Source organism: Intrasporangium sp. (assembly GCF_040414665.1).
GTDB lineage: Bacteria > Actinomycetota > Actinomycetes > Actinomycetales > Dermatophilaceae > Intrasporangium.
In genome coordinates this window covers 57,672-112,796 of sequence record NZ_JBEDUL010000174.1, presented here as the reverse complement: position 1 = coordinate 112,796, position 55,125 = coordinate 57,672, and the positions used below count along the sequence as shown (strand labels likewise).

Genomic DNA, 55,125 nt, shown 5'->3' with positions numbered 1-55,125 from the left:
TGGCCCCGGCCTGGTAGGCGAGCACGGAGTTGGCGATGCCCATGGACAGGTTCTGGTGGCCATGGAAACCGACCTGCGCCGCGTCGGGACCGTGGCCGATCTCGTCGATGACGGCCTGGATCCGCTGCTGGGCGGTGTCGAGGACGAGGGCGCCGGCGGAGTCGACGACGTAGACGCACTGGGCGCCGGCGTCGACCATGATCCGGGCCTGCTTGGCCAGCTCCTCGGGGGCGGCCTTGTGCGAGAGCATGAGGAACCCGACCGTCTCCATGCCGAGCTCGCGGGCCGCGCCGAAGTGCTGGATCGAGACGTCCGCCTCGGTGCAGTGCGTCGCGATCCGGGCCACGGACGCCCCGGCCGAGTGGGCCTGCTTCAGGTGATGGACGGTCCCCAGCCCCGGGAGCATGAGGATGGCGATCTTCGCCTGGGTCGCCTCCTCGACGGCCGCCTTGATGAGCTGGAACTCGTCGACCTTGGAGAACCCGTAGTTGAAGCTCGACCCGCCGAGGCCGTCGCCGTGCGAGACCTCGATGACCTGGACGCCTGCCTTGTCCAGGGCGTGGACCACGCCGCGGACCTGCTCCTCGGTGAACTGGTGGCTCATCGCGTGCGAGCCGTCGCGCAGGGTCGAGTCGGTGATCCGCAGGTCGCGCTCACCTCCGGCCGTCGGGGTGTTGGCCAGGACGTCGGACTCGGTCACCGCCTCGGTGATCTTCGGGGCGTCCTCGGGACGGATGGTCATGTCGCCCATGGGTCAGACTCCTGCCTTCGCTGCTTTGGTGGCGGCGGCCTCGGGCAGCTCACCGAGGTCCGCCGAGGACTTCCACGTGGACGCGACGCCGAGCCGGTGGGCGACCATGATGTCGCCGACCCGCGCCGCGGCGGCCGTGATGATGTCGAGGTTGCCCGCATAGTCCGGCAGGTAGTCACCGCGGCCCTTGACCTCGATCGGGACGAACACCCGGGCCTGGCCCTTCCACGTCTCGCGGGGATGGTCGAACTGCACGTCGGCCCGCAGGTGGTAGCCCGGCACGTACTCCCGGACCGTCTCGACCATCCGGTGGATCGACTCCAGGACCCCGTCCTGCAACGCGCCGGGCTCGGCGGCCTCATCCGGGATGGCGCAGAAGACGGTGTTGCGCATCATCAGCGGCGGCTCGACCGGGTTGAGGATGATGATCGCCTTGCCGCGGTCCGCGCCGCCGACGACCTCGAGCGCCGAGGCGGTCGTCTCGGTGAACTCGTCGATGTTGGCGCGGGTGCCCGGCCCGGCCGACCTCGACGAGATCGAGGCCACGATCTCCGCGTAAGGGACTGGCACGACGCTCGAGATCGCCTTGACGATCGGGGTGGTGGCCTGCCCGCCGCAGGTGATCATGTTGACGTTGGTCGCGTCGAGGTTGAACTCGAGGTTGACCGGAGGGCAGATGTACGGCCCGATCGCCGCGGGCGTCAGGTCGACCGCCAGGATCCCGGCCTCGGCGTACTTCGGCGCGTTGAACTCGTGCGCCTTGGCCGAGGTGCACTCGAACACGATGTCGGGCAGCTCGTCCTGGGCCAGGAGCCAGTCGACTCCCTCGTGCGAGGCCTGCAGCCCGAGCGAGGCGGCGCGGCGCAGGCCGTCCGAGGCGGGGTCGACGCCGATCATCCAGCGCGGCTCGATGATCCCGCTGCGCCGCATCAGCTTGAACATCAGGTCGGTGCCGATGTTGCCCGGGCCGACGATGGCAGCGGTGCCCTTGCTCCGTGAACTCTGGTCAGCCATCTGGCTACTCCTTGATGGACGAGGGGGACGAGGGGGACGAGGTGGTCGAGAAGCGTGCAGTGACCGAGCCGAGACCGGCGAAGGTGGCGGTGAAGGTGTCGCCCGGCGCGACCGGGACCATCGCGCAGACCGCGCCCGGCAGCACCACATGGCCCGCCTCGAGGGTGACCCCGCGGGCACCGACCGTGTTGGCCAGCCACACCAGCGAGTTCAGCGGCGACCCGAGCACCGCGCCCCCCGCTCCGGTCCCGACGACCTGCCCGTTGCGGTGGAACGTCGCACCGGCCAGGCGCAGGTCCACGGCCGAGACGTCGGTCGGGGTGGACCCCAGCACCACGGCCCCCGAGGAGGCGTTGTCGGCGATCGTGTCGAACAGGCCGATCTTCCAGTCCCTGATCCGCGAGTCGACCAGCTCCAGCGCCGGCAGGACGAAGTCGACCGCCGCCAGCGCCTCGTGGACCGTCACACCCGGACCCCGCAACGGCCTCTTCAGCACGAAGGCCACCTCCGGCTCGACCCGCGGCTGCAGGAAGCGGTCCACCGGGATCGGCATGTGCTCGAGGTAGAAGAAGTCGTCCAGCAGGTGCCCGTAGTCCGGCTCCGACACGCCGAGCAGCCGCTGCATCGCCGCGGACGTCAGGCCCACCTTGTGGCCCTTGATGGTCCGCCCACCCGCCAACAGCTCGTCGATCTGCTTCAGCTGAATCGCATAGGCGTCCTCGAGCGTCAGGTCGATGTACGTCGAGGTCAACGGCTCGATCGGCTCTCGCGTCTCGTACGCCTTGAGCAGCGCCCTGGCTGCCTCTGACCGGGTGAGATCGTCCACCTGAGGTCCCTTCGAGATTCGTGTTCCAGGCTCCTGCCGGAACGGGGGTGCGGACCGCACCCGAGGCTCTGCCCTTCACGGTAGGTCGGCGGCAGGGGGCCCGTCGTGCTCCGTTCCGCTCCCGGGAACGAGCCCCGTGCCGTATGCCGCTGCGCCGGCTCCTCGTCGACTGTGCACTTCCCGCCGGAGGCGCGCGCCACAGGAACTGCACACTCGACAACCGGAAGGTCGAGTGTGCAGCTGGTGCCCTCAGTGCCCGATGTTCCTGGCGATCCGGTTGGATGCGGCAGTGAGCAGTGGCACGAGCTGTCCCACGGCGGGCTTGACCTGCTCGGTCGGCCCGAAGACCGAGAGGGACGCGATGGCCGTGCCGTTGTTCAGCACCGGCACTGCGACGGACGAGGCGCCGTCGAAGGACTCGCCGTGCGACTCGGCGAACCGTCGGGTGCGGACCATCTCGACGACAGCTTCCCACTCCGCCGGCGTGCGAACGGTGCTGCGCAGGCGGGGCGGGAACCCGGCGGCAAGGCGGGCGCGGTAGACCGTCTGGTTGAACGCCGCGAGCGCCTTCCCGGAGCTGGTGCAGTGGGAGGGCAGGCGGCGGCCGAAGTGGCCGAGGATGCGCACCCCGTCGACGTTCTCGATCCGCTCGACGAAGACGACGTCGGCGCCTTCCGGCACGGAGAAGTTGACCGTGAGGTTGGTGGCCTTGGCGACCTGGCGCACCGTGGGAAGGGCGGCGTGGCGCAGCGCGTTGCGGGCGAGCGCGAGCTGCCCGAGCTCGTAGAGGTGGATCCCGAGGCGGTAGCTGCCGGTCGTCTGGTCCTGCTCGACGAAGCCACGTGACACCAGCGTCTGGAGCAGCCGATGCGCGGTCGACTTGGCGACCCCGAGCCGACGGGCGATGTCCGAGACGCCGAGCTCGCCGTCCACGGCGAAGCACTCGAGCACGTCCAGGGCCGACCCGACCGACTTGAGCCCGGAACCCAGGGTGGGGTCCTGGACGGCAACGGGCTTCCGGGGCGTCGTGGCGCACCACGCGTGTTCAACGATCGTCATCGACCGGCCTCTCATCGACGGGATGCCATGACAGTGACCGAGCGATGGCGTTCAATCAATCCATGCGTTCCACTGAGCGGCATGAAACGGCGAAGGTGAGCGAACTCACGCCCCCCAGGGGGTCACCCGCCGGCCCTCCGGGCGTCCTCGGCCGGACCCTCGCCCTCATCGAGGCCTTCGACGCCCGGACGTCGAGCCTCTCGCTCGTCGAGCTGTCCCGCCGCAGCGGCCTGCCCAAGTCGACCGTCTTCCGGCTCGCGTCAGAGATGTGCCGGGAACGGCTGCTCGAGCGGCAGGAGGACGGGAGGTACGGCCTTGGCCTCCGACTCTTCGAGATCGGCGAGCGGGTGCCGATCTACCGCTCCCTCTCCGAGGTGGCTCGCCCGGTCATGGAGGACCTTCGGGAGGCAACTCGCCAGCGCATCCACCTCGCGATCCTGGAAGGGGTCGATGTCGTCTACGTCGAGATCGTCGGTGCGAACCTCCTGTCTGTCGGCTCCCGCACGGGAGGGCGCTTCCCTGCTCACGCAACGGGGGTGGGCAAGGCCCTGCTCGCCTACTCACCAGCCGCCGTCGTCCAGGCCCGGATCGACGCCGGCCTGCCACGCCTCACGCCGCGGACCATCACGACGCCGGGGGCGCTCCAGCGCGACCTGCGTCAGACCCGGACCCGTGGCTTCGCCCAGGACCGGGAGGAGTCCCACGTGGGTGTCTCGTGCGTCGCCGCTCCCGTCTTCGGCAGCGACACCAAGGTACGGGCCGCCCTGTCCATCACGGGCCGGACGACCTCGATCGACCCGGCCCGCCTCGGGCCGGCTGTGCTGACGGCGGCGCACACGCTCGGCCGGTCCCTCCGCGAGAGCCGGCTCTGACCAACTCGAGTGTGCAGTTGCCGCCCGGCGCGAAGTGCACACTCGACCGGGAGGGGGGCCGGGCCTCCGTCGAGTGTGCAGTTGCTGCCCGGCGCGAAGTGCACACTCGACCGGGAGGGGGCCGAGCACGGGGACCACGAGTCCGTCAGCGTTTGATGAGCGGGCTCTTCAACCCACCGGACGCCTTGTCCGACTCGTCGAAGAAGTCCTCGCGGTAGATGTCCCGAGGGAAGAGGCGCTTGGACATCAGCGTCTTCAGGGCCGCCTCGACCATGAGCGGCGGCCCACACAGGTACCCGGCTCCGCCGCTCAGGCTGGCGTGGTCGGCCGCGATGACGTCGGTCACCAGGCCGTAGCCGTAGGCCGCGGCGTCCTCGCCGACCTCCTCCGCTGTCTCGTCCGACAGGCACGGTCGGTAGGTGAACTGGTCGGGGTGCTCCGCCTCGAGCCGCCGGAAGTCGTCGACGTCGTAGAGCCACTCGCGCGACCGGCCGCCCTGGTAGAGCGTCAGGTGCCCCTCGTAGGCGTCGTTCTCGAGCGCGTGCCGGATCATCGACTTGATCGGTGCGAGCCCGGTCCCTCCCGCCACGAGGACGGCGTTGCGGTCGTCGCCCACCTTGAGCACGAAGCGGCCATAGGGCCCAGACAGCTTCACCCGGTCCGCGACGGCCATCGCCCCGAAGATCCAGCCATCGGACGCCAGCCCTCCGGGCGTCCGCCGGATGTGGAACTCGAGCCGCTGCTGCTCGGTGGGCGGGTTCGCGATCGAGTAGGTCCGGTCACAGTCCTTCCCCGGCACCTCGAACTTCATGTACTGCCCGGCGTTGAACGCCATCGGCCGGTCGAGCTCGATGACGAGGCGCCGGGTGTCCCGGGCGATGTCCTCGAGCGCCACGACGGTTCCGGTGTAGTCCTGGACGGGATGCACCTCGACGTCCTCGTCGACGTCGATGTCTGCCTCGATGACGACGTCGGAGCGCGGCCTGGCGCAGCAGGTGAGCAGCTTGCCCTCGTCGCGCTCGAAGTCCATGAGTGCGAACGAGCTCGCGTCACCGTGGTCGACATCGCCGTCGAGCACGTCGCTCTTGCACGTCGCGCACGTGCCGTGAGTGCACGAGTGGGGCAGCCAGACGCCGTTGCGCAGGCAGGCGTCAAGGATGGTCTGGTCCTCGCGACACTCGATCTCACGACCGAGTGGCTCGACGGTGATCGTGAATGTCTCCACGGCGGTTCCTTTGGTTCTCAAGCAAATTCGGAAGGTGCCGTATGCCGCTGAGCCGGCTCGGCGGCATACGGCACCGTTGTTGCCTGGCTAGGCGAGGACGGTCGCGAGGACGTCCTTGTGGACGACGCCGAGCTCCTCGAGGGTCGCATCGTCTCGCGGAGTCATTGGCTCGCCATGGAGCGACCAGGCGCGCGCGGCCGACGGGTCGAAGTCGGGGTCCTCCTCGGCGAAGGGGATGACGAGCTGGGACCAGAAGTCGCCCCACGTCATCGCCTTCGGTGCCCGGAAGCACGCCGCCGCGCAGAACCACGGGTTGTCCTTGAACCACACGTGGACGAGCTGGTCCTCTCCGTACAGCTCCTGACGGGACTTCGACGGGAAGTCATATGCGCCAATACTCTTCACAGCCATGTCGGTCTCCTCTCAGGCCTCGACGCCCAGGCGCTCGTGATCGGCGTCCTCGTGCCACTGCTTCCAGTTCTTGTCGTCGCGCGAGCCCTGGTGCTCGCCGCCGTCACCGTCCTGGATGCCGTACCACGCGAGGACGTCCGGGACGGTCGGGCCGCCGCAGTTGCCCTGGTAGATCTGGTGCACTGGCAGCCAGGCCTGGACGTACTTCTCCGGCTCGCGCTCGAAGATCCACTGGCAGCCGTCGGAGCAGAACTGGAACTTCTCCCCGTTGTACTCGGACTCGCGCTGGCAGATGGTCGTCGGGTCGCCCGGCTCGGTGAAGCCCATCGGGATCTGGCAGGTCTGGCACAGCTGCGGCAGGCCGCGGACGAAGTGCCGGCCACCGGCCTCGATGTTGCGCTTCTCCTTCTCCCAGAGTGGCCGGTAGTACCTGTCGAAGGTGTCCGGGTAGGTCTTGGACAGCCACTCCAGGTGCTCGTCGTCCGGGACGCTCGTCGTGAACGAGGCGGCGTGCGAGAACTGGTAGAGGATCCAGTAGACCTGGTGGGAGAGGATCTCCTTCTCGGCGATCGCGTCGTCGACGTGCTTCGGCGGGCGGATGCCGTAGAAGGCGAGGTCCTCGAAGAGGCCCTTCATCATCTGCTGCTCGAAGTACAGCTCGAAGGCCTCCTTCCAGCTCATCACCTTGCGCGGGAGCATGTAGTCGAGCATCTGGGCCACGAGACCGGTCACCCGGTAGCCCCGCCAGAACCACTTGTCGATCCAGGCCTGGACGATCGGGACGTTGTCCTCGTCCTGCTCGAGGAGGAACTTGATCGCCTCGAGGCCGAGGGTCATGTGGCGCGACTCGTCGGACTGCGCCGAGAAGCCGAACGTCATCGTCGGCAGGTCGCCGTTGAAGGACGCGCCCGACATGAAGGGGACGAACAGGAGGTTCGTCAGCAGGTACTCGAAGGAGAACCCGATGGCGATGAGGAACTCGAACGGGCCGGCGGCGAGCGCGTCGTCGAAGAACGACTTCGGCACCGAGAGATACCAGACGCGGTCGTGCATCTCGAGGTAGTTGTGGAAGCCGCTGTAGTACTTGTTGTAGTTCGAGAGGGTGTGGACCTCGGTCTGCAGGTGCCGGATCTCGTCGATCGACTGACAGAGCGCGGCGAACCGCGGACCGGGGCCGGCGAGGTGCCGGGCGAGGTAGGCGAAGTTGCGGTGCGCCTGGTACTCGAGTGGTGCGACGCCCTGGAGGAAGAGCTTCATCGCGTTGAGGTAGGACGCGTCCGTCAGGGACAGATGGCCCTGGCCCTGCGCGAAACCGTCAAGCACGGCGTAGAGGCGCTTGTCCTTCTCGGCCTGGTACTTCGCATAGGCGTCCACGGTGAGGCGGAAGGGGTCCTCCCACTTGCTCCAGTCGTGGATCTTGATCCCCTCGAACTCGAGGTAGGGGAACATCTCTTCGCGGGAGACGTAGGACGGCTCCCAGTCGAGGTCACGGGTGAGCGCCTCGTACCGCTGTTTCATCGACAGCTTGCGCGGCGCCTTGGGGGCGATGGTCATGGTCTTCTCCTTGATCGCTTCGTGGCGGCCGGGCGGCTCAGTGGTCCCAGGCGATGACGATCTCGTCGTCATCCCATTCCTTGATGTGTCCGAAGTAGGACACGATCGCCATCTGGAACTCGTGGGTCTCCCACTCGCGCCCGAGGCGGTCCTCGACTGTGATCCGGTTGACCACGAGGCGACCGGGTGCGGTGATCCGGACGAGACCGGGCATGTGGTTCACGGCGCAGTCGGGGTTGTCGGCCTCGATGGCCTCGACGACCGCGCGGTTGGTCTCCGACTCCTGGATGTCGACGCCGACGGGGCGGGTGGCGGCGGGGGTCGCGCCGGCGGCAGTGGTCGTGTCGGTCATGTCAGACCTCCTTGGGGGTGGAGTGGGCGGCGCGGACCTCGGCGGCGACCGCCTCGAGGGCGGCCTCGGCGCCGGCTCCGACCAGCGCGTCGGCGCGAGCGGCGAGCGGGCGGAGCGCGGTCACGGTCCGGTCGACCGCGTCCGCGACGGTGCGTTCGAGAATCTCGGCGTTGGCGGCCCCGAGCTCGGGGTCGGCCGTCCACGCCTTGTAGAGGGCGTCGAGCCAGCGGCGCTGGTCCTTGAACCACTCGGTGAGGTGCTGCGCGGCAAGGCTGTAGGCGGGGGCACCGCCCGTGAGCGCCGCATCGTCGAGGTGGACGAAGAGGATCCGGTAGAGCAGCTGGTCGGTGACGTCGAGCGCCACGAGCGAAAGGGCCCAGTCCTTCTCGACGATCGTCTGCTCGACGTGCTTGCGCAGGCCCTGGAGGGCAGCGTCCTCGAGCCACGAGGTCTTCGCGTCCTCGAGCAAGCCGGCGGTGCCGCCGTCGAGGGCGATGCCGAGCCGGCTGATCAGCTGCGCGTTGCCGATGCGGTCGAAGGCCGCGTAGGCCGCGCACTGGGTGATCGTCGTACCGAACCCGAAGCGGGCGGCCGCGGTCGAGATCAGCTGGGCGCCCGACTCGTAGTGGCGCAGCGGGATGACCAGCTGGGCGAGCAGGTCCCTCCAGCGGTCGGGGAGGCGCTCGAGGAGGCCGCGGCTCTCGAGGTAGGTCAGGGTCGCGCCGAACGCGTCCGACATCGCCGCCCGCGACGTGACGTAGGGGGCGTAGTAGAACTGGCGCGGGTCCGTGAACGAGTAGGGGTCGGACAGGCGCAGGACGCTGAAGTCCTCGTCGTAGAGATCGTGGCCGGGATCCCAGAGCGGCCGGTAGTGGAAGTTCTCCTTGGCCTGGATGTCGATCGACCCCTCCTCGTAGCGCGAGGCGGGGCGGTCCCCATACCTCGCGACGAGGTGGTCGAAGGTCTTGCGCTGCGGTTCGATGACCTGGGTGCGCAGTTCGTACTGCATGCTCGGCCCTCCTTCTCGGGAGCGTGTGCGGGCGCGTTGGGATGGGGAGCGCCCGGAATGGGCGTCCCAGACTGGGGCGGGTGGTCAGGCGGCGGGGTGCCGCGTGACTCCGGACTCGACGAGGAGCCGGACGAGCAGGTCGGGCAGGGCGTCCGGTCCGTCGAGCTCCTGGGGGACCTCGGACTCGAAGCCGTCGCCGACGAGGCGGGCGTAGGCCGTGCGGTCCTCGAACGTCGTCGAGACGCGGACCGCGCGGCCGCGGTAGGTGATGTTGAAGGCGAGCTCGTTGGGAAGGGTCTCGTCGAAGAGGGCGAGGTGGTCGTCTCCAACCCCGGCGACGATGGCCCCGGCCGAGGCGAGCACGGCGTTGGCCTCGCAGACGAGCTGCTCGGCGAGCGAGCGGATGGCGACCTGGCGGTCGGCACCGGTGCCGGTGGCGATGCGCTGGCTGATCCGGGTCATGGGCATCGGGGCGACGGGCTCGACGTCGGTGTCACGCGCTCCGACGAGCTCGGCGACCTGGAGCATGAACGGCGTCATTGCTCGTCCTATCTCGTGGTTCGTGCCTGGAAGGGGTTGCTGGGTCAGATGTGGGTGGGGGCGGCGGCGCCGGCCTCGGCGATCTCTCGGTCCTGCTCGGCCGTGCCGCCGGAGACGCCGACCGCACCGACGAGCGCGCCGTCCACGCGCACCGGGACCCCGCCGCCGAAGACGACGAGCCGGTCGCGGTGGACGATGCCCTCCCGGAGTGGGGCCTCGTTCTCGATGAGCCCGAAGAACTCGTGCGTGGCGATGCCGTTGAAGGCCGAGACGGTCCACGCCTTGTCCTGCGCGATCCCGGAGGAGAGCAGCGGCGCTCCGTCCATACGGGCGAAGGCGATGAGCGCACCCGACGGATCGGTGACGGCCACGTTCACGGGGACTCCGATCTCAGCCGCCCGCTCGAGGGCGGCGTCGACGGCTGCCCGCGCACCGGCATACGTGATGGTCTGCTGGGTGCGCACGTGTGTGGCGCGGGCGGCCGTCGTCGTCATGGCTCTCCTCCGGGATGGCAGGGTCGGGAAGGATCAGGTCGAGACGGTGGTGAAGCGCTCGTTGATCTCGCGGGCGTGGTAGAAGATGCCCTTGGCGATCTGGTCGGGCGTCCACTTGACCGTCGGCCGGTCCGGGTAGGCCAGGTAGCCGCCGGCGAACACCTCGTTGCGGTTGCCCGACGGGTCGAAGAAGTAGATCGTCTGCCCGCGGGTGATGCCGTGACGGGTGGGGCCGATGTCGATCGGCACGTCGTCCATCGCGAAGAGGTCACCGGCGTGGCCGACCTCTGCCCAGTCCTGCAGCTTGAAGGCGACGTGGTGCAGCTTGCTCTGCGGCCCCTCGAGGACGGCGATCTGGTGGATCTGGTTGTTGCTCGTCATCCACGTGGCGATGTAGTGGGCGTCGTCGTCGACGAGGTCGGTCTGGACTCGCTCGGTCGTGTAGAACCCGAAGACGTCCGTCAGCATGTTCTCCATGAGCCGCACGTCCTCGGCGAGGATGAGCGAGTGGTCGAGGCCGGGGACGCCGACGCCGACGAGGTGGCGCGGGAACGCCTCGGGGTTGTGCGTGCCCACCTCGGTGCCGATGAGCGTCTGCTCGTGGTAGACCTCGAAGACGTGGTCCGACGGGGTGGTGAAGCGGATGCCGTCGCTGACCTCGGGGTTCTCACCCTTGGACATGCGCTCGACGGTCAGGCCGAAGGCCTTGCCCTTCTGCTCGATCTCGTCGATGTCCTCGGGCTTCTCGACCTTGAAGCCGTACTTGACGACGCCGACGCCGCCCTCCTCGAGGACGAGCGAGTGGTGGTCCCACTCGTCCCAGCCCTTGAAGTAGAGCTTGCCGTCCTCTTCGAGGGTCTCGTAGAGACCGAGCGTGTTGGCGTAGTGCTGCTTGGCTTCGGCGAGGTCCGTGACCCGGACATGCGCGTAGCCCATCCTCAAGATTCCCACTGCTACTCCTTCGTGGTGGTGCCGGCGGCCAGGGCTTCGGCGCGGAGCCGGGCCTTTTCGTTGATCTGGCGCAGGAACGGGTTGACGAGACGCAGGCAGCTGTCGCGCATCTCGATGGTGAGGTCCGAGTCCGGGACGGCCCGGCAGCTCAGACAGGTGCCGTCCCCGCGCTCCTCGTCGGAGATCACGGAGTCGGCAACGGGTCGGTTGTAGTCGAACGCCCCGTCGTGGACGTCGACCTTGCAGATGGCGCAGCCGCCGCGGCGGCACCCGATCGTGTAGGCGTAGCCGGCCTTGTACAGCCCCTCGAGCACGGTCTCTCCCGGCGCGAGGTAGATCCTCTCGCCCGTCGGGTGGATCGTGAGTGTCGGCACCGGCGCTCCCTTGCGATCTGTCGAGGCGCCACCTCCACGTGTCGCCGATACGAGCGTCGCGCCTGGGCCGCCGGTTCGGGGGGCACGTTCCTCTCCCCGGAACGACACACAATCCGCCCGTATGCCGCTGGGCTGGCTTCTCCTCGACCGTGCAGTTCGCGCCGGGCTGGCTTCTCCTCGAGTGTGCAATTCGCGCAGGGCTGGCTTCTCCTCGAGTGTGCAATTCGCGCCGGACTTGGTGCCCGTCGGTTGCACGCTTCCGGGCGGTGGCCCCGGGATCCACATCCCGTGGCGGCACGCTCTTCTGTCCACAGGGAGCCTGCCCATCCTGCCCGCGCATCGGACGGAGCACCGATCGTGTGCCCATGAACTCGAGGCCGCTCCCGGAACCCTTGGCCCCATACTTCACCGTGACGGATGGGCGCGCGGCGGGATTGAGTGGCCGTCAGCTGAGACGTCCCTTCCTTAACTCGCCCACACGAGGCGTCTGGGCAGTCCAGCCTCCCCGGGACTTGGCCGCGTTGGCGACCGCAGTGTCCTTGGCGCTGCCAGCAACAACCGCGTTCTCACACCTCACGGCCGCCCGGCTGCACGGACTCCCCTTGTCGTATGCGATGGAGGAGGACATCCGACTGCACGTCATTGGGCCGATCGACCAGCCCCAAGTGCGTCGGCACGGGCTCGTGGGCCACCGGATCCTGCATCAGCGTGCCGTGACCGACGTGTCGGGGCTGCGCGCCGTCGACCTCGCAGACACGTGGGTCGACCTCGGAGAACTGGTGGGCCCAGGCAAGCCGGTCGGGCTCGATGACCTCATCGTGATCGGAGATGCCTGCGCGACCCGTCTCAAGTCCGTGCGCCCGCTGCGGCGCGCGCTGGCCAAGCGCGTCCGCCCTCGCGGCAAGAGGACCTTGCTCGAGGCGCTCGAGTCCATCAGAGTCGGCTCCTGGTCACCGCGTGAAACGGTGTGCCGGCTGATGTTTGTGCGGGCGGGGCTTGTCGAGCCACTTCTCAACGAACCCATCTACGCGAGCTGGAACCCCACCCTGCTTCTCGGTTACGGAGACCTCGTCTGGCGCATCGGTACACCTGACGGTCGAGTGATCAAGGTGATCGGGGAGTATCAAGGGGCTGAATTCCACTCCAGTGAGGCGCAACGTGGCCGTGATGAAGCGCGCAGCGTTCTCTTTGAGCAAGACGGTTGGGTAGTACTGGAGATCTGGAACGCCGACGTGTGCACGACCGAGGCGCGACAGTCCACGGTGCGCCGGTTTGCCCGGGAGCTCGAGGTAGACGAGGACGCTCTCACTCTCGGCCTGGCCGAGCCACGCTTCTTCTCGCGGCATGCCATCGAGCTGGCCCTCGAGCGCAACGTCCGCCGGGCGGCAAGACTCTAGATGACCGGGGGTGCACACTCGGCGAAGCCCGAGCCCCGAGGCTCCCGGCGCGGAGTGCACACTCGACAAGGCCCCCAGCCCCGAGGGCGCGGCGCGAGGTGCACACTCGACGAAGCCCGAGCCCCGAGGCTCCCGGCGCGGAGTGCACACTCGACGAAGCCCGAGCCCCGAGGCTCCCGGCGCGAAGTGCACACTCGAAGGCTGGGTCGGCGCCCGAAAAACCGGTGGGGCGGCGTCACCGCCCCCACCTAGGCTGGATGGGCTATGCGAGACTTCCCACCCGAGATCCGGGCCTACACCGATCGCGCCACCAAGGCCGACGAACCGGATACCCGCAGTCCACGAACCTTCCTGCGCTGGATGGTCCGTCAGCAGGGCGCGCTCTTCTGGGCCGGCCTGCTCGTCGCCGTCGTGTGGATGGTGCCGCAGACGCTCGGGCCGTGGATGGTCGGGCGGGCCATCGACACCGGCATCATCGCCGGTGACGCCAGTGCGACGCTCCGGTGGGTCCTGATCCTCGGGGCGGTCACGGCCATCGGGGCTATGAGCGGGGTCGTCTACCACACCATCATCGTGCGCGAGTGGCTCATCGCCCTCTACGGCACGACCGCGCTGGTGACACGCAAGGCACTCCAGCTCGGCCACGTGCTGACCCGCCGCACGCCGACGGGCGAGGTCCTGTCCGTCTCGGGCAGCGACGGCGACCAGTTCGGCGCACTCATGGAGGTCACGACACGCGCCATCTCGCAGTTCGTCGCCTATCTGGTCGTCGCGGGCATCGTCCTGTCGACATCGGTCCGGATGGGCCTGCTCGTCCTCCTCGCGGCGCCGCTGCTCGTCGTCCTCGGCACGCCGCTGCTCCGGCCCATGCAGCGCTGGCAGGGGATCGAGCGGTCCCGCAACTCGGAGCTGACCTCGATGGCGACCGACATCGTGGCCGGCCTGCGCATCCTCAGGGGGATCGGCGGCGAGGACACCTTCGGCGGCAACTACGCCGACCAGTCACAGCGCGTCCGGCACTCAGGGGTCCTGGCCGGCAAGTGGTACGGCGCCGTCGAGGCCGTGGGCGTGCTCATCTCGGGCGGGTTCGTCGTGGTCCTCATGTGGCTCGGCACCCGGGAGGTCGCCGAGGGGCGGCTCACGGTGGGCCAGTTCGTCAGCTTCCTCGGCTACGGCTTGTTCCTGCTGGCGCCGATGCGCACCTTCGTCGAGTTCGCCCTGAAGTGGATCCGGTCGGTGGTGTCGGCGCGCAAGGCCATCGCCGTGCTCAGCCAGCGTCCCCCGTGGGTCGAGCCCGAGCACCCGCAGGCGTTCCCCTCCGGGGCGCCAATCGTCGACGGGGCGTCCGGCGCGGTCTTCGAGCCGGGCCACCTCACCATGGTGGTCTCGGCGGTCCCCGACGACTCGGCCGCGCTGGCGGACCGCCTCGGCCGGTACCTGCCGTCCGATGAGGGCACGCTCGTCAGCGACGAGATCCCGGAGGAGCTCAAGGGACGAGCGGCCCGGCGAGAACGCTCCCGCCGCACGGTCCAGCGCGAGGAGCAGGCGAGACAGGACGAGGAGCGGGCCAGACAGGCTTGGGGCGTCACCGTCGGCGGCGTCGACCTCGGGGCCATCCGCCTCGACGAGGTCCGTCGCCATGTCCTCGTCAGCGACACCTCGCCGCAGGTGTTCGCGGGCACCCTGCGCGAAGCGGTCGACCCCCTCGGACGTCTCACGCGGTCCGAGGCCGAGCTCGCCCTGCACACCGCCGCAGCGGAGGACGTCTTCGACGCCATGCCGGGGGGCTGGCAGGGGGAGCTCGACGAGCGGGGTCGGGGCCTGTCGGGTGGCCAGCGGCAGCGACTCGTCCTCATGCGAGCCCTGGCGGCGGACCCCGACGTCCTCGTCCTGGTGGAGCCCACCTCCGCCGTCGACGCGCACACCGAGGCACGCATCGCCGAGCGGCTCGCACCCCACCGCGCCGGTCGCACGACGATCGTCATGACGGCGTCTCCGCTGCTCCTCCACCATGCCGACGACGTGATCCTCCTCGAGGACGGCAAGGCCACCACCCGGGGACGGCACGTCGACCTGTTGGCGAGCTCAGCGGCATACCGCTCCATCGTCGTGCGCGGGGAGGTCGCGGCGTCGCACCAGCCCAGCCCCGACGAGTCGAACGGGTCGCACCCCGATTCCTTCGTCACCCACTTCAGCGAGGAGGAGGCGCCATGAGCCACGTGGACACCGACGTGTCGCCGCTGCCGTCGGACCTCGCCGCCGAGTCGGCCCACACGTGGGACCGCCCCGCCGAAGTCCCCGTCGTCCCGGTCGAGCTGCGTCCTCCCACCACCGCCTCGCCGCAGGATCGCGTCCGGGCGCTCCGGCTGCGCCACCAGCTGCGTGAGCGGCGGGCACACGAGTTCGTCGCCGACCAGCTGAGCTCGCGCAAGGGCCTGCCCATCGCCGCGCCGGGGCGCGTCGTCAGGTTCATCGGCCGGCTGCTCGCCGAGCGCAAGCACGTCGTCGCCGCCGTCCTCGTCGCCAACGCCCTGGCGGCCGGCGCCGGCCTGCTCGTGCCGCGACTGCTCGGCTCGCTCGTCGACTCGACCGTCGCCGACGTCCAGGCCGGCCGCCAGGATGCGGCCCTCGCCGCCGCCAACACGATGGCGCTTGTCGTCGCGGGGATCGTCCTCCTGCAGGGGCTGCTGACCTTCGCGGCGCAGGCCACCTCGGCCGTCCTCGGCCAGGGCGTCCTCGCTGCGGCGCGCGAATACGTCGTGCGGGCGATCCTCAGGCTGCCGCTGTCGCGAGTCGAGTCGGCCGGCTCGGGCGACCTTGTCACCCGCGTCACTCGTGACGTCGGGACGATGAGTGAGTCGGTCCGGTGGGCGCTGCCTCAGGCGATCATCGCGGGCACGACCGTCGTGCTGACCCTCGTCGCCATGCTGAGCAACTCGCTCATCCTGTCGGTCCCTTCGCTCGTGCTCATGGGCCTGGCCCTCTTCCAGATCCGCCGCTATCTCGCCCGTGCACCCAAGGGCTACCTCACCGAGGGCGGCACCTACTCGCGGATCAACACGACGCTGACCGAAACCGTCGAGGGCGCCCGCACCGTCGAGGCGCTCGGGCTCGGTGCCCGGCGGCTCCGCCGTGGTGAGGACGACCTCGAGGTCTCCGGCCAGGCCGAGCGCTACACGATGACCCTGCGCAACCTGCTCTTCGCGGTCATGGACCTCGCGTTCAGCATGCCGAGAGTGCTCGTCCTGCTGCTCGGGGCGGTCGGCTACGCACAGGGCTGGGCCACCCTGGGCCAGATCACCACGGCGATCCTCTACACCGAGGCGCTCTGGGGACCGTTCGAGATCCTCGTCCACACGGTCGACCGGGTGCAGGTCGGGATCGCGTCGACGACCCGACTCCTCGGCATCGCCACCGTGCCGCCCGACCGCGAGGCAGGTGCCGCCAGGCCGGCCGCCCCAGACCTCGTCGGCAGGGACCTGCGCTACGCGTACCGTGCGGACCACGACGTCCTCCACGGCATCGACCTCGCCCTGCGACCGGGGGAGCGGCTCGCCGTCGTCGGACCGAGCGGCTCGGGCAAGTCGACTCTCGGCCGGCTCCTCGCGGGTATCCACGGCCCGCGCACCGGGACCGTCGAGGTCGGCGGGGTCGGCCTGACCTCGCTGCCCCTCGACGTCCTGCGGAGCGAGGTCGCCCTCGTCACGCAGGAGCACCACGTGTTCATCGGCTCGGTGCGCGACAACGTCGTCCTGGCCCGCGAGGACGCGTCCGACGAGGCGGTCATCGAGGCACTTCGCGCGGTCGACGCCTGGGACTGGGTCGAGCGCCTGCCCGAGGGGCTCTCGACCAAGCTCGGCTCCGGGCACACCCAGCTGACGCCGGGCCGGGCGCAACAGATCGCCCTGGCCCGCCTCATCCTCGCCGACCCGCACACCATCGTCCTCGACGAGGCCACCTCGCTCATCGACCCCCGGACGGCGCGGCACCTCGAGGGCTCGATGAACGCGCTGCTCACCGGCCGCACCGTGGTGGCCATCGCGCACCGCCTCCACACTGCTCACGACGCCGAGCGGATCGCGGTCGTCATCGACGGGCGCATCGTCGAGCTCGGCAGCCACGACGAGCTCGTCGCGCGGGACGGCGAGTACTCCGCCCTGTGGCGCGCCTGGACGTCCTGACCCCGCGCTGACCGGGCGTGCCAGCGGCCGCCGGCTCAGCGGCATACGACATCAGTTGACGTATGCCGCTGAGCTCGCCCCGCGCGCACGTGGCCCCACGCGCCTCCCGCCCCCCACGGCCCGCAACACGCCCGGGAATCTCGAACGCACCCCTGAAACTTCAGGTGTGCGTTCCGAGATACCGGGCGTGTTGCGGTTGTCCCCTGGGCTAGCCGACCGACACGATGTCGCGGCGCCGGAGGCCGAGGAAGCCGACGGCCGCGACGGCCAGAGCGGCGAGGCTCATCACGACCAGTGGCGTCACCGCGGCAGCTTCGGCGGGCACCTGCGGCGTGTGATGGATGGGGGAGAGCGACAAGGCCCACTCGGGCAGGTTGAGCAGGCCGCCGAGATAAAGGGCCAGGGCGGCCCAGATGACGAGCACCCAGGTGAGCGAGCCCAGCCGGGGAGCCAGCCCGTACAGGGCGATGGCGACAGCGGCCATGAGCAGAGTTGCCGGAACGTAGGCAAGGGCGGCCCGGACGAGGTCCCACACCCAGCCGCCGTCGCCCGTGCCCGCCGCGACGCCGAGCCCGGCGCCGAGCCCGATGACCACGAGCATGACCACCGCCTGCAGGGCCACGACGAGAGTCCAGCCGCCGAGCAGCCCCGTCCGCCCGCTGCCCGTGGCGAGCACAGCCTCGACCCGGCCGGCCGCCTCCTCCGAGCGAAGCCGCAGGACCCCTGCCACGGCGATCGCCATCGGGGCGATGACAAAGAGCGACAACATGTAGGCCGAGAAGCTCGTCGTCAGGTTGGCCAGGTCCAGTGGCAGCATCTCGTCGATCTGCGGGATGTCGTTCACGAGGTCCTCGAGCGAGTTGGCGAGCGCGCCGAAGGCAATCGCGAAGAGGAACATCCCGACGAGCCAGCCGAGGTACGTGTTCCAGAGGAGCCGATGGGCGAGCCCCACTGGCGAGAGCAGCCGCGGCGACGCCTCGGCGGGGCCGGGCGTGGGAGCACGCAGCCCGGCACCGAGGTCGCGTCGCTGGGCGAGGCGGACCGTGACGGCGAGCAGGACGACGATGGCCGCCGCGGACACCGCGAGCGGCCACCAGCGCAGGTCGACGTAGAGCCGCGTCTGTTGCGCCCAGGCCAGCGGCGAGAACCACGAGAGCCAGGAACCCTCGTTGCGGATGACGTCGCCGAGGCCGCGCGCGAGGAAAGCGACGGCCAGGACTCCGAGCGCCATGCTCGAGGCGGTTCGCGCATGCTCGGTGAGCTGGGCCGTCACGCCTCCAATCGCGCCGAAGACGAGTCCGGTCAGGGCGGTGGCCAGCCCGAAAGCGAGCGAGCTCGCAGCCTCCATCCCGGTGCCGACGAGCGCGAGCGTCGTCACCGCGCCGACGGCGACGTTGGCCAGGGCGACGGTGAACAGGGCCGCGGCAGCGGGGGCGAATCGTCCGACGGGCAGCGCACGGACGACCTCCAGGCGCCCGGACTCCTCCTCGGCCCGCGTGTGCCGGATGACGAGCAGGATGCTCATGATGGCGGCGCCGAGGATGACGTAGAGGGACAGTTCGTTCGCCACCATCGCCCCGAAGGTGTAGTTGTCCAGCCCGAACGCGGGCCCGGTCATCATGATGGCGGACGGGTTCGACATGAGCGACGCACGCGCCTGCAGGGCCTCGGGCGTCGTGTACGTCGCCTCGAGCGAGGCGACCGAACCGGCGACGAGGATCCCGAGCGAGAGGGTCCACACCGCGATCCGGATGCGCTCGAGCCGGAGGAAGAACCGCAACAGCTCAAGGGTGCCGGCCCAGGGCTCGGCCGTCGCCCGTGCACCGGGACGGTTCACGGCGCCCGAGCGCTGGGCCTGGGACGTGGCCTGCCCGGCGGTGGCCGTGGGGGTGTCCATCGGGGCGCTCATCGGGACGCAGCCTCCTCCGGGGCAGCGATCTCGTCGCCGTAGTGGCGCATGAAGAGCTCCTCGAGGGAGGGCGGGGCGATGGTGAGGTTCTCCACCCGCTTGTCGGCGAGCAGCCGCAGCACGTCATTGACGTGGACGTTGTCGACGTCGAAGCGAAGGAACCCGTCGTCCGCCGTGAGGTCGTGGACGCCGGGCGCCCGCGAGAGGGCCGTGGGGTCTGCGGAGGTCGTCGCCGTGACGGTCGAGCGGGTGAGGTGGCGCAGCTCGGCCAGTGTGCCCGTCTCGACGTCCCGACCGGCACGGATGATCGTCACGGTGTCACAGAGCTTCTCCACCTCCGCGAGGATGTGGCTCGACAGCAGGATGGTGCGCCCCTCGTCGCGCAGCGCCCGGACCTCTTGGGTGAAGACCGCCTCCATGAGCGGGTCGAGGCCCGACGTCGGCTCGTCGAGGAGGAACAGCTCCGCATCGGTGGCCAGCGCCGCGACGAGCGCGACCTTCTGGCGGTTCCCCTTCGAGTAGGTGCGGGCCTTCTTCGTCGGGTCGAGCTCGAAGCGCTCGAGCAGCTCCTCACGCCGACGGCGGTCGGCCGACTTGCGGTAGAGCCGGGTCAGCACGTCGATCACCTCACCGCCGGTGAGGTTCGGCCACAGGCTGGTGTCCCCGGCGACATAGGCGACGCGCCGGTGGATGGCGACCGCATCGACCCACGGGTCGAGCCCGAGGACCTGCGCGGAGCCGGAGTCGGCCCGCAGCATGCCGAGCAGGACGCGGATCGTCGTCGACTTCCCCGAACCGTTCGGTCCGAGGAAGCCGGCCACCTGTCCCTTCTCGACGCGGAGGGAGAATCCGGCCAAGGCCTTCGTCGTCCCGAACGACTTGACGAGATCGTGGGTCTCGATGGCGAGGTCAGGCATGTGAGCTCCTGTGGGGTTCGTGGAGGGTGGACAGGTAGGCGTCGAGGAGGCTCGAGTCGGTGAGCAGCGGCTCGGTGTAGATCTCGAGAAGCGGCAGGATGAGGCGGTTCGAGTAGGCCTGCAGCCACGCGGGCAGCTGCGACACGTCGAGGTGCTCGTCGCGGCCGGGCAGCTGCAGCAGGAGCGCCCCAAGGGCCGTCTCGGTCAGGACCCGCGCCCGTGCCTCGGGGTCGCGGCTCGGGCGGACCGAGCCCGCCTCCACGGCCTCGCCGAGATAGGTCTGCGCGTCCACGACAAGCTGGTCGAGGAGTCTCGTGGCGAGCTTGCCGCCGCTCTGCAGGCAGCGCAGCAGGTACGCGACGAGGTGGGCGTAGCCCTCCACGTGCGCGAGCTGGGTGAGCATGGCGGTGGCACCGCCCGGCCCGAGCACCGCGGACTTGTTGGCGCTGACCTCGGCGAGAACCCATTCGTCGCACGCCTCCCGCAACCCGGCCCGGGAGCCGAAGTGGTGCAGGATCAGCGCCGGGCTGGCCCCGACGTCCGCGGCGATCGCGCGCAGCGGAGCCTCCATCCCGTCCGCGGCGAAGCGCCGGATCGCCGCCTCACGGATCCGGGCGCGGGTGGTGAGGTCCTCGACCGCAGGGGGCCGTGCTGAACTCATGTATAAGATGCTAAACGGATGTTCAGTCATCCGTCAAAGTCTTGCGGTATGCCGCTGGGCTCGCACCCAGCGCGACGGCGCAGTCGGTGCCCGCCGGGTAAGACACCCGGCTCTTTCGACACGAACTGGACACTCGACCAAGTGAGGTAGGTGGGGGAGAGTGGCCCCATGAGCAACAGCCATCCCATCGTCATCGTCGGCGGCAGCCTGACAGCCGCACGCGCCATCGAAGCCATCCGCGAGAGCGACCACGAAACGCCGATCGTGCTCGTGGGCAAGGAGAACCGGTTGCCCTACGAGCGGCCGCCCCTGTCCAAGGGCGTCATGCTCGGCAATGACCCCGAGGACGTCGCCTTCACGCATCCTCGCGAGTGGTACGACGACAACAACGTGGAGCTGCGACTCGGCGTCGCAGCGGACCGCCTCGACCCGGACAAGCGAACCGTGACGTTGTCGGACGGCAGCGAGCTCGGCTACGGCTCAGTACTCATCGCCACCGGCTCCGGCCTGCGCAAGCTCGACGTGCCCGGCACCGACCTCGCCGACGTCTTCTACCTCCGTTCGATGACCGACTCCGAGAAGATTCGCGCCCGTCTCGTCGCCGGAAGTGACGTGGTGGTCATCGGCGCCGGCTGGATCGGCTTGGAGGTCGCAGCGGCCGCCCGGCACCACGGCGCCGAGGTGACCATCGTCGAGCCCAACCCCACTCCGCTCTTCGGGGTGGTCGGCGAGCAGGTCGGCACCTGGTTCGCAGACCTGCACCGCAGCCACGGGGTTACCCTGCGCCTCGGTGAGGGCGTCGAGCGTCTCGAGGGTGAGGACGGCAAGGTCACGGCGGTCGTGACGAGCAGCGGTGAGCGCCTGCCGGCCGACACCGTGGTCATCGGGGTCGGAATCCGGCCCAACACCCGTCTCGCCGAGGAGGCCGGTCTCGAGGTCGACAACGGGATCGTCGTCGACGAGGCGCTGCGCGCGTCTGCCGAGGGTGTCTACGCGGCTGGCGACGTCGCCAACTGGTACAACCCGACCCTCGGGACTCGCGTGCGCGTCGAACACTGGGCCAACGCTCAGGACGGCGGGTATGCGGCGGGTCAGTCGATCGCCGGCAAGGACGTGCACTACGGACCGGTCCCCTTCTTCTTCTCCGACCAGTACGACGTCGGCCTCGAGTACTCGGGCTACATCCCGCCTCGTACGGAGACCGAAGTGGTCCTTCGGGGTGACCCCAAGAGCAACGAGTTCATGGCGTTCTGGGTCGTTCCCGAGGCCGGCGGGGTCCGAGTCCTCGCGGGGATGCACGTCAACATGTGGGACACCATGGAGGCCGTCCAGACTCTCGTCCGGGACCGCACCTCCGTCGACCGCGACCGCCTCGCCGACCCCGGGATCGCACTGACCGAGGTGGACTCTGCCTGACCAGTATCGCGAGAGGTGCAGCACGTTGGCGGTGCAGAGCCGTTACCTTGACGAGGGCACGGGTAGTGGTCGCCGGAAGGAACGTCTCACTGCCGACTGCCGAAGGTGATCCGATGGAGGCCCGCGTCGCCACCCTGCACGAGATCAGATCCGCGCTCAACGCCGAACACCAGCACCTGTGGGGGCTGATCGGCTCCCTTCGCCACGCCTCCGTCGACGAGCGCGAGCTCCCGTTGCAGGGGCTGCTCCGCTACTTGGCCGTCCACGAGGCGGCCGAGGAGGTGGCCATCCACAATGCCTGGGTCACCGACTCGACGAGGGAGAGACTCGACGAGGAGCGCGAGGCCGCGGAGATCGTCGAGCGCCTGGCTCGCCTCGGCGATGCTCACTCGGTGACGTCGATGACCGCCGAGGCAGACCCGGTGGGCGCACCCCCGTCCGACGACGAGTTCCTCGTCGCCCTGGACCAGCTCGAGCGCAGCCTCCGGGATCACGCCGAGGCGGAGGAGAACGAAGAGCTGCCGATCCTCGCCGCCGAACTGCCCAAGGAGCAGGTCGGCGACATGCTGCGCGTCGTCCTCATGGTCCGCGAGATGGCAGGGGATGCCGCGTCGCCGATCGCGGACGGATCCTTCACCACGATGCGGCTCGCCGCCCAGCGAGAGTTCAAGCTGGCACTCAGCCAGCTCCGCTGACCCGGACCGCCGGCATGGTGAGGGGCCGTGCCAACCCCTCGTTCGGCACGGCCCCTCAACGCGGTGACCTGTGGGTCACTCCATCGGCATCTCCCAGTCGGGAGCGCACGTCGCCATGCCGTCGACGATGGCCATGGTCAGCATCCCGAAGTCGTCGTCCTCCAGGTAGCTGATCGGCTTGGGGGCCACGCCCTTCTTGTAGTAGCTGCCGCTGCCGATCGTGGCGCGCGTGTGAATCAGCGGCTCCTGCGTGACGCCCTTTGCCGCCATCCACTGCGCGACCGCGTCATCGGCGACGTAGCCGCACTGCTGCGCGTACTCGGGTCCGATGAGGAACGTGGCGCCGAGGTCGCTCAGCGGCATCCACGCGCTGTTGCCCTTGCTGTGCGCTCGGTGGGCAGCCTCCTGCCACTCAACCTTGTAGCAGTGGTGCGCCGAGGCCATGGTGGAGCCGGCGAGCGTGATGGCCGCGGTTGCGGCCAGGACCGTGCCGGCACGACGCATGGTCCGGTGGAGTGCACTCATACTGTCTTTCCCTCCCTGGTTGGCTCCGGGCAAACGTGTATCCCGGATAGCAACCGTCCAGAGACCAGCTCGGCCGGGCAGATACACGCATGTGCCGTATGCCGCTGGGCTCGCTCCCGCGCATCGGTGGCCTTCCGCTGGGGCCGGTTCTGCGTCGTCGAGCGGGTACGGTCCGGTCATGGATGCTGGCCATCGGAAGCGGTACGCCGACCTCGTGCGTCTCGTGGTGCGGCACGGCCATCGGGATCTCCTGACGGGAGTCCAGGTCGACGAGTTCCTCACCGAGGAAGGGGTGGTCGCCGACGTCGAGGGCGGCGAGCCGGAGCGACTCGCGGCGGACCTGGAACGGATGGGCCCCACGTTCATCAAGCTGGGTCAACTGTTGTCCACGCGGGTCGACCTGTTGCCGCCTCCCTACACGGAGGCCCTCTCGCGGCTGCAGGACTCGGTTGAGCCGTTCTCCGTCGAGCAGGTCCGCCAGATCGTCCAGGCCGAGCTCGGTGCGCCGGTCCGCAGCCTCTTCAGCGAGTTCGACGAGGCTCCTCTCGCTGCCGCATCCCTCGCACAGGTGCATCGCGCAACGACCCGCAACGGCCGGGACGTCGTCGTCAAGGTCCAGCGGCCGGGGGTGCGCGAGATCGTGCGCGACGACATGGAGGTCCTCGGTTCCCTGGCGTCCAAGGTCGACCGGCACACCGAGATGGGCCGCCGCTATGGCATCGACAACCTCCTCGCCCACTTCAGGCGCTCGCTCGCCGGCGAGCTCGACTACCGGCAGGAGGCCCAGCACCTCATCCGCTTCGGCGAGCTGACCGCGGCCTACCCGCACCTCGTTGTGCCGCAGCCGGTCCTTGAGCTGTCGACCTCGCGGGTCCTGACGATGGACTTCGCGGCAGGGCGACCGGTCACCACCGTCGGACCACTCGGGCTGCTCGACGTCGACACCCGTCCGCTCGTCGAGGAGCTCTTCTCCGCCTACGTCCGGATGATCCTCGTTGACGGGACGCTGCACGCCGACCCGCATCCGGGCAACGTGTTGCTGACCGACGACGGCCGACTGGCCCTGATCGACTTCGGCATGGTCGCGACGGTCCCGCGGCGGGTGCGTGCCAAGATCATCAAGCTCCTGCTCGCGCTGAGCGACGGCGACGGTGATGAGGCCGCACTCGTCCTGGCGGAGATGGGGCACCCCCTGGCGGGCTACGATGCGGCGCGCTTCCGGGACGACGTCTCCCACCTGGTGTCCACCGCGGTGGCTCTCGGTGGCGAGGTGGAGGCGGGAGGTGTGCTCCTGGAGCTGAGCCGCCTGTCGGGCACCCACGGGCTGCGGCCTCCCGCCGAGATGGCGATGATCGGCAAGACATTGCTCAACCTCGACCAGGTGACCACGCACCTCGACCCCGACTTCGCGCCCGCTGAGGCCATTCGGGACAACCTCGAGGAGCTGCTGCGCGGCGGCCTCTCCGTTTCGCTCTCCGGGGCCATCTCGTCCGCCATCGAGGCCAAGGACTTCGCGGCGCAGCTGCCGCGCCGGGCCAACCGGATCATGGACGCGCTGTCCGAGGGCGAGCTGGCGTTCCGGGTCCGGACCATCGACGAGGTGCGGTTCGTGTCGGTGCTGCAGCGGCTCGCGAACCGCCTGACGACGGGCATCGTCCTCGCGGCGATCGTCGTCGGCGCCGCGCTCATGATGCAGGTCCCGACCACGAGCCGGATCCTCGGTTACCCGGCCATCGCCATGCTGTTCTTCATCCTCGCTGCGATCGCGGGCGCGATTCTCGTGGGGTGGATCCTCGTCACCGACCGCCGAGAGGAGCGGGAGGCCCGACGCTCCCGGGAGGAGTGACCGGCCAGCCGGGTGCCGTGAAAGGATGGCCAGCGTGACGGCACAGATCCTCGATGGCAAGGCAACCCTCGCGTCGATCAAGGCCGAGCTGAAGGAACGGGTGGCCGCCCTTCGGGAGCGTGGGATCGTCCCGGGCCTCGGCACCGTGCTCGTCGGGGACGACCCGGGCAGCCAGTGGTACGTCAATGCCAAGCACCGGGACTGCGCCGAGATCGGTATCACCAGCATCCGCCGCGACCTGCCCGCGTCCGCTTCGCAGGCCGAGGTGGAGGCCGTCATCGACGAGCTCAACGCCGACCCGGAGTGCACCGGCTTCCTCGTGCAGCAGCCGACCGGCCTGGACGAGATGGCCCTGCTCTCCCGCGTGTCGCCGGAGAAGGACGTGGACGGCCTCCACCCGACCAATCTCGGCTGGCTCGTCCTCGGCCGCCCGGCGCCGCTGCCCTGCACTCCGATGGGGGTCGTCGAGCTGCTCCGCCGCTTCGGCGTCCAGATCGCGGGTGCGAAGGTCGTCGTCGTCGGTCGTGGTCTCACGGTCGGTCGACCACTCGGCCTGATCCTCACCCGCAAGTCGGAGAACGCGACGGTGACGCTGTGTCACACCGGGACGAAGGACCTGGCCGGGGAGGTGCGCCGGGCCGACATCGTCATCGCAGCGGCCGGTGTTCCTGGGATCGTCACGAAGGACATGGTCAAGTCCGGTGCCGCGGTGCTCGACGTGGGCGTGAGCCGTGTCGACGGCAAGATCGCTGGCGATGTGGCGCCCGACGTGGCCGAGGTCGCCGGCTGGATCAGCCCCAACCCCGGTGGCGTCGGCCCCATGACGCGAGCGCTGTTGCTGACCAACATCGTCCAGGCGGCCGAGGCGAGGGCCAGTGCAGTGGCGCGGTAGCGGCTTCGTCGTCCTCAGTTGGTGGTACGTCGTCGCCGTCGTCGGCGCGGCGGGAACGCTGATGATGGCGTTCGGGGACGTCCGGTGGGGCGGCCGGATCCTGTCGGCGGCGTTCCTGTTCGGCGCCATCGTGCGCCTGGTTGCGCGGCCGGCTCGCAAGGCCGGCGGACTCAACGTCCGTTCCCGGACGCTTGACGTGCTGATCCTCCTCGCGTTCGCGGTGGGGATCCTCGTCGCCTCCGCCACCGTCAGACTCGACGTCTGACCCGGGGGTACCGTCGACCATGGTCCTCGGCGCCGCGTTCTGGCGGTTCTGGTGTGCGGCCGTGCTCGCCAACGTGGGCGACGGCATCCGCGTCGCGGCCTTTCCCCTGCTCGCCGCATCGCTGACCAACAGCCCGGCGGCGGTCGGGTTCGTCGCCGCGGCCACGGCCCTGCCCTGGCTCGTGACCGGCCTGCCTGCGGGCTCCCTGGCCGATCGGAGGGGAGCACGCGTCCTGCTCGTCGTCAGCGACGCCGTCCGGATCTCCGTGCTCGTCGCCCTGGTCGTTGCCCTCGTCACCGATGTCACGAGTGTCGCCCTCGTCGCCGTGGCGGCGTTCCTGTTGGGGGTGGCAGAAACGGTGCGAGACACGGCGGCCCAGACGGTGATCCCGCGGCTCGTGAATCCGGCGCTGCTCGAGCGGGCGAACAGCCGGCTCGTTGCGGGAGAGGTGGCCGGCAACGAGTTCGTCGGTCCGTTGGTCGGTGGTTCGCTCTTTGCCGTGGGCGCGGCGCTGCCCTTCGTCGCCAACAGTGCTGCGCTCGCGATCGGCGTCCTGCTGGTCCTCAGCGTGCCGACCGCGCTCCTGACGCTCGCTGCCCCCGGCGCCGAGGCCGGGGAAGCCGTCCCCAGCGGCGTGCGGGCCGGACTCGCATGGCTCGGCCATCACCGCACCCTGCGGACCCTGGCGCTCGCCGCCGCGCTCGTCGCCCTGGCCGACAGTGCGTGGTTTGCGATCTTCGTCCTCTACACGGAGGCTCGGTTGAGCCTGGGCCCCGTCGGATTCAGCACCCTGCTCGCGGTGGGCGCTCTCGGCGGGCTGGGTGGCGCTTGGGTGGCTGACCGGTTCATCCGCGGTGACCATCACGGCCGGGTGTTGCTCGTCTCGATGGCGCTGACGACGCTCACACCCGCTCTCTTGGTCCTGTCCGGGACGGTGTGGGCGGCCCTGCTCGTCGTCGTCGTGACCAGTGGCGCCTTCGGGGTGTTCAACGTCGCAGGTGCGTCGTTGCGGCACCGCCTCGTACCCCATCGCGTGTTGGGGCGAGTGGTCGCAACGTGGCGTACGGTCGTCTACGGCGCCGCCGCGCTGGGGGCGTTGGCGGGCGGGATGCTCGCATCCCAACGTGGCCTCGAGGCACCCTTCGCCTTGTCGGCCGTCCTCGGACTCGTCGCCGTCGCCCTGTGGTGGAGGCCGTCACATGAAGCGCGCAGTGCCTGAGTCACGCTGATCACCCGCGCGACGTTCGGGCTGCCGCGGCGCGCGCGAACTGCACGTTCGACGCGGAGCTGGCTCAGCGGCATACGGCAAGGGCGTCGGCCACCGAGCCGGTGACCGACGCCCTTCGACGCCGCTGCGGGAGCCGCTCGGCTCAGATCAGGCCGAGCTGCTTGACCTGGTCGCGCTCGGACTCGAGGCGCGCCACGGACGCGGCGATGCGCTCGCGCGAGAAGTCGTTCAGCTCGACACCCTGGACGATCTCGTACCGGCCGCGCTGCACCACGCATGGGAACGAGGAGATGATGCCCTCGGTCACCTCGTACGAGCCATCGGACGGGACCGACATCGACACCCAGTCCTCGGTGCCCTTCACCCAGTCGCGCATGTGGTCGATCGTCGCGTTGGCCGCGGACGCCGCCGAGGACAGGCCACGGGCCGCGATGACGGCGCCGCCGCGCTTGGCCACCGTGGGGATGTACTCGTCGGTGATCCACGTCTGGTCGACGAGGTCGGCCGCGATCGTGCCGCCGACCTTGGCGTTGTACAGATCGGGATACATCGAGTCGTCGTGGTTGCCCCAGACGGCGAGGTTGGTGATCTCGCTGACGCTGACGCCGAGCTTCTTGGCGAGCTGGGACTTGGCCCGGTTGTGGTCGAGGCGGGTCAGCGCGTTGAAGCGTTCCCGCGGGATGTCGGGAGCGTTGGACATCGCGATGAGCGCGTTGGTGTTGGCCGGGTTGCCGGTGACGAGGACCTTGATGTCGTCGGCGGCGTTGTCGTTGATCGCCTTGCCCTGGCCGGTGAAGATCTTGCCGTTCGCGGCGAGCAGGTCGGCGCGGTCCATGCCCTCCTTGCGCGGCATGGCCCCGACGAGCATCGCGAGGTTGGCGCCGTTGAAGATGGCGGCCGGGTCATCACCGATCTCGACGCCCGCGAGCGTTGGGAACGCGCAGTCGTCGAGCTCCATGACCACGCCCTCGAGCGCCTTGAGCGCCGGGGTGACTTCGAGGAGCCGCAGCTCGACCGGGGTGTCCGGGCCGAGCAGGGCGCCACTCGCGATGCGGAAGAGGAGGCTGTAGCCGATCTGACCGGCGGCTCCGGTGACGGCGACTTTCACGGGGGTGCTGCTCACGGTTGGCCCTTCACGTCAGTGTGGCTGTGGACGCAATCGAAACTACCAGTCAGGCAGGAGACCCCTGACCGCGCAGGCGGGTCCCGTGACCGGCGTCACCCGGGCGTTCCACCCGATGGCGTATGCCGCCGAGCTCGGCTCCCGTCGACGTGCCCTCCCAGCGGTGCCACGACAACCGCCGCGCCGTGTGCTCGTGTGGAGTCAGCGCCGCCGAACGACCATCCTCGCGACGATTGCGCTGACGGAGAGGACGAGGAGCAGGACGCCGGGCACGATGAGCCACCAGTACGTCGTGTGTTCGCTCGGTCCGGCCCCGGGCTGCAGGGACAACCATGGTCCGCCGATGAGTCCGGCAACGGTCAGCAGGAGCCCCGTGACGGCGCCGAGACCCGGCGCCAGACCCCTGGCCGGCCCCGCCGCGGAGGGGGGAGCAGAACGAGAATCGGCCTGCCACGAGGCTGGTGGCGGCGCTGGCGTCGACGGCGGGTAGGTCTGCGGTGATGGAGCCGGTGCTGGTGGCGCCAGGATTGGCTCCGGAGCAGGTGCGACGGGCCGGTAGACGTCCTGGGCCGGCTCTTGAGCGGCGGAATCCGATGGGGCCCAGAGGTTCCCGCTGACCGTTCCCTTGGGCACGGGCAACCGGACGAAGCGCAGGGCCGCAAGATCCGGCGGTGGGAGACCCTCCGAGTGCGGGAACGGCTCCTCCCAGTAGAGCGGCCTGACGAAGTCGGCCCGGTGCGTCGAGAGTGCGGCTTCCCATTCGTTCCGGCAGGTCGCGGAGGTCATCGACCGGCTGGACCAGAAGAGCTGGAAGCTGTCAGCCTCGGCGATCTTGGCCCGCATCCACTCCAGCGGAGCGCCCGACCGCCGCTCAGCGACGATCTCGGACAGGTAGCCGTCGCCGAGTGCCTCGGCCACGGCGACGACTCCCTCGACGAGGTCGGCGTCCTCAGGCGCGTAGCAGGGGAAGATCCGTCCGAAGCGCTGGGCCGGTTGGTCGTGACGGCTCGACGGCTGGGCTGCAGCAGACGAAGCGACGACGAGGGCCACGGCGGCCTCCGCGATGACGAGCGGCCCCGAGAAGACCCGCACCTGACCCTCCACGGTCCTCTCGACGAGGTCCTCCCGCGCGCGCAGCAGGAAGGTCAGCTCGGCGATCTCGCCGGTCCACGTCACCGCTGCCTGGGGCGGGCTGCACTCCAGGCCCGGAAGGTCTGGCCTGACGATGAGTCCCGCGCCCCGGGGGACCGGCTGGGTGGAGAGGGCCGCAGTCGTCTGGCTGGGGGCGCCGGCAAAGAAGGTGGCGACTCTGTCTCCCACCTCCGCAGTCTGGTCGATCACCTCCCCGCTCGCCGTCGTCTGCCGCTCGCCGTGGTGGGCGAAGAAGAGCAGCGGCTCCCAGACCGTCGGGCGCAGTTCCGCTGGGTGCGACACCGTGAACTGCACGTCACGGTCGAGACCCGGCACCGGGATCCCGATGTCCTCTGCCCCGAGGGACGACCCGAGGTGCAGGGCCACGGTGGACCACTCCGCCGCCGTGGGGCCCTCGGCCGCGAAGAGTGCCGCGCGCCCTCGGGCGACCGCCTGCTCCACCCGGCCGCCGCTCTCGATGAGCGCGCCGTAGAACTCGTCGGCGAAGAGGACTGCGGCGGTGTCGGTGATCGCCCGGCGCATCGCGACGACGGCGGGGACGCCAGCTCGCACGAGTGCGGTTGCGGTGCCCGCGAAGGGGTCGCTCCGGTCGCTGACCGAGCTGTCGCAGCAGTTGAGCACCGCGAGTCGGAGCGTGGGCGACCCGGCGAGAATGGCTGCGACCTCGTCGGCCGGGCGGCTCGACACGGTTCCATCCGCCGCCGTGAGGTCGAGATGCCCGGTCCCGCCAACCGGGTGCGACGCGTGTCCGACGTAGTGGAAGACGTGGAACTCCTTGCTCTGCAACGTTTGGCGGATCGTCTCGAGGGAGGCGGTGCGCAGGGTCACCACCTCGACGGCGGCGCCCCAGCTGTAGGGCCGCAAGCGGGACTGGATGCGCACGATCTCGGCAGCGGCATCGATCGCGGGGGTGCCGTCAGGGGTGGAGACGGCGAGCAGGATCCGCAGTGGGGTGGGTCGAGCAGCAGCAGGCTCGCGGGTCTGCATCTCAGTGCACCGGACGACCGCCCGCCACGGGTCGAGCGCCATGAACTGGAACCGCCCCGGGTCGCGGAGCAGCTCCCAGGGCAGTCGGTCGGCGCCTCCCTCGAAACGCAGGACGACCCGCACCCCGACGCCCGAGGCGAAGGCCCGGTCCGTGCTCTTCTCATACCGGAGTCGCACCTCGCTCGGAAAGAGCGCGGCGAAGAGCGCATCGCCGACGTCCTTGTCGTCGCCGTCGAGGGTGCTCGGCAGGGGCGCGGTGAGGGTGCCGGTTTCGCCCGCGGGGGAGTCGAGCACGCGTGTCTCGAGCAGGTCGCCCCGCTGCGTCACGACCAGGTCCACGTCGACGTACCCCGAGGGTCCCGCCATGCAGCCATGGTCCCACCGCGCCGGTCAGCCGGACGGCATTTCGCCCCGGCTGGTCCCGCTACACGTGGATGGCGTCGAGGGTGACCCGTCGTGCGTGGATCCGGCAGATGACGCGCGTCTCGCGCTCCCGCTGGGAGTCCGGATAGACGTGGCCGTAGAAGCCGGGGTGTCGCGTGTACGCGCGGGTGAGTGCGTCGAGGTGCTCCTCCGCCCCCGCGCACCGGAGCTCGGCGTCGCCACGGATCTGGACGTACCGGGCGGTGTTGTCAGGATCGACGACGAGCAGCGAGACCTTGGGGCTGGCCAACAGGTTGCGGCCCTTCTGGCGCTCGAGCGTCGTGTTGACGCGCGCGCATTCGCCGTCCCAGTCGAGCCACACCAGGCTCGACTGCGGCCACCCGTCCGGGCCGATGGTCGTCAACACCCCGCAGATCGGCCTGGTCAGCAGGTCCAGGTGCGAGTCCGGGATCGTGGCCGTCTCCGGCAGGTGTGGCGCCTTCATCGCGGCCCCCGTGCGTCCAATGCAACGACGTGCGTCGGGCTGATCCAGCACAGCACCGGAACCTCGGTCTCGGCGAAACGCGCTGGCACGGCGTCGCCGAAGTAGTGGATCTGGCGCCCGACATATTTCGACGCGAGAGCGTCGAGGTGCGCTGCCGCGCCGACCTCGGTCATCTCGACAACGGTGCCGCGGATCTCGAGGTACCGCAGCAGTTCTCGCGGGTCGTAGCACAGCAGCGTGACCCGTGGGTCGCGACGCATGTTCCGCTCCTTGGCGAAGCCGCGCATCGTGTTGACCCGCACGCAGCCCCCGCCGAAGTCGCACCACACCACCGAGGTCTGCGGGTAGCCGTCTCGCGTGAGGGTGCTGAGGGCGGCAACCGGCGGGCACTCGACCAGATCGCGGTGCGAGGAGGGAATCTCAACAACCACGCAGCCAGCGTCATGCGCCCCGACCTTCAGCGACAGGGCCAGAAGTCCCCTTCAACACGATGCCGTATGCCGCCGGGCCGGCTCCCCCTCGAGTGTGCACTTTGCGCCGGGCTGGCTCCCGGTCGAGTGTGCACTTTGCGCCGGGCTGGCTCCCCGTCGAGTGTGCACCCCGCGCCCGGCTCGCGCAGGCCCTCGGCGAGGCTATGGCAAGGAAAAGGCACGTACTGCACACTCGACAGGGGGAGGGGCCCGGCGCGGACTGCGCACTCGACGGGGACGGGGGACCCGGGGGAGAGCGACGTCAGCGGGCGAGGGCGAGGGAGCCCAGGGCGACCAGCCAGCTGACGAAGCTTCCGACGAGGAAGTACTCCGTGACGTCGTCGATCCCGACCCGTGAGCTGGTGGGCGGGGGAGAGGTGCGGGCTGCCGCCTGGATCTCGGGGAAGCGGAGCAGGCCCTTGGCGGCAATGACGATGCTCGCGGCGCCGTACTCGCCGGCGAGTCCGAGACCGAGGATGACGAGACGTTCCATCGGGCCGAGGAGGCGCCCGCCCTTGAGGCGGTCGGCCGGTTGTGGATCTCCGGACGCCGCCCGGACCGCCGCGACGTGGTCGGGTCGGAGCGCCCCGATCGCCAGGAGCACGAGCCGGACGACCACATTGCCGGTCGCGATGTTGAGCAGCACGAGGGCGGCCAGCAGCAGCGCACGTTCGGCCGTCGGCGCCGTCCCGCCCCACGGCAGGTCCGCCCACGACAACCAGTCGGCGAGCGCGCCGCCCGGGGTACTGGCGAAGCCCGAGAAGACGACCAGGCCGCCGAGGAGCACCGCGATCACGGCAAGCGGCACCCCGGCGCGACGACCGGTGGCCTGGGTCTGCGCGGACGTCACCACCCAGCCGGTGAGCGCGACGGCGGTGACGGCGAGGGCGGCCAGGTCAGCAGGACCGTTCACGTCCGCGACGATCGAGAGGACGACGAGCGTGAGGACACCGGCAAGCGGAGGCAAGCTCAGCGGCATACGGCCATGTCTGGCCCGGACGAGGTCGGCGACCCCGAACGCCAGGAGGGCGAGCGAGACCCACGTCATGGCAGCTCACCCAGCATGCGCATCGCCTCCATGGCCATCCCGATCCCGTCACCACGCACCCGCTGCGACACAGCGGACGGCGTGATGCCCTCGCGCGCCGCGATGTCCTGCTGGGTCAGCCCCTCGAGGCGCCCTCCGAGGATCCTCCACGAGACCGGTGACAACGATCCGAGGACGTGGTCGAGCGCCGTCAAGGCAGCGTTGACGGCAGCGACCAGGGCGGGCTCGTCCGCGGGGGAGCGGTACACCGCACGCGTGGTACGCAGCGCGGCCTTGCCAGCAAGCCGCTCTGCCTCCACGATGGCGTCGCGGGCGGCCCAGTACGCGGGACCGTCGTGGATGCCGCGCTCGGGGTCGAGCGCCTGGATGTCACCGCGCCCGATCCCGAAGCGCACGTCGTGGGGGCGCAGCCCCGCCCGGATGGTGAACGCCGCAGTGAAAGCCTCGCCGAGCGTGGCGTAGACGCCTTGGAACTCGTCGCCGAGCGTGATCACCGCCGGGTCGAGGACCGGGTGCTCAGCGTTGACGCGGGCCAAAACCGTCGACACAGCGTCGTGCAGGACCTGTCGATCGCTCGTTCGGCGAGACTCGACGATGTCGCCAATCACAGCAACCCGTGCAGCGCTCCGCTTCACTTCCGACATATGAAGAGGATAACTGTATTTCTTCGAAGTGAAGCGCGACACTGTGTCAGCGGGCGGTGGCACTATCGCAGCCATGGCCGTCACCGCTCTCGATGTGCGCGACATCGCGCTGGGGCTCCCCAGGGCGTACGAAGCCTGGGTGCGCGACTATCGCAAGTTCCGCGTGGGCCAGATCGTGTTCGCGAGCGTGAGCCCGGACGAGACGGAGCTCGGGTTCGGGTTCCCCCGCGAGGAGCGCGACGACCTCATTGCCAGCGAGCCGGACAAGTTCTTCCGGCCCCGGCCGTCCGACCTGCGCTACCAATGGGTGTGTGCCCGGCTGGCCGCCCTGGACCGCGACGAGCTCGAGGAGCTCATCGTCGACGCGTGGGCGATGTGTGTGCCCAAGTCTGTGTCCACTGCCTACTTCACCCAGCAGGAGTAATCCGGGCCCGGGGAAACCCCGCGTCGCCGACAGCCAGGATCACCGATCGAGCACGGGGCGCCCCGCCTCGTCCAGCTCCGCATTGTCCACGTCCGACGTCGACCCGTCGACGTCCAGGTGGCGGCGGTCGTCGCCGGTGATCCACGCATAGGTCGCCCCGGCAATGAGGCCACCGACAATCGGCGCGACCCAGAAGGCCCATAGCTGTGCCGGCGCCTCGCCGCCGTTGAAGAACGCCACCGCCGTCGACCGCGCCGGGTTGATCGACGCGTTGCTCACCGGGATGGCGACGAAGTACGCCAGGGTGAACGCGAAGCCGATCGCCAGCGGCGCAAACGCCTTGGGGGCGTCGTCCTTGGTCGAGCCGAGGATGACGTAGACGAAGAACGCCGTCATCAGTGCCTCGACGATGAGGACCGCCCCGAGACCGAAGCCGTCGGGAGACGCGTCGCCGTACCCGTTCGCGGCGAGGTTGTCCGTCACGGGGAGCCCGCGGCTGGAGACCAGCCCGGCCAGCGCCGCCCCGGCGATCAGGCCCCCGATCACCTGCGCCGCGAGGTACGGCAGGACATCGCGCCAGTTGAAGCGCCTCGAGATGGCGAGCCCGATCGTGACGGCCGGGTTGAAGTGACCGCCGGAGACGTGACCCACCGCGTAGATCATCACCATGACGACGAGCCCGAACGCGAGGGCGATGCCGAGGCGACCGACACCGATCTGGACGGGCGTGCTGTCAGAGAGCGACTGCGTGACGACCTTGCCGTTGAAGATCGCGGTCCCGCATGCGACGAAGACGAGCCAGAAGGTTCCGAAGGCTTCCGCACCGAGACGTGAACTCATCTTCGGCTGGTACATCGAGGTCTCCTTCGTCGAAGCCGGCCGTCCCCTTGGCAGCGTAGTGGACGCGACTTCCGAGGGCCGGGAACGGTGGAGCGCAGATGCCGTATGCCGCTGGGCTCGTTCCCTCGTGCCGGCTCAGTCAACGAGTGGTCCAGTCGAGAACCGGGGAAATGGCCGATGTGGAACGTTGGGTCCAGGTCGCACAGTGGTTTCATGAGTAGCCGCATCACCTCTGCGGTCAGCGGTACCGCTGGTCATCGGCCCGGTGAGGCTGCGATCCCGTGTCGCGACTTCGACGGAGACCTGTGGTTCGCCGAACGGCCGGAGGTCGTCGATGTCGCCAAGGCACTGTGCGGCCTCTGTCCCCTGCGTGCCCAATGTCTCGCCGGCGCCCTCGAGCGCCGTGAGCCCTGGGGTGTCTGGGGAGGGCAGCTGCTCCTCGATGGAGCCGTCATCGCGCACAAGCGAGGTCGTGGACGTCCCCGGAAGCACCCGGCTGCCGCTTGAGGGCGCCGCCACGCACCTGGCGTTCTCTCCGTGGCCACGGTTGGGTGTCGGCTCAGCCTGGCCGGAGCGCATCTCACAGCGGGAACAGCTCGATGGCGCACCTCGGCCCCGGGGCTGTCGCCAGGCGGCGGTCGGCCGTGAGCAGTGCGACACCATGGACCTCGGCGACCGCGACGAAGGCCGCGTCGGACGCCGTGAGGTCCTCCCTCAGCTCCCAGATCCGACGGACGAGCGGTGCGTGGGCCACGCGGTCGATGGCAAGACGTTCCCACCCATCGAGCACTGTCTCGGCGTCCGACGCTGCGATCCGGCCCCCCAAGACCAGACCGCGCAGGGCGTGGGCGATCTCGACGTCGATGAGGTGCGGCGCCCCCAGGCGCTGCCTCGCAACCGCCTCATGGGCCGCACGGTGCCCGGTCAGCGCCGCGATGGCGACAGACGTATCGAGGACGATCACCGATCCCGTCCCGCACGGACCGCATCGACGATGTCCTGGATCTCAACCGTGAGAACGGGGGCTGACCAGAGGAGGTCAGCGTTGCGCCGGAATGCCACGGCCGCCTTCAGCTCCCGCACGGCCAGCGCGCTGACCGACATGGACTCCTTGGCGGCGAGCTCCTCCAGGGCCGCACTCACGTCATCAGGGACGTTGCGAAGAAGATAGAGCGTCTTCATGTTGCACTGTGCAAGCAATCCGCTCGCGGATTGCCACGAAACGTAGGTCCTGTCATCTCCCATGGCACGCGTGGGAATGGCCCAGATCGTGGACCGCCACGGGCGATCATAATCAGCAGTTATACATTCGATCACATGACGATCATCGACGCTCCCAGCGTGAGGCATGCGGCAGCGGCTCGTGCGGAGGCTGGCCCGGCGGCATACGGCAACACCGTGCCGGAGCCGGCCAGACGCCTGAGCCAGCTTGACGCGCTCGAGGCGGAGTCGATCCAGGTGATCCGGGAGGTCGCTGCCGAGCTGGAGCGCCCCGCGCTGCTCTTCAGCGGAGGCAAGGACTCGGTCGTCATGCTGCACCTTGCGGCCATGGCGTTCTGGCCGGCCCCGATCCCGTTCCCCGTGCTCCACGTCGACACCGGACACAACTTCCCCGAGGTGCTCGACTACCGCGACGCGACCGTCGAGCGGCTCGGGCTGCGCCTCGAGGTGGCTCGAGTGCAGGACTACATCGACGACGGGCGGCTGCGTGAGCGAGCGGACGGCACGCGCAACCCGCTCCAGACGATTCCCCTGCTCGACGCGATCAACGAGCACCGCTTCGACGGCGTCTTCGGGGGCGGGCGGCGCGACGAGGAGAAGGCCCGCGCCAAGGAGCGCATCGTCAGCCTGCGTGACGAGTTCGGCCAGTGGGACCCCAAGAACCAGCGCCCAGAGCTGTGGAACCTCTACAACACGCGGCACCGGCCGGGGGAGCACGTGCGTGCCTTCCCGATCAGCAACTGGACCGAGCTGGACGTCTGGCGCTACATCGAGCGGGAGTCGATCCCACTCGCGCCGCTGTACTACGCCCACGAGCGCGACGTCTTCCAGCGCGACGGCATGTGGCTCGGCGTCGGGCCGTACTCGCAGCCCCGCGGGGGCGAGGCCGTCGAGCGGCGCATCGTGCGCTACCGGACCGTGGGCGACATGTCCTGCACGGGCGCGGTGCTCTCGCCCGCCACGACCAACGCCGAGATCGTCGCCGAGGTGGCCGCTTCCACCCTCACCGAGCGCGGGGCCACGCGCGCGGACGACCGCCTCTCCGAGGCGGCCATGGAGGACCGCAAGAAGGAGGGGTACTTCTGATGACGACACAGACGATGCCGTATGCCGCTGGGCTCGCGGAGGGCGGACTGTTGCGTCTCGCGACGGCTGGGTCCGTCGACGACGGCAAGTCGACGCTCGTCGGGCGGCTGCTCCATGACACGAAGTCGGTGCTGTCGGACCAGCTGGCGGCCGTCGAGCGCGTCTCGCGCGACCGGGGACTGGCGGCCGCGGACCTGGCACTGCTCACCGATGGACTGCGGGCCGAGCGGGAGCAGGGAATCACCATCGATGTGGCGTACCGCTACTTCGCCACGCCGCGACGGTCGTTCGTGCTCGCCGACTGCCCCGGCCACGTGCAGTACACCCGGAACACCGTGACAGGGGCGTCGACGGCCGACGTTCTCGTGCTCCTGGTCGATGCGCGCAAGGGCGTCCTCGAGCAGACCCGTCGGCACCTGGCCGTTGCCGCATTGCTGCGCGTGCCGCACGTCGTCGTGGCCGTGAACAAGATCGACCTCGTCGGGTTTGCGCAGGACGTCTTCGAGCTGGTCGAGGCGTCGGTCCAGGCGGTCGCGCGTGAGCTCGGCGTCGTCGAGGCCCGCGCCATCCCCGTCTCTGCGCTCAACGGCGACAACATCGTCGAGCGCTCGTCGAGGACACCGTGGTACTCGGGTCCGGCGCTGCTCGAGCTGCTCGAGTCGCTGCCGCCATCTGACGACGTGTCGCAGGAGTCGTTCCGGCTGCCGGTCCAGCTCGTCGTCCGGCCCCAAGGCGCGGCGCGCGCCGAGGCGCACCGGGACTATCGAGGCTACGCCGGAGCGGTGGCCTCCGGGGTCGTGCGCGTCGGTGACGAGGTCGTCGCCCTGCCATCGGGGCAGCGGTCCCGAGTGGTCGGCATCGACCTGGGGTCCCGGTCACTGGAGGAGGCCTTCGCACCGCAGTCGGTGACGCTGCGCCTGACCGACGAGATCGACATCTCGCGCGGCGACATCGTCGCAGGGGTCGATGGAGCACCGGAGCCGACCCAGGACCTTGCAGCGGTGCTGTGCTGGCTCGGTGACGCGCCCCTCCGGGCCGGCCAGCGGCTGCTGCTGAAGCACGGGGCCCGGACGGTGCAGGGCTTCGTCCGTGGCATCGAGGGAGCCCTGGACCTCGAGGACCTGCATGCCGTGCCGGCAGAAGCCTTGGTGCTCAACGACATCGGGCGCGTGACGTTGCGGCTTGCCGCACCGGTCCCAGTCGAGGACTACGCAGTGTCGCGTCGAGGCGGGTCGTTCCTGCTCATCGACGGGCACGACGGGAGGACGCTCGCGGCCGGAATGGTCGGGGCCACGTTGCCGTCCGGCGCACCCGCGCCGGTGACGCCCGAAGGCGACGAGGACGTCGACATCTGACCCAGCACGACCTCCCCAATCGAGAGAACAACTTCGGGGACTCCTCCCCACATCGAAAGAACACCTTTCCGCACCCTTCCCGATCGAGAGAACAACTTCCGGCCCGGAAGCTGTTCTTTCGATCGGGGGGAGGCAACTTCTCACTCGGAGCGCGACGCGGTCTGCTCGATGGCGGCGAGGATTCGGCCGTAGTCACGCCCGGCCCCGTCGCCGAGCACCCCGCCCCAGGCCCGCACCATCTCGGGGCCGTAGCGATGGCCATAGCCGTAGGGCGGGTTCAACCCGACCGCCATGTCCGTGGTGAGCTGCCAGAACGTGACGAAGGGGATCCACGTGACGTCCGGGTTGACGTCGCGGCCGAGCGGCTCGCGCAGCCAGTCGGGTTGGGCACCGAGGAGGGCGGGGTGCCACCAGACGACGGGGTCGGAGGGGTGCTGGAGGAAGACGAACCGCGGGTACTCCCAGGTGCCGAGCGGACGACCGACGTAGTCCGTCGTCAGCTCGACATCATTGGTCGCGAAGCGGATGTGCAGGCCGTTGTCGATGACGGGAGAGATCTGCGGCGAACCCTGGGTGCGGGAGGCATAGAGCTGCTCGGCGATGCCGGTGAAGCTCGGCGTGCCACTCCACACACCGCCCTGTGCCCGCGCCAGCATGTCGTCGACGTCCGAGAAGGTCGAGAGGCCGCCATAGGCCCCGAGCGACTCACCGCCGACGACGAGCCTCGGCCGGGAACCCGCGGGAAGCGTGGACCACTCGGCGTAGACCTTGTCGAAGAGCGCCCGGCCCGCTTCTCTCGGCGTCGCCCGGTCGGTCAGCAGCTCGAGCGCGCTCGGCAGGTAGGAGTACTGCATCGACGCGATGGCGCTGTCCCCGCCCGTGAGGTACTCGATCGACTGCGAGGACCAGTCGTTGACCCAACCGTTGCCGGTCGCCGTGACGACGGCGAGGACCTTGCGGCCGAAGGCGCCGGTGCGGTGCAGTTCGGCGACCACCCGATCGGCGGTCTGCTCGATCGTCTCGCCGTCGTGGAGACCCGCGTAGGCGCGAATCGGCTGGATCGCCGGCTCCCCGGTCGCCGCGGTGATCTGCGCAGGGGTCAAAGCCTGGGTGACGAACACCTGCCCCTGGTAGCCGAGCGTCGCATACGGCTCGGCGGATCCGGGCCCCCCGGAGACGAGCGGCGAGGTCGGGGCGCTCTTGCCCTCGGGCGACTGGGCGTTGAGGTGCGCCGAGTAGCGTCCGAAGAGCTCGACGCCACGCTGCATGATGATGATGTCGGTGAACCACGCCGCGACGAAGAGGACGACGACCACGGCGAGGGCGGTCGCAGCGGCGGTGGGCAGCACCTTGGCGGCGCGGTGCTCGAGGCGCCTGGTCAGCCGTCGGGCCCCGCGGCCAGCGGCGATGAGCCCGATCCAGACCGCCACTGCCAGGGCCAGCGCGCCGACCCAGTCGAGCGGACTCAGTGGGGCGAGGTGGACGACAGCTGCCGTGACGGCCTGCGACCGCACGTTGGCGACGACCGCCCAGACGAACCCGGCGGCGAGCAGCACGAACCAGGCGACGCGCAGCCAGTGCCCCTGCTCCTCGCCGATGATGAGTCGCAGGGCGAGCAGCCGGCTGATCCCGCGGACGAGCCAGGCGAGCAGCACCCCGAGGCCGTACCCGGCGGCACCACAGATGCCGGACACGAGGCCTTGGTAGAACCACGTGCGTGGCAGCAGGCTCGGCGACAGCGCGATGATGAAGTAGGCCGCGCCAAACAGCAGCCCGGTCCACGAGAGGCCGAACCGGTCGGCCTCGGCTCTCGCCGCGCGCACGACATGCCGGGCGGTGATGACCGGGGCGGTGCGCCTCTCCAGGTTGAGCCGTCCCACCTGCTCCATGCCGTGATTCTAGGTTCCGGTGACGTCGTGTCCCGCGATCGTCAGCACTGGCCGCCCGCCAGTCACTGCGGAGGTTCTGGTCGACGGTGCACTTCGTGCTGGAGATGCTGGCCTCCCCTGACCGGAGCCATCGGCCCAGTCACCCGCCACGGCGGTCTGGGTGCGCGTATTTCGGTCTTCTCACGGCGCGTCTGGACAACACGGGGATTCGGTGATTCTCGTCCGATAGCGAACACCTCGGGCATATCGTCGAACTATCCCCATCCGTGGCGTGGGAGGCCGCGATGAAGGATCTGGAATACGACGAGTTCGAGGTGGTTCTCGAACGCAGTGGGGACGGGTACAGCGCTCGGGTCGTCAAGTCACTCACCGGGCTGACTCCTGCCGCGCCCTTCGTGCCTCCCGTGGAGAAGGCTGCCCTGCTCCAGTTGCGGGAAACCATGCGGGGCGTGGGCGGGACGGCGCCTGCCGGGGAGGTCGACCAGGTCGGCTCCCCAACCGTCACGCCCAAGGCCTTCGGCAGCGCGCTGTTCCTGGCGCTCTTCACCGAGAAGGCCCTCAACATTTTTCAGACGAGCCAGTTCGTCGCGGCAAGTCACGGTCGGGGGCTCCGCCTGCGGATCAGGTTCTCCGACGTCGCGGAGCTCGCGAACCTGCCCTGGGAGCTGCTGTACGACCCGGACAAGCACAAGTTTCTCGGTCGGCACCGTGCCTACCCGACGATCCGGATGCTCGACCTCCCCGAGCCGGTGCCGCCGTTCCGGGTCACCGGGCCGCTGCGCATGCTCGTCGTGATCTCCAGCCCGAAGGACCTGCCGGAGCTCGCCGTCGAGAACGAGTGGATGGCTCTCCAGGAGGAGCTGAAGCCGCTGGTCGCAGCCGGGCGCATCGATCTCGAGCGTCTGCCGGTCCCCACGATGGAGGCCTTGTACACCAAGGCGAGCACCACGGAGTTCCACGTCTTCCACTTCATCGGCCACGGAGGCATCAACGCGAACGGTGAAGGACACCTGGCCTTCGTCAGGCCGAACGGGCTCCAGCACCGGGTGCCCGGGGGCGACCTCGCGGTGATGCTCGAGCACTCGCCGATCCGGCTCGCGGTGCTCAACTCGTGTGAGGGTGGCACCGTCAGCGCCGAGGATCCCTTTGGCAGCGCGGCCATCGCCCTCGTGGAGCAGGGGATCCCTGCCGTGGTGGCCATGCAGTTCCAGATCTCGGACGTCGGCGCGCGGACGTTCAGCCGCACGCTTTACGACTCTGTCGCAGCGGGTCGCTCCGTCGACCTCGGCGTGACTCTTGGCCGCCAGGCCTTGCTCGCGACCAGCGAGACGGAGTGGGCCACTCCGGTGCTGTACCTCCGGGGGGAGGACGGCGTGCTGTTCGAGCTCGAGGACGGACCGGTCGAAACGATCCTCGAGGACCCGCTGGCGACCCGGGGGCGCCTGCCGGACACCGCACCAGTCCCCGCGCCCGCGGGTGAGCAGCCGCCGCCCGATCCCGAACGCGAGAGCGAGCGTGAACCGGAGACGGAGCCGGTGTCGATCGCACCCCCGCCACCGACTGGGCTGGTGGGGTCCGTGCGCGAGGGCAGGGTGGACCTGCGCTGGCAGCAGGAGGCAGCGGCAGACGTTTCGGTCCTCGACTGGGAGGTGTTCCGCGACCGCGAGCTGATTTCCCGGGTTGTCTCGCCGCGGGCCATTGATCAGCCGGAGGGCCCTGGGATGTACTCCTACTTTGTCGTCGCCGCGGGCAAGGGCAGTCAGAAGTCACAGCCTTCGGCCGAGTGGACGGCGACGGTGCCCGGCCCCTCCATCGAGGCACCACGCCTCACGGCTTCGGGGCCGCCCACCCGGCCGACAGCGCCGTCCAGGCCCCAGCCGACCTCCGGCTCACCGGATAAACCCGAGGACGGATGGATTGAGGTGAAGGCGCGTCACGTGCGCCGAGTGCCGGTGGCGATCGTGCTGATTCTGGCCCTGGCCGTGGCGGTCTGGCTCGTGGCTCGCCCCCGGGCTGCGGCCCTCGCTGCGCCCACTCATGTCGTCGCAGCTTTCGACACCGGCCTCGTGTCAATGACCTGGGATCCGGTTCCCGCCGATGGCCCGGCGGTCGATCGTTGGGAGATCTACCTCGACGACGTCCGTGTCACGACCGTCCGCCAGCCCGAGGCGTCCTTTCCCCCCATACGGTCTGGGCAGGTCGAGTACCGGGTCGTTGCCTTGGGTGCCGACGGTTCCCGATCGGATCCCGCAGCGGTTGCCGTGACGGTGCCACGCGATCCCGCGAAGACCGCAGACGTGGAGATCAGCGTTTCGGAGGTCCTGGCCGCCGAGGGGGACGCGGTGACGGTGACCTTCGAGACGGACAACCTGGGCAAGGCAGAACTCGTCAACGAGCAGGTCTTTGTCGAGGCCGTCGGTGGTGGGCAGTTGCACGCGGTGTCGTTCACAAGGGGCAGTAGCGGGCAGCCCCAGCCCTGCAGTGTGGATGGCGCCGAGGCCACCTGCGAGATCGGCGGCCACGCGATCAAGGGGCTCGTGCACGTGTCGGCAACGGTCGGGTGGGTGGCGACCTCATCGGGCGTCAGGGCCACGGTGAAGGACACCGCTGGCACCACGGACCCGAAGCAGAAGAACAATGCCGCAACCTACAAGCGCCACCTGACCTCGCCTGGCTCACCGACGGTGACCACGCCTGGCTCACCGACTGACACATCGACGGGCCCGTCGACTGGGACTCCGACGCCGACCGTCATCTTCTCGCCGCCCGAGATCACGGGCACACGACCGCCCAACGATGGCTGAGGAGCCGCCATGTTCATGTCTGCGACTGTGCTGCCGTCAACTCTCACCCCGGACGTCGCCCTCCAGCGGCTCTCGTCCCTCTCCGATGATGCGTCCGTGGTGGTCCGTCGCGAGGAGGAGGGAGCGACCTACTGCTACGACTTCAGCGTCGGGACCCTCAGGGCAGCACTGCGCGGCAACCCCGCACCGACGCTGACCCTCGCCCTCAACCTGCACGAGTGGCAGGCGAGCCCGCAGGTGGACCTGCAGTCCACGTCCGCGGAGGAGGCCGAGCGCGTGGCGGCTCGGGGCATCACCGTCGTCCGAGACGGAGACGACATCATCGGCGTCCTCGTCCCACGGCGCAGCACCACGCGCGGTGGCGTCGAGGGCACCCGCGGTGGCGTGGAGGGCACCCGCGGCGGCAGCGGTCCCACGCGCAACGGAGGCGGTACCCGAGGCCTCGACCAACCTGCTGCCCCCGCCCCTCCCGAGCCACGCCCAGAGCCCACGACGGGGCTGGAAGCCAGCCCGGCGGCATACGGCGACTCCCTCTTCCAGGCCTTCCCGCGCGTCGGCGCGCCGGATGCCGTCCAGGCTGGCGAGCAGTTCGACGTGGCGGTCGGCTTCAGCCTGACCGGAGCGCCCGGTGCGACCGTCTTCACCGTCGTGGTGCCGCGCGAGCAGGAGATGCTGCCGTTCGTCGTGTCGGTGATGGGCCACGGGCTGGACTTCCCGCAGGGGGTCCGGCGCGAGTTGGCCGTGTCCCGGTCCGCGCCGGAGGCAGCCACGGTGACGTTCGCGGTCGTCGCGGATCCGGTCGATAGCGACCAGGTGCGCGTCGTCGAGGTGTCGTACGAGTTCGGCGGCAATGTCGTCGGGCGCGCCTGGCGCGAGGTCCACGTGGGCGCGACTGCGCCACCGGCTGCGCCCGCGCCGCCCCTCCAGGGCGGGACGAGCCTGGCCCCGACGCCGAACGTGCCCGCGCCGCACATCACCGTCGAAGTCCGCAACCGGCAGGGCGACGCTCAGCTGGAGTGGCTGCTGCACACGCGGCACAGCGACGTAGCCCTGCCGACGACGCGGATCACGACCGACCTGGGCAACGAGTCCGCGCGGGAGTTCGCGGTCCAGCTGATGAACCAGCTTCCAGCGCAGGTCGGTTCGCCGTTCCTGCGCAAGACGGTGACCGGAATCGGTCGAGCGGTCACCGGGGCGATGCCAGCGGAGTTCTGGACCCTGTTCGCCGAGGTGTGGGACCGTGCGAAGGCCGCCGGCGAGGTGCCGTCCATCCTCATCGTCACCAACGAGCCGTACGTCCCATGGGAGCTGGCGTGGGTGGGAGACGACATCCTCGACCCGGCCGACCTGCCTCCCGCAGCGCCGGGGGAAAGCGTTGGTATGCCGCTGGGTTGCCTGTGCCGCGTAGGTCGCTGGGTGCCGCCCATCACCCGTACGCCCCGCGGCGGCGATCGCCCGGCAACGCCGCCGCCGACCACCGCCTCGGCGAAGCGTCTGGCCGTCGTCATCGGCGACTACGCCTCGGACACGAACGTGCGTCCCCTCCCCGAGGCCATCGACGAGGGCAAGGCGATCGCGCTCGCCTACGGTGGCCTCCCGCTCAAGGCGACAGAGGATGACTTCGGGCGGTTGCTGAGCAACGAGCTCGAGCGCAACGGCGCGCCCTTCGGGCCGACGGCCGTGCATGTCGCCGCACACGGGGAGGTGAGCCCGACGATGCAGCAGTACACCGGGATCATCCTCAGCGCTTCGGACCACCGGCTCGATCCCTTCGTCGTCCAAGGCTCCTCGTTGACCCGGGAGACCAAGCCCTTCGTCTTCCTCAATGCCTGCCAGGTCGGGACGGCGGGCTCGGTGCTGAGCGACTACGGCGGGCTCGCCGGAGCCTTCGTGTCCGAGGGGTGCAGCGGCTATGTCGCGCCTCTGTGGAACGTCAACGACCTCGTGGCGCGCCAGTTCGCCGAGGAGTTCTACCAGGCGGTGTTGCAGAAGGGGACCTCGGTGTCCGAGTCGTTGCGGCAGCTCCGGTCCCGCTACGCCAGCGCCTGGGACCAGCAGACGGCGACGCCGCTGGCCTACGTCTTCTACGGGCATCCGGAGCTGACGTTCGATTAGTCGTGACCGCGCTCGCTGCTCAGATCGGAGGCATGCATGGCACAGCTGGACGGAAGCGCGCGACGAGTCGACCTGGGGCGGGGGATCGTCATCACCGCGCCTGGGCTGCGGGGACGTGCCGTCCTCCAGGAGGGTCCGCTCGGCGGTCGTTCGGGTGAGCCGGAGCGAACGACACGCGGGTGGGACGACGCGCTGGCCCGGGCCGGGATGCGACAGGCCGTGGCCGTCGAGATCGACGCAACGGCCGCACCCCGGGCTGGTGGAGGAGCAGGACGCGCGGGTGAGATCCGGACAGCCGAGGGCGAGCCCGGACTGGTGCTCGACGTCCCCGACCTCGGCCCGACGAGGGGCCAGGTCCTGCTGCTGGTGGACGAGGCGGGAGTGCCGAGCTGGCACTACCCGGAGTCGAGGAGCCGGGCGGGTTCACCGGGAGCGCAGGGCGGCTCGCCCGGGGACGTCTCGCGCGGAGGTGGTGCGACCATCCGCTTCGTCGTGCCCAGTGCGGTCGGAGTTCCCCACGTCACCGAGGGTGAGGACCCGCCGGTCGGGGACCGGTCCCTGATCACCCTGATCGGCAAGAAGATCCTCTCCGTCCTCGTCTACGCGATCGTCGACGAGCTCGTCGGCGCCGCGGCGCAGCTCATCGCGAGCAGGTGGGAGGGGTCGCACCGGCCCACGCAGCTGCGCGACTTCGGCCCGGCGGCCTACGGCTCGGCTGCGGCCAGCGACGGCTTCGACGCCTCGCGGCTGACGGCCGGGCGATCGCTGCTCTTCCTCCACGGCGCGTTCAGCACCGGTCACGGGTCGTTCGGCGCCCTGCCACCGGCGACGATGGAGACCCTCGCCGCGCGTTACGAGGGTCGGATGTTCGCGCTCGACCACCCGACCCTGTCGGTCGATCCGGTCGGCAATGCCCGAGACCTCCTGGGCCTCCTGCGTCTGCTCGGGCCTGACTCGGCCGTCGACGTCGACCTCGTCTGCCACAGCCGGGGCGGGCTGGTGGCGCGGGCCCTGGCCGGCGCTGCCGATCGATCGGAGGGGCGACTGACCATCGGACGGACCATCTTCGTCGCCAGTCCGAACGCCGGGACCCCGCTCGCGGACGGCAAACACCTGGGCACCTTCGTCGACCGGGTCACGGCCCTGCTCAACCTCGTTCCTCCGGGGCCCTGGTCGGCCGTGCTCGACGTGCTCGACGCCGTCCTCGAGGTGGTCAAGATCATCGGTCAGGGTGCGATGGGCGGACTTCCCGGACTGGCGGCGATGCGGCCCGGAGGCGAGTTCCTTGCCGGGATCGCCTCCGCGGCGCCGGACGAGAGGCGGCTCTATGCCATGGATGCCGACTTCGAGCCCACCGGTTCGCTCGCCGCGCTGTGGCGCCTCCCTGATTCAGCACTCGACAAGATCTTCGGCGACCGGGCCAACGACGGGGTGGTCCCCTCCGAAGGCGTCGGCTTCGTTGCTGGAGCCCGCGGCTTCCGGGTTCACGAGGAGCGCTCTCTCCACCTCACGTCCGAGACCGGCACGTGGCACTGCTCGTTCTTCACGCAGCCCCGGGTCTCCGAGTCCCTGACGGCCTGGCTCCCCGGCTGACCCAGCGGAACACAGAGCGACGGTATGCCGTTGAGCCGGCTCAGCGGCATACGGCCCCAGGCGTGTGGCCGTGTCACGGACAGGCCGGCTGCCTCGTCTCGGGTGGTAGGAGCCACTATTGACGAGGAGAGTGACAGTGATGCGTGTATTCGTGGCCGGAGGCAGTGGAGTCATGGGACGGCGGCTCATCCCGCAGCTCGTGACCAAGGGGCACCAGGTGACCGCCACGACGACGAGCCCAGCCAAGCTGGGGTTGCTCGAGCGGCTCGGCGCGGACGGGGTCGTCATGGACGGCCTCGATGCGTCAGCGGTCGGCGAGGCGGTCGCGGCAGCGCACCCGGACGTGGTCGTCAACCAGATGACCGGGCTGTCGGAGGAGCACGCCGGCAAGGTCAACCTGAGGGACGCGAGTCGCTTCTTCGCGGTGACCAATCGGCTGCGCAGCGAGGGCAACGACCACCTGCTCGCCGCCGCGGAGGCAACCGGCGTGGCGCACTTCGTCGCACAGAGCCACGCGAGCATGAACGGCAAGCGCGAGGGCGGCTGGGTCAAGACCGAGGAGGACCCGCTCGAGGTGATCGAGGGCACGAAGGCGCTGGAGCACCTCGAGGACGCCGTGGTCGGGGTTGGTGGGGTCGTGCTGCGATACGGCGGGTTCTATGGGCCGGGTGCGTGGGACGACCAGCTCCGGCTCGTGCGGAAGCGACTCGTGCCCTTGGTCGGGGGCGGCACGGGGTACACGTCCTGGGTCCACATCGACGACGCGGCCGACGCAACCGTCCTGGCGATCGAGCAACGGGCCTCGGGCATCTACAACATCGTCGACGACGAGCCCGCGCCGGCGAGCGAGTGGCTGCCGTACCTCGCGGAGTGTGCCGGGGCGAAACCGCCTCGTCGGCTGCCGGCCTGGCTCGTCCGGCTGCTGGCCGGGGAGATGGCCGTCGGCATCCTGACGCAGGGGCGTGGGTTCTCCAACGCCAAGGCCAAGCGCGAGCTGGGCTGGCAGCTGCGCTACCCGTCGTGGCGGCTGGGGTACAAGAAGGAGCTCGGGTGATCAGGGTCGAAGGCAGGGCCGAGGAGTTCGAACAGCTGCGGCCGCTGCTCTTCGCGATCGCCTACCGGATTCTCGGCAGCGTGGTCGAAGCAGAGGATGCGGTGCAGGAGACCTGGCTGCGTTTCGAGGCGACGGAGACGGAACCGGTCTCGACGAAGGCGTTTCTCTCGGCCGTGGTCACGCGGATCTCCATCGACGTCCTGCGCTCAGCGCGGGTCCGTCGGGAGAAGTACGTCGGACCGTGGTTCCCGGAGCCGCTGGTTGCCGACCCCTACGAGGACCCGGCCCGCTCGGCGGAGCTCGCTGACTCCGTGTCGATGGCCGCGTTGCTGCTCCTCGAACGACTCAGCCCGCTCGAACGGGCCGTGTTCGTCCTGCGGGACGTGTTCCGGTTCGACTATGACGAGATCGCCTCTGCCGTAGGCAGATCCGAGGACGCCTGTCGTCAGCTGGCGTCCCGGGCCAGACGGCACATGGAGGCGGGGCGACCGCGGTTCGATGCCGACCGGCGCGAGCGCGAGCAGTTGGCTGAGCGGTTCTTCGCCGCCCTCCGCGATGGCGAGGTCGATGAGCTGCAGGAACTGCTGGCCGCCGATGTCCAGATCATCGGGGACGGCGGGGGCAAGGCGCCGGCCTTCACCAAGGGCGTCAGGGGCTTCGATCGCGTCGTTCGGGTCCTCGAGGGCCTCATCCCCGCCATCGGCGCGGTCGAGCTGGGTGTCCAGCCGCATGAGGTGAACGGCCAACCGGGTGCGATCGTGCGGGACGGATCGGGGCGCGTCCTCGGCACGTTGGCCCTCGACATCCTCGATGGCCGGATCCAGACGATCCGCGGGGTCGTGAATCCGGACAAGCTGCGTCATCTCGGCCCGGTGGGCGACGCGTGGGCCGTCAACCGGGAGGTGAGTCGGGCTCGTCGGCCTCATGGTTGACCCGCCCAGCAGGCCGTAGGCCGCTGGGCTCGCTCCCGTTCACCGCCGAGTCCGCGCCGGGCGCGCTCCGGGGCACTCGGTCAGTTTCGGAGAAGCGCACCGGCCCTTGGGGGGCCAACAATGGACGCATGGCAACTTCAGGAAAGACGACCAGGCGGGAAGACGCGAGCGCGGACACGTTCACTGCGGAGGAACGCGCCGCGATGAAGGAGCGCGCACAGGAGCTCAAGGCCGTCAAGGGCGGCAAGAAGTCCAAGGTGGACGACACCCAGTCCGTGCTCGACAAGATCGCCGACCTGCCGGAGCCCGACCGTGCCACGGCGCAACGGGTCCACGAGGTGATCATGGCGGCAGTCCCGGAACTCGCGCCACGGCTCTGGTACGGCATGCCGTCCTACGCCAAGGACGGCAAGGTGCTCGTGTTCTTCCAGGACGCGGCGAAGTTCAAGGCCCGCTATGCCACGTTGGGGTTCCAGGAGAACGCGGCGCTCGATGAGGGCGACATGTGGCCCACGTCGTTCGCGATCGTGAAGCTCACCCAGGCGGTGGAGAAGCAGATCGCCGAGCTCGTCAAGCAGGCGGCAAGCTGACACGCGGCGCGGGCGGCGGGCTTAGGGTTCGGGGTGAGGCCTCGACGAAAGGAACGCCATGTCGACCAGTCCACCCACGCCGCCCGTGCCGTCGTCCATCCGCATCGGGGCGCAGGTCGCCGAGGCGCTGTCCGCCGGTGGGCCCGTCGTCGCGCTCGAGTCCACCATCTTCACCCATGGGCTGCCCCGTCCGCGCAACGTCGAGGTGGCCCTCGAGGGGGAGGAGATCATCCGGGGGGCCGGAGCCGTCCCAGCGACGATCGGCGTCCACCATGGGACCCCCGTCGTCGGCCTGACGGCGGACGAGATCCGTGAGCTGGGTGACGACGACGACGCCGACAAGGCCTCGATCCGGGAGCTCGCTCTGGGGGCGGTGACGAAGAAGAACGCCGGGACGACCATTGCGGCGACAGCCTTCCTCGCGCGCGCGGCCGGTATCGACGTCTTCGCGACAGGCGGCCTCGGCGGCGTGCACCACGGGGCGGAGAAGACCTTCGACGAGTCGGCGGACCTCATCGCGATGTCCCGGACCTCGATCGTGCTCATCAGCTCCGGGGCCAAGGCGATCCTCGACATCCCGGCCACGCTCGAGCGGTTCGAGACTCTGAGCGTGCCGGTCATCGGCTATCGGACCAACCGCTATCCGGGCTTCTACGTCGTCGACTCCGGCTACCCGGTCAACGCCCGCGTGGACTCGCCCGCGGACATCGCCACGGTGCTGACCACCCAGCGTGCCCTCGGCGTGCCGAGCGGCGTGCTCGTCGCCAACCCGGTGCCCGAGGCCGAGCAGCTCGACCCGGCCGAGCTCGACGGTGTCATCGAGGCGGCCTGGGCCGCGGCGGAGAAGGACGGTATCGGCGGCCAGGCCTCAACTCCCTATCTGCTCGACTACATCCGCCGCGCCACCGAGGGCCGCAGTCTGGACGCCAACGTTGCCCTCTACCGCAACAACATCCGGCTGGCCTGCGAGGTCGCCGCGGCCCTCGTCGAGGCGACCCCGGCCGACCGGGGCGCCTAGTGCTCGGTGTCATCGGCGACATCGTCCAGGACGTCGTCGTCTGGCAGCTCGAACCCCAGCGCAAGGCGACCGACACGAAGTCCGAGATCGTCATGCGTCGAGGCGGGTCAGCCGCCAACGTGGCCGCGTTTGCCGGGCCGCGGTATCCGACGCGCTTCATCGGCTGCGTCGGTGACGACCTCGGCGGGCACGTCCTGCGGGAGGAGCTCGCCGGGCATGGCGTCGACGTCCGCCTCGAGGTGGACCGGAGGGCGAGCACGGGGATGATCGTGCTGCTCATCGACGAGCAGGGCGAGCGGACGATGTATCCGTCCCGCGGAGCGAACACGCAGCTGGTCGACATCGACCCGGGGTGGCTCGATGACGTGGAGGTCCTCCACGTGACCGCCTACTCGTTCGAGTCCGGGTCCACCTCGGACGCGGTGCTCGACGCCGTGGCGCGCCAGCACGAGCGTGGCGGCCTCGTCTCCTTCGATGTGTCGTCGACGGGCCTGATCCGGCACTACGGCGTCGAGGCCTTCGTCGACCTCGTCCAGCGGTGCCGGCCGGACTTCATCTCCGCCAATGAGGACGAGTGCACGATCCTCGATCTGGTCGACGGGCATCGGCCGGGTGCCGGATTGGACCGGTTCCCCGGTGCAGTGCTCCTGGCCCGGCGAGGCAAGGAGGCGACGAGCGTGATGAAGGCCGGAGCGGTCCTCGCGACGGTGCCTGTGGATCCGGTGGAGGACGTGCGCGACCTCACCGGTGCTGGTGACGCCTTCAACGCCGGCTTCCTCACCAGCTACCTGATGCAGGATGGTGACCTCGTGCGCAGCGTCGAGGCGGCGCACGCCTTGGCGGCCCGGGTGCTGCGCAGTCCGGGGGCCACCGAGGAGCCCGGCCCGGCTCACAGCCCCAACCCGGTTGACTGAAAGCTGTTCACTCGATCGGGCTGTCCGCGAGGTAGTCCATGAGTGCTGCGCGCCAGTCGCGGATCGGGATGACGCCGGCCGCGTCGAGAGTGGCGTGGGACAGGACGCCGTACGCCGGGCGGGCGGCGGGGCGGGGAAACGCAGCGCTCGTCGTCGGTCGCACGCGCTTCGGGTCGAGGCCGCGTGCCTCGAAGACCGCTCGGGCCAGTCCATGCCAGGTCGTCTCGCCCGAGGAGGTCCCGTGGTAGGTGCCGGCGGGCGCGTCAGCGGCAACCATCCGGACGATGAGGTCGGCCAGGTCTCCGGTCCAAGTCGGCTGGCCGTGCTGGTCGTCGACGACGTCGAGGGTCTCGCGCTCTCCGGCGAGTCGCAGCATCGTCGCGACGAAGTTCGGCCCGCCTGCCCCGTAGAGCCACGCGGTCCGCACGACCCAGCTGTCGACACACAACGCACGCACCGCCCACTCGCCTGCGAGCTTGGTGCGTCCGTACGCCGAGCGGGGGCTGGGAGGGTGCTCAGCGGCATACGGCATGGTGGCCTGTCCGTCGAAGACGTAGTCGGTGGACAGGTGCGCGAGGCGGGCCCCCGCACGGGAAGCGCCGCGGGCGACGTTGGCGGCACCGACGGCATTGACCGCGAAGGCCTGCGGCTCGTGGCTCTCGGCGTCGTCGACTCTCGTCCAGGCCGCGCAGTTGACGACGAGGTCGTGCCCTGCCGCGGCCGCACTGCACTCGGCGGGTTCGGTCACATCCAGGTCCTCACGACCCACGGCGGTGACCACATGACCTGCGGCGCGGAGGGCGGGGACGAGGTCGTGCGCGAGCATGCCTCCCGCACCCGTGACGAGGACGCGCAGCCCCTCGCTCACCGGCCGAGCCGCGCGTAGGTCTGCTCGGCGGCGACCTTGGCGTCGCGCCACCACGACTCGTTGGCGCGGTACCAGTCGATCGTCTGCGCCAGCCCGTCCCGGAGGTCCTGGTAGCGCGGGCGCCAGTCGGTCTCCCTGCGCAGCTTGGACGCGTCGATGGCATAGCGCAGGTCGTGGCCCGGCCGGTCGTTGACATGGTCGTATGCATCGCTCGGCTGACCCATGAGCTCGAGCAGCATCCTGACGATGTCGCGGTTGTTGCGCTCGCCGTCCGCGCCGATGAGATAGGTCTCGCCGAGCCGGCCCTGCTCGAGGATCGCGATGACGGCGTCGTTGTGGTCGTCGACGTGGATCCAGTCGCGCACGTTGAGGCCGGAGCCGTAGAGCTTCGGACGGGTGCCCTCGAGGATGTTGGTGATCTGGCGGGGGATGAACTTCTCGACGTGCTGGCGCGGCCCGTAGTTGTTCGAGCAGTTGCTCAGCGTCGCCCTGATCCCGAAGGAACGGATCCAGGCACGCACGAGGAGGTCGGCCCCGGCCTTGGTCGCGGAGTACGGGGAAGAGGGGTTGACGGGCGTCTGCTCGGTGAACCGGTCCGGGTCGTCGAGCTCGAGGTCGCCGTAGACCTCGTCCGTCGAGATGTGGTGCAGACGCTTGTCGTGCCGGCGGACCGCCTCGAGGAGCTGGTAGGTGCCGACCACGTTCGACTCGACGAACGGCCACGGCGAGTCGAGGCTGTTGTCGTTGTGCGACTCGGCGGCGAAGTGGACCACGACGTCGTTGGCGGCGACCAGCTCGTCGACGAGCGCCGCGTCGGCGATGGTGCCCTCGACGAGCGTGACGTCCCCGTTGCTCAACGCCGGCTCGAGGGAGGCCCGGTTGGCCGCGTAGGTCATCGCGTCGATGACGGTGAGCCGCCAGTCCGGGCGGACCTCGCCCGCCCGAAGCACGAAGTTCGACCCGATGAAACCGGCCCCGCCGGTCACGAGTACACGCATGGGGTGAGACTAGACGAGGCCGTATGCCGCTGAGCGCTATCCCAGCCGCACGCACGGTTGGCCCTAGGCTTGGCCACCATGAAGGGGATCATCCTTGCGGGGGGAACGGGCAGCCGGCTGCACCCGATCACCCGCGGCATCAGCAAGCAGCTCATGCCGGTCTACGACAAGCCGATGGTCTACTACCCGCTCTCGACCCTCATGATGGCCGGGATCCGCGACGTCCTCGTCATCACGACGCCGCAGGATCGTGACCAGTTCGAGCGGCTGCTTGGCGACGGCCACCAGTGGGGCATGTCCCTGTCCTACGCGATGCAGGAGCGGCCCGAGGGCCTGGCCCAGGCGTTCATCATCGGAGCCGGGTTCGTCGGCTCGGAGAGTGTTGCCCTCATCCTCGGTGACAACATCTTCTTCGGCCCCGGTCTGGGCACCCGGCTCGCCGACCACACGCACGTCACCGGCGGCCACATCTTCGCCTACCGGGTCGCGGAGCCGACGGCTTACGGCGTCGTCGAGTTCGACGACACCGGGCAGGTGCTGTCGATCGAGGAGAAGCCCGCCCGGCCGAAGTCGAGCTACGCCGTGCCCGGCCTGTACTTCTACGACAACGACGTCCTGGCGATCGCCAAGGGCCTGAGGCCGAGTGCCCGCGGCGAGCTCGAGATCACGGCCGTCAACGAGGAGTACCTCGGCCGCGGCCAGCTCACCGTCAGCGTGCTGCCACGCGGCACTGCATGGTTCGACACGGGGACCTTTGACGGGCTCATCGAGGCCAGCCAGTACGTCCACGTCATCGAGGCGCGACAGGGCCAGAAGATCGGCTGTGTCGAGGAGGTCGCTTGGCGCAACGGCTGGATCGGCGAGGACGTCCTGCGCCGCCACGCCGACGAGCAGGTCAAGAGTGGGTACGGCCGATACCTGCTCGAGCTCCTTGCCGACGGTCGGTGACCGGGCCGTGCACATTCGTCCCCTGAGCATCGCGGGGGCCTTCGAGGTGACGCCGCGTCAGTTCCGGGACCGCCGCGGCACCTTCGCCGAGGGGTTCCGGGTCGACCGGCTCGCCGAGGCGATCGGCCATGAGCTGCGGGTGCGGCAAACCAACATCTCGGTCTCGACCGCGGGCGCGCTCCGCGGCATCCACTACTCCGACGTCCCTCCGTCTCAGGCGAAGTACGTGACGGCGACGAGCGGCGTCTTCATCGACTTCGTCGTCGACGTGCGAGTCGGCTCACCGACGTACGGGCAATGGGACAGCGTCCGGCTCGACCCGGTCGACCGCAGGGCGGTGTACGTCGCCGAGGGGATCGGCCACGCCCTCGCGTGCGTCGAGGACGGCGTGGCCGTCTACCTGTGCTCGCAGGTCTTCAATCCTGTGGGCGAGCGCGGCCTCAACCCGCTGGACCCGGGGATCGGGCTGGCCCTGCCCGAGGGCTTCGTCCCGGTCGTGTCCGACAAGGACGCCGCGGCCCCGACCCTCGAGGCGGCGGCGGACCAGGGCCTGCTTCCCACACTCGAGGCCTGCATGGCCTACACCGCCGGCCTGGCGGGCGACTGATCCGCCAGACGCGCCGCGAGGTCAGCTCACCGGCGTCGGCCCCAGATACGGCGTCGCTCAGGCGCTGGAGCCTCCGGACCCGAGGGGGACGGCTCGGCGGTGACACCAGAAGCTGACTCCAGGAGCGGCGAGCCGGTGAGCACCCGGCCCACCGTGTCGACCGCCGTGGAGATCTCGGAGAAGGCCAGCTGATAGGCGTCGAGGCCCTGACCG

General features: G+C 69.8%; 54 protein-coding genes (2 of these 54 running past the window's edge). 24 read left to right on the top strand and 30 right to left on the bottom strand.

Features of this window, described 5'->3' with window-relative positions:
* The 4 genes from dmpG to ABF401_RS19890 form a co-directional block, all read right to left on the bottom strand.
* A protein-coding gene (gene dmpG / locus ABF401_RS19905) for a 4-hydroxy-2-oxovalerate aldolase (protein WP_353511331.1) crosses the window boundary here: on the bottom strand, positions 1-751 show its 5' portion. 407 nt of this gene lie to the left of the window's left edge; the window shows 751 of its 1,158 coding nt (coding positions 1-751); the start codon lies at positions 749-751; the stop codon falls past the left edge of the window.
* A 3-nt stretch (positions 752-754) separates the two neighbouring features.
* Entirely contained in the window at positions 755-1,765 is a 1,011-nt protein-coding gene (locus tag ABF401_RS19900) for an acetaldehyde dehydrogenase (acetylating) (protein ID WP_353511330.1), read from the bottom strand.
* Positions 1,766-1,769: 4 nt separating this feature from the next.
* Positions 1,770-2,591, bottom strand: coding sequence for a 2-keto-4-pentenoate hydratase (locus ABF401_RS19895; RefSeq protein WP_353511329.1), 822 nt, complete (start codon positions 2,589-2,591; stop codon positions 1,770-1,772).
* Positions 2,592-2,840: 249 nt separating this feature from the next.
* Positions 2,841-3,650: an IclR family transcriptional regulator gene (locus ABF401_RS19890; RefSeq protein WP_353511328.1), complete on the bottom strand. Its 810-nt coding sequence runs from the start codon at positions 3,648-3,650 to the stop codon at positions 2,841-2,843.
* A 62-nt stretch (positions 3,651-3,712) separates the two neighbouring features.
* On the opposite strand from ABF401_RS19890, the gene ABF401_RS19885 reads away from it, so the two are divergent.
* Complete coding sequence (locus tag ABF401_RS19885; RefSeq protein ID WP_353511327.1) at positions 3,713-4,522, top strand: IclR family transcriptional regulator; 810 nt, start codon at positions 3,713-3,715, stop codon at positions 4,520-4,522.
* A 145-nt stretch (positions 4,523-4,667) separates the two neighbouring features.
* Here ABF401_RS19885 and ABF401_RS19880 read toward each other — a convergent pair whose 3' ends face one another.
* The 9 genes from ABF401_RS19880 to ABF401_RS19840 all read right to left on the bottom strand — a co-directional run bounded on the left by ABF401_RS19880 (position 4,668) and on the right by ABF401_RS19840 (position 11,432).
* Complete coding sequence (locus ABF401_RS19880) at positions 4,668-5,747, bottom strand: NADH:ubiquinone reductase (Na(+)-transporting) subunit F (protein WP_353511325.1); 1,080 nt, start codon at positions 5,745-5,747, stop codon at positions 4,668-4,670.
* An 87-nt stretch (positions 5,748-5,834) separates the two neighbouring features.
* A complete protein-coding gene (locus ABF401_RS19875) occupies positions 5,835-6,158 on the bottom strand; it encodes a phenol hydroxylase subunit P4 (RefSeq protein ID WP_353511324.1) in 324 nt (107 codons plus the stop codon).
* A gap of 12 nt (positions 6,159-6,170) precedes the next feature.
* Positions 6,171-7,712, bottom strand: a complete 1,542-nt coding sequence (locus tag ABF401_RS19870; protein WP_353511323.1) for a YHS domain-containing protein — start codon at positions 7,710-7,712, stop codon at positions 6,171-6,173.
* Positions 7,713-7,749: 37 nt separating this feature from the next.
* A complete protein-coding gene (locus ABF401_RS19865; RefSeq protein ID WP_353511322.1) occupies positions 7,750-8,064 on the bottom strand; it encodes an MmoB/DmpM family protein in 315 nt (104 codons plus the stop codon).
* 1 nt (position 8,065) lies between these two features.
* Entirely contained in the window at positions 8,066-9,073 is a 1,008-nt protein-coding gene (locus ABF401_RS19860; protein WP_353511321.1) for a ferritin family protein, read from the bottom strand.
* A gap of 84 nt (positions 9,074-9,157) precedes the next feature.
* Complete coding sequence (locus tag ABF401_RS19855) at positions 9,158-9,613, bottom strand: hypothetical protein (RefSeq protein ID WP_353511320.1); 456 nt, start codon at positions 9,611-9,613, stop codon at positions 9,158-9,160.
* A 44-nt stretch (positions 9,614-9,657) separates the two neighbouring features.
* Positions 9,658-10,107: a GlcG/HbpS family heme-binding protein gene (locus tag ABF401_RS19850; protein ID WP_353511319.1), complete on the bottom strand. Its 450-nt coding sequence runs from the start codon at positions 10,105-10,107 to the stop codon at positions 9,658-9,660.
* A gap of 33 nt (positions 10,108-10,140) precedes the next feature.
* Entirely contained in the window at positions 10,141-11,058 is a 918-nt protein-coding gene (locus ABF401_RS19845; RefSeq protein WP_353511318.1) for a catechol 2,3-dioxygenase, read from the bottom strand.
* A 2-nt stretch (positions 11,059-11,060) separates the two neighbouring features.
* Positions 11,061-11,432 (bottom strand): 2Fe-2S iron-sulfur cluster-binding protein, encoded by a 372-nt coding sequence (locus ABF401_RS19840; RefSeq protein WP_353511317.1) that lies wholly within the window; start codon positions 11,430-11,432, stop codon positions 11,061-11,063.
* Positions 11,433-12,034: 602 nt separating this feature from the next.
* On the opposite strand from ABF401_RS19840, the gene ABF401_RS19835 reads away from it, so the two are divergent.
* From ABF401_RS19835 to ABF401_RS19825, 3 genes are all read left to right on the top strand, one after another.
* Positions 12,035-12,829, top strand: coding sequence for a putative endonuclease domain-containing protein (locus tag ABF401_RS19835; RefSeq protein WP_353511316.1), 795 nt, complete (start codon positions 12,035-12,037; stop codon positions 12,827-12,829).
* Between the two features lie 264 nt (positions 12,830-13,093).
* Positions 13,094-15,043, top strand: a complete 1,950-nt coding sequence (locus tag ABF401_RS19830; RefSeq protein ID WP_353511315.1) for an ABC transporter transmembrane domain-containing protein — start codon at positions 13,094-13,096, stop codon at positions 15,041-15,043.
* Positions 15,040-17,010, top strand: coding sequence for an ABC transporter ATP-binding protein (locus ABF401_RS19825; protein WP_353511314.1), 1,971 nt, complete (start codon positions 15,040-15,042; stop codon positions 17,008-17,010). The genes ABF401_RS19830 and ABF401_RS19825 overlap by 4 nt, the downstream gene beginning before the upstream one ends.
* Before the next feature lie 208 nt (positions 17,011-17,218).
* On the opposite strand, the gene ABF401_RS19820 is transcribed toward ABF401_RS19825, so the two are convergent.
* Genes ABF401_RS19820 through ABF401_RS19810 form a run of 3 tightly spaced genes read right to left on the bottom strand, consistent with a single transcriptional unit; the run spans position 17,219 to position 20,497 of the window.
* The gene (locus tag ABF401_RS19820; RefSeq protein WP_353511313.1) at positions 17,219-18,919 is read right to left on the bottom strand and encodes an ABC transporter permease; all 1,701 of its coding nucleotides are present in this window, start codon (positions 18,917-18,919) and stop codon (positions 17,219-17,221) included.
* Positions 18,916-19,836 carry an ABC transporter ATP-binding protein gene (locus ABF401_RS19815; RefSeq protein ID WP_353511312.1) on the bottom strand — a complete coding sequence of 307 codons (921 nt, stop codon included), beginning with the start codon at positions 19,834-19,836 and terminating at the stop codon, positions 18,916-18,918. The genes ABF401_RS19820 and ABF401_RS19815 overlap by 4 nt, the downstream gene beginning before the upstream one ends.
* The gene (locus ABF401_RS19810; protein WP_353511311.1) at positions 19,829-20,497 is read right to left on the bottom strand and encodes a TetR/AcrR family transcriptional regulator; all 669 of its coding nucleotides are present in this window, start codon (positions 20,495-20,497) and stop codon (positions 19,829-19,831) included. Before ABF401_RS19810 ends, ABF401_RS19815 begins: the two co-directional genes overlap by 8 nt.
* A gap of 168 nt (positions 20,498-20,665) precedes the next feature.
* Between ABF401_RS19810 and ABF401_RS19805 the strand changes: the two genes are divergently transcribed.
* Together ABF401_RS19805 and ABF401_RS19800 are read left to right on the top strand one after the other, a co-directional pair.
* Positions 20,666-21,913, top strand: coding sequence for an NAD(P)/FAD-dependent oxidoreductase (locus tag ABF401_RS19805; RefSeq protein ID WP_353511310.1), 1,248 nt, complete (start codon positions 20,666-20,668; stop codon positions 21,911-21,913).
* 113 nt (positions 21,914-22,026) lie between these two features.
* Positions 22,027-22,608, top strand: a complete 582-nt coding sequence (locus ABF401_RS19800) for a hemerythrin domain-containing protein (RefSeq protein ID WP_353511309.1) — start codon at positions 22,027-22,029, stop codon at positions 22,606-22,608.
* 75 nt (positions 22,609-22,683) lie between these two features.
* Here the strand turns inward: ABF401_RS19800 and ABF401_RS19795 are convergent, their stop codons facing one another.
* On the bottom strand, positions 22,684-23,133 hold the full coding sequence (locus ABF401_RS19795) for a hypothetical protein (protein WP_353511308.1): 450 nt from the start codon (positions 23,131-23,133) through the stop codon (positions 22,684-22,686).
* Between the two features lie 178 nt (positions 23,134-23,311).
* Here ABF401_RS19795 and ABF401_RS19790 point away from each other — a divergent pair, with 178 nt between their 5' ends.
* The 4 genes from ABF401_RS19790 to ABF401_RS19775 are packed head-to-tail and all read left to right on the top strand — an operon-like array spanning position 23,312 to position 27,355.
* On the top strand, positions 23,312-24,979 hold the full coding sequence (locus tag ABF401_RS19790; protein ID WP_353511307.1) for an ABC1 kinase family protein: 1,668 nt from the start codon (positions 23,312-23,314) through the stop codon (positions 24,977-24,979).
* Between the two features lie 34 nt (positions 24,980-25,013).
* Positions 25,014-25,871 (top strand): bifunctional methylenetetrahydrofolate dehydrogenase/methenyltetrahydrofolate cyclohydrolase, encoded by an 858-nt coding sequence (locus ABF401_RS19785; RefSeq protein ID WP_353511306.1) that lies wholly within the window; start codon positions 25,014-25,016, stop codon positions 25,869-25,871.
* The gene (locus ABF401_RS19780; protein ID WP_353511305.1) at positions 25,855-26,136 is read left to right on the top strand and encodes a DUF3017 domain-containing protein; all 282 of its coding nucleotides are present in this window, start codon (positions 25,855-25,857) and stop codon (positions 26,134-26,136) included. The genes ABF401_RS19785 and ABF401_RS19780 overlap by 17 nt, the downstream gene beginning before the upstream one ends.
* 19 nt (positions 26,137-26,155) lie before the next feature.
* Positions 26,156-27,355 (top strand): MFS transporter, encoded by a 1,200-nt coding sequence (locus tag ABF401_RS19775; protein WP_353511304.1) that lies wholly within the window; start codon positions 26,156-26,158, stop codon positions 27,353-27,355.
* Positions 27,356-27,506: 151 nt separating this feature from the next.
* Here the strand turns inward: ABF401_RS19775 and ABF401_RS19770 are convergent, their stop codons facing one another.
* From ABF401_RS19770 to ABF401_RS19745, 6 genes are all read right to left on the bottom strand, one after another.
* Positions 27,507-28,487, bottom strand: coding sequence for a malate dehydrogenase (locus ABF401_RS19770; protein ID WP_353511303.1), 981 nt, complete (start codon positions 28,485-28,487; stop codon positions 27,507-27,509).
* Positions 28,488-28,688: 201 nt separating this feature from the next.
* Positions 28,689-30,992 (bottom strand): CHAT domain-containing protein, encoded by a 2,304-nt coding sequence (locus ABF401_RS19765; protein WP_353511302.1) that lies wholly within the window; start codon positions 30,990-30,992, stop codon positions 28,689-28,691.
* Positions 30,993-31,050: 58 nt separating this feature from the next.
* Positions 31,051-31,494 carry a PPOX class F420-dependent oxidoreductase gene (locus ABF401_RS19760; RefSeq protein ID WP_353511301.1) on the bottom strand — a complete coding sequence of 148 codons (444 nt, stop codon included), beginning with the start codon at positions 31,492-31,494 and terminating at the stop codon, positions 31,051-31,053.
* Positions 31,491-31,925 (bottom strand): PPOX class F420-dependent oxidoreductase, encoded by a 435-nt coding sequence (locus ABF401_RS19755; protein ID WP_353511300.1) that lies wholly within the window; start codon positions 31,923-31,925, stop codon positions 31,491-31,493. Before ABF401_RS19755 ends, ABF401_RS19760 begins: the two co-directional genes overlap by 4 nt.
* Positions 31,926-32,226: 301 nt before the next feature.
* Positions 32,227-33,012, bottom strand: coding sequence for a hypothetical protein (locus ABF401_RS19750; protein ID WP_353511299.1), 786 nt, complete (start codon positions 33,010-33,012; stop codon positions 32,227-32,229).
* Positions 33,009-33,656 carry a SatD family protein gene (locus ABF401_RS19745; RefSeq protein ID WP_353511298.1) on the bottom strand — a complete coding sequence of 216 codons (648 nt, stop codon included), beginning with the start codon at positions 33,654-33,656 and terminating at the stop codon, positions 33,009-33,011. The genes ABF401_RS19750 and ABF401_RS19745 overlap by 4 nt, the downstream gene beginning before the upstream one ends.
* A 73-nt stretch (positions 33,657-33,729) precedes the next feature.
* On the opposite strand from ABF401_RS19745, the gene ABF401_RS19740 reads away from it, so the two are divergent.
* Positions 33,730-34,080, top strand: a complete 351-nt coding sequence (locus ABF401_RS19740; protein ID WP_353511297.1) for an MmcQ/YjbR family DNA-binding protein — start codon at positions 33,730-33,732, stop codon at positions 34,078-34,080.
* Between the two features lie 39 nt (positions 34,081-34,119).
* On the opposite strand, the gene aqpZ is transcribed toward ABF401_RS19740, so the two are convergent.
* Positions 34,120-34,935, bottom strand: a complete 816-nt coding sequence (aqpZ, locus tag ABF401_RS19735; RefSeq protein ID WP_353511296.1) for an aquaporin Z — start codon at positions 34,933-34,935, stop codon at positions 34,120-34,122.
* Between the two features lie 198 nt (positions 34,936-35,133).
* On the opposite strand from aqpZ, the gene ABF401_RS19730 reads away from it, so the two are divergent.
* Complete coding sequence (locus ABF401_RS19730; protein WP_353511295.1) at positions 35,134-35,427, top strand: WhiB family transcriptional regulator; 294 nt, start codon at positions 35,134-35,136, stop codon at positions 35,425-35,427.
* Between the two features lie 73 nt (positions 35,428-35,500).
* Here the strand turns inward: ABF401_RS19730 and ABF401_RS19725 are convergent, their stop codons facing one another.
* Positions 35,501-35,884: a type II toxin-antitoxin system VapC family toxin gene (locus ABF401_RS19725; protein WP_353511294.1), complete on the bottom strand. Its 384-nt coding sequence runs from the start codon at positions 35,882-35,884 to the stop codon at positions 35,501-35,503.
* Positions 35,881-36,102 carry a hypothetical protein gene (locus ABF401_RS19720; RefSeq protein WP_353511293.1) on the bottom strand — a complete coding sequence of 74 codons (222 nt, stop codon included), beginning with the start codon at positions 36,100-36,102 and terminating at the stop codon, positions 35,881-35,883. Before ABF401_RS19720 ends, ABF401_RS19725 begins: the two co-directional genes overlap by 4 nt.
* Positions 36,103-36,237: 135 nt before the next feature.
* Between ABF401_RS19720 and cysD the strand changes: the two genes are divergently transcribed.
* Together cysD and ABF401_RS19710 are read left to right on the top strand one after the other, a co-directional pair.
* A complete protein-coding gene (cysD, locus tag ABF401_RS19715; protein ID WP_353511292.1) occupies positions 36,238-37,227 on the top strand; it encodes a sulfate adenylyltransferase subunit CysD in 990 nt (329 codons plus the stop codon).
* A complete protein-coding gene (locus tag ABF401_RS19710; protein ID WP_353511291.1) occupies positions 37,227-38,582 on the top strand; it encodes a sulfate adenylyltransferase subunit 1 in 1,356 nt (451 codons plus the stop codon). The genes cysD and ABF401_RS19710 overlap by 1 nt, the downstream gene beginning before the upstream one ends.
* A gap of 140 nt (positions 38,583-38,722) precedes the next feature.
* On the opposite strand, the gene ABF401_RS19705 is transcribed toward ABF401_RS19710, so the two are convergent.
* Entirely contained in the window at positions 38,723-40,471 is a 1,749-nt protein-coding gene (locus ABF401_RS19705) for an alpha/beta hydrolase (RefSeq protein ID WP_353511290.1), read from the bottom strand.
* Between the two features lie 284 nt (positions 40,472-40,755).
* Between ABF401_RS19705 and ABF401_RS19700 the strand changes: the two genes are divergently transcribed.
* From ABF401_RS19700 to ABF401_RS19665, 8 genes are all read left to right on the top strand, one after another.
* On the top strand, positions 40,756-43,275 hold the full coding sequence (locus ABF401_RS19700; protein ID WP_353511289.1) for a CHAT domain-containing protein: 2,520 nt from the start codon (positions 40,756-40,758) through the stop codon (positions 43,273-43,275).
* A 15-nt stretch (positions 43,276-43,290) separates the two neighbouring features.
* Entirely contained in the window at positions 43,291-45,390 is a 2,100-nt protein-coding gene (locus tag ABF401_RS19695) for a TCAD7 domain-containing protein (protein ID WP_353511288.1), read from the top strand.
* Between the two features lie 36 nt (positions 45,391-45,426).
* Positions 45,427-46,983, top strand: coding sequence for a DUF7379 domain-containing protein (locus ABF401_RS19690; RefSeq protein ID WP_353511287.1), 1,557 nt, complete (start codon positions 45,427-45,429; stop codon positions 46,981-46,983).
* Between the two features lie 139 nt (positions 46,984-47,122).
* Positions 47,123-48,037 (top strand): NAD-dependent epimerase/dehydratase family protein, encoded by a 915-nt coding sequence (locus ABF401_RS19685; protein ID WP_353511286.1) that lies wholly within the window; start codon positions 47,123-47,125, stop codon positions 48,035-48,037.
* Complete coding sequence (locus ABF401_RS19680; RefSeq protein ID WP_353511285.1) at positions 48,034-48,969, top strand: RNA polymerase sigma-70 factor; 936 nt, start codon at positions 48,034-48,036, stop codon at positions 48,967-48,969. The genes ABF401_RS19685 and ABF401_RS19680 overlap by 4 nt, the downstream gene beginning before the upstream one ends.
* Before the next feature lie 128 nt (positions 48,970-49,097).
* Entirely contained in the window at positions 49,098-49,559 is a 462-nt protein-coding gene (locus ABF401_RS19675; RefSeq protein ID WP_353511284.1) for an iron chaperone, read from the top strand.
* Between the two features lie 58 nt (positions 49,560-49,617).
* Positions 49,618-50,577, top strand: coding sequence for a pseudouridine-5'-phosphate glycosidase (locus ABF401_RS19670; protein ID WP_353511283.1), 960 nt, complete (start codon positions 49,618-49,620; stop codon positions 50,575-50,577).
* The gene (locus ABF401_RS19665) at positions 50,577-51,491 is read left to right on the top strand and encodes a carbohydrate kinase family protein (protein ID WP_353511282.1); all 915 of its coding nucleotides are present in this window, start codon (positions 50,577-50,579) and stop codon (positions 51,489-51,491) included. The genes ABF401_RS19670 and ABF401_RS19665 overlap by 1 nt, the downstream gene beginning before the upstream one ends.
* A 7-nt stretch (positions 51,492-51,498) precedes the next feature.
* On the opposite strand, the gene rfbD is transcribed toward ABF401_RS19665, so the two are convergent.
* Both rfbD and rfbB read right to left on the bottom strand, forming a co-directional pair.
* Complete coding sequence (rfbD, locus tag ABF401_RS19660; RefSeq protein ID WP_353511281.1) at positions 51,499-52,359, bottom strand: dTDP-4-dehydrorhamnose reductase; 861 nt, start codon at positions 52,357-52,359, stop codon at positions 51,499-51,501.
* Positions 52,356-53,357, bottom strand: coding sequence for a dTDP-glucose 4,6-dehydratase (gene rfbB / locus ABF401_RS19655; RefSeq protein WP_353511280.1), 1,002 nt, complete (start codon positions 53,355-53,357; stop codon positions 52,356-52,358). The genes rfbD and rfbB overlap by 4 nt, the downstream gene beginning before the upstream one ends.
* Before the next feature lie 78 nt (positions 53,358-53,435).
* On the opposite strand from rfbB, the gene rfbA reads away from it, so the two are divergent.
* Together rfbA and ABF401_RS19645 are read left to right on the top strand one after the other, a co-directional pair.
* Positions 53,436-54,305: a glucose-1-phosphate thymidylyltransferase RfbA gene (rfbA, locus tag ABF401_RS19650; RefSeq protein ID WP_353511279.1), complete on the top strand. Its 870-nt coding sequence runs from the start codon at positions 53,436-53,438 to the stop codon at positions 54,303-54,305.
* A gap of 7 nt (positions 54,306-54,312) precedes the next feature.
* The gene (locus ABF401_RS19645; protein ID WP_353511278.1) at positions 54,313-54,912 is read left to right on the top strand and encodes a dTDP-4-dehydrorhamnose 3,5-epimerase family protein; all 600 of its coding nucleotides are present in this window, start codon (positions 54,313-54,315) and stop codon (positions 54,910-54,912) included.
* A 26-nt stretch (positions 54,913-54,938) separates the two neighbouring features.
* Here the strand turns inward: ABF401_RS19645 and ABF401_RS19640 are convergent, their stop codons facing one another.
* Positions 54,939-55,125: the end of an arsenate reductase/protein-tyrosine-phosphatase family protein gene (locus ABF401_RS19640; RefSeq protein ID WP_353511277.1), read on the bottom strand. It continues 488 nt past the right edge of the window; only the last 187 of its 675 coding nucleotides appear in the window; the start codon falls outside the window, past its right edge; it ends in the stop codon at positions 54,939-54,941.

What these genes read in the sequence shown, in the direction of transcription:
- ABF401_RS19685 (WP_353511286.1), top strand. Translation starts at nt 47,123, where the DNA reads ATGCGTGTATTCGTGGCCGGAGGCAGTGGAGTCATGGGACGGCGGCTC.
- ABF401_RS19800 (WP_353511309.1), top strand. Translation starts at nt 22,027, where the DNA reads ATGGAGGCCCGCGTCGCCACCCTGCACGAGATCAGATCCGCGCTCAAC.
- ABF401_RS19695 (WP_353511288.1), top strand. Translation starts at nt 43,291, where the DNA reads ATGTCTGCGACTGTGCTGCCGTCAACTCTCACCCCGGACGTCGCCCTC.
- ABF401_RS19805 (WP_353511310.1), top strand. Translation starts at nt 20,666, where the DNA reads ATGAGCAACAGCCATCCCATCGTCATCGTCGGCGGCAGCCTGACAGCC.
- ABF401_RS19690 (WP_353511287.1), top strand. Translation starts at nt 45,427, where the DNA reads ATGGCACAGCTGGACGGAAGCGCGCGACGAGTCGACCTGGGGCGGGGG.
- ABF401_RS19810 (WP_353511311.1), bottom strand. Translation starts at nt 20,497, where the DNA reads ATGAGTTCAGCACGGCCCCCTGCGGTCGAGGACCTCACCACCCGCGCC.
- ABF401_RS19730 (WP_353511295.1), top strand. Translation starts at nt 35,134, where the DNA reads ATGAGTAGCCGCATCACCTCTGCGGTCAGCGGTACCGCTGGTCATCGG.
- ABF401_RS19850 (WP_353511319.1), bottom strand. Translation starts at nt 10,107, where the DNA reads ATGACGACGACGGCCGCCCGCGCCACACACGTGCGCACCCAGCAGACC.
- rfbA (WP_353511279.1), top strand. Translation starts at nt 53,436, where the DNA reads ATGAAGGGGATCATCCTTGCGGGGGGAACGGGCAGCCGGCTGCACCCG.
- ABF401_RS19795 (WP_353511308.1), bottom strand. Translation starts at nt 23,133, where the DNA reads ATGAGTGCACTCCACCGGACCATGCGTCGTGCCGGCACGGTCCTGGCC.
- ABF401_RS19815 (WP_353511312.1), bottom strand. Translation starts at nt 19,836, where the DNA reads ATGCCTGACCTCGCCATCGAGACCCACGATCTCGTCAAGTCGTTCGGG.
- ABF401_RS19720 (WP_353511293.1), bottom strand. Translation starts at nt 36,102, where the DNA reads ATGAAGACGCTCTATCTTCTTCGCAACGTCCCTGATGACGTGAGTGCG.
- ABF401_RS19790 (WP_353511307.1), top strand. Translation starts at nt 23,312, where the DNA reads ATGGATGCTGGCCATCGGAAGCGGTACGCCGACCTCGTGCGTCTCGTG.
- ABF401_RS19710 (WP_353511291.1), top strand. Translation starts at nt 37,227, where the DNA reads ATGACGACACAGACGATGCCGTATGCCGCTGGGCTCGCGGAGGGCGGA.
- ABF401_RS19750 (WP_353511299.1), bottom strand. Translation starts at nt 33,012, where the DNA reads ATGACGTGGGTCTCGCTCGCCCTCCTGGCGTTCGGGGTCGCCGACCTC.
- ABF401_RS19765 (WP_353511302.1), bottom strand. Translation starts at nt 30,992, where the DNA reads ATGGCGGGACCCTCGGGGTACGTCGACGTGGACCTGGTCGTGACGCAG.
- cysD (WP_353511292.1), top strand. Translation starts at nt 36,238, where the DNA reads ATGACGATCATCGACGCTCCCAGCGTGAGGCATGCGGCAGCGGCTCGT.
- ABF401_RS19775 (WP_353511304.1), top strand. Translation starts at nt 26,156, where the DNA reads ATGGTCCTCGGCGCCGCGTTCTGGCGGTTCTGGTGTGCGGCCGTGCTC.
- ABF401_RS19670 (WP_353511283.1), top strand. Translation starts at nt 49,618, where the DNA reads ATGTCGACCAGTCCACCCACGCCGCCCGTGCCGTCGTCCATCCGCATC.
- ABF401_RS19675 (WP_353511284.1), top strand. Translation starts at nt 49,098, where the DNA reads ATGGCAACTTCAGGAAAGACGACCAGGCGGGAAGACGCGAGCGCGGAC.
- ABF401_RS19825 (WP_353511314.1), top strand. Translation starts at nt 15,040, where the DNA reads ATGAGCCACGTGGACACCGACGTGTCGCCGCTGCCGTCGGACCTCGCC.
- ABF401_RS19855 (WP_353511320.1), bottom strand. Translation starts at nt 9,613, where the DNA reads ATGACGCCGTTCATGCTCCAGGTCGCCGAGCTCGTCGGAGCGCGTGAC.
- ABF401_RS19705 (WP_353511290.1), bottom strand. Translation starts at nt 40,471, where the DNA reads ATGGAGCAGGTGGGACGGCTCAACCTGGAGAGGCGCACCGCCCCGGTC.
- rfbB (WP_353511280.1), bottom strand. Translation starts at nt 53,357, where the DNA reads ATGCGTGTACTCGTGACCGGCGGGGCCGGTTTCATCGGGTCGAACTTC.
- ABF401_RS19700 (WP_353511289.1), top strand. Translation starts at nt 40,756, where the DNA reads ATGAAGGATCTGGAATACGACGAGTTCGAGGTGGTTCTCGAACGCAGT.
- ABF401_RS19745 (WP_353511298.1), bottom strand. Translation starts at nt 33,656, where the DNA reads ATGTCGGAAGTGAAGCGGAGCGCTGCACGGGTTGCTGTGATTGGCGAC.
- ABF401_RS19900 (WP_353511330.1), bottom strand. Translation starts at nt 1,765, where the DNA reads ATGGCTGACCAGAGTTCACGGAGCAAGGGCACCGCTGCCATCGTCGGC.
- ABF401_RS19875 (WP_353511324.1), bottom strand. Translation starts at nt 6,158, where the DNA reads ATGGCTGTGAAGAGTATTGGCGCATATGACTTCCCGTCGAAGTCCCGT.
- ABF401_RS19865 (WP_353511322.1), bottom strand. Translation starts at nt 8,064, where the DNA reads ATGACCGACACGACCACTGCCGCCGGCGCGACCCCCGCCGCCACCCGC.
- ABF401_RS19830 (WP_353511315.1), top strand. Translation starts at nt 13,094, where the DNA reads ATGCGAGACTTCCCACCCGAGATCCGGGCCTACACCGATCGCGCCACC.
- ABF401_RS19740 (WP_353511297.1), top strand. Translation starts at nt 33,730, where the DNA reads ATGGCCGTCACCGCTCTCGATGTGCGCGACATCGCGCTGGGGCTCCCC.
- ABF401_RS19890 (WP_353511328.1), bottom strand. Translation starts at nt 3,650, where the DNA reads ATGACGATCGTTGAACACGCGTGGTGCGCCACGACGCCCCGGAAGCCC.
- ABF401_RS19885 (WP_353511327.1), top strand. Translation starts at nt 3,713, where the DNA reads ATGCGTTCCACTGAGCGGCATGAAACGGCGAAGGTGAGCGAACTCACG.
- ABF401_RS19820 (WP_353511313.1), bottom strand. Translation starts at nt 18,919, where the DNA reads ATGAGCGCCCCGATGGACACCCCCACGGCCACCGCCGGGCAGGCCACG.
- aqpZ (WP_353511296.1), bottom strand. Translation starts at nt 34,935, where the DNA reads ATGTACCAGCCGAAGATGAGTTCACGTCTCGGTGCGGAAGCCTTCGGA.
- ABF401_RS19870 (WP_353511323.1), bottom strand. Translation starts at nt 7,712, where the DNA reads ATGACCATCGCCCCCAAGGCGCCGCGCAAGCTGTCGATGAAACAGCGG.
- ABF401_RS19760 (WP_353511301.1), bottom strand. Translation starts at nt 31,494, where the DNA reads ATGAAGGCGCCACACCTGCCGGAGACGGCCACGATCCCGGACTCGCAC.
- ABF401_RS19860 (WP_353511321.1), bottom strand. Translation starts at nt 9,073, where the DNA reads ATGCAGTACGAACTGCGCACCCAGGTCATCGAACCGCAGCGCAAGACC.